Genomic DNA, 54,360 nt, shown 5'->3' on the forward strand with positions numbered 1-54,360 from the left:
GATGGTAGTCACGGGAATGTTCAGCAGTGCATCGCTCATCGGACATGGCTCCGGAAAAGTGGGAGATTGAAGAATAGTGATCAATTAAATTGTGTGCAATTCAATTGATCACTAATCACCCACTGAATGCCCCTTCATCACCCTGCAGGAGCGAGCTTGCTCGCGAACCCGTCCAGTTCGGTTGCCGCCGGAAAGTTCGTTCGCGAGCAAGCTCGCTCCTACAAAAAGCCAAAAGGCCCGCTCGGTGGCGGGCCTTGAGGTCACTCTTTAGGCACCAACTTCAACGACGCCGAATTGATGCAGTAGCGCAGCCCGGTCGGCCGCGGGCCGTCGGGGAAGACGTGGCCCAGGTGCGAATCGCACTTGCCGCAGCGTACTTCGATGCGGTGCATGCCATGGCTGAAGTCTTCCAACTCCTTGACCACCTCGCCATTGACCGGCTGGAAATAGCTCGGCCAGCCGCTGCCGGAGTCGTACTTGGCGTCGGAATCGAACAGCGCGGTGCCGCAGCACACGCAGTGGTAGATACCGGGTGTCTTGGTGTCGTGGTATTCGCCGGTGAAGGCGCGCTCGGTGCCGCCCAGACGGCAGACATGGAACTGCTCGTCGGTGAGTTCGTCACGCCAGGAATCCAGGGGCTTTTCCAGCTTTTCCATCGATCTGCCTCCATTAATGGAAAAAATGCCCGATGCCTCCTTTTCCGGGAATCGGGCCGCACGTATGATGCGCGTGGTTAACGTCAGGTTCAGAATCTGCCGCACAGAGACATTCTCGCGATAGAAAAGCCTTAAAAACTCTACTTTTTCGAGAAATCCACTGTTTTCCTGTCGATTTTCAGGGTCGATACCAGGGAAAAGCACTTCCGAACCCATCATTTGACGCCAGTCTGTCACCCGCGTTACAGCCTGCCAAGTCGCCGGCCGCGGACTATTTCGGAATCCCAGATCATGCAGGTCACCAAATCGAACAAGCTCGCCAACGTCTGCTACGACATTCGCGGGCCCGTGCTCAAGCACGCCAAACGCCTGGAAGAGGAAGGCCATCGCATCCTCAAGCTGAACATCGGCAACCCGGCGCCGTTCGGTTTCGAGGCGCCGGACGAAATCCTCCAGGACGTCATCCGCAACCTGCCCACCGCCCAGGGCTACAGCGACTCCAAGGGCCTGTTCAGCGCGCGCAAGGCAGTAATGCAGTACTACCAGCAGAAGCAGGTGGAAGGCGTCGGCATCGAGGACATCTACCTGGGCAACGGCGTATCCGAGCTGATCGTCATGGCCCTGCAGGCGCTGCTCAACAACGGTGACGAGGTGCTGATTCCGGCGCCCGACTATCCGCTGTGGACCGCCTCGGTCGCCCTCTCCGGCGGCAAGCCGGTGCATTACCTGTGCGACGAGCAGGCCGGCTGGTTCCCCGACGTCGCCGACATGAAGGCGAAGATCACCAGCAATACCAAGGCGCTGGTGCTGATCAACCCGAACAACCCCACCGGCGCGGTCTACTCGAAGGAAGTGCTGCTGGACATCGTCGAGCTGGCGCGCCAGCACAACCTGGTGATCTTCTCCGACGAGATCTACGACAAGATCCTCTACGACGAGGCCCAGCACATCTCCACCGCGTCGCTGGCGCCGGACGTGCTCTGCCTGACCTTCAACGGCCTGTCCAAGTCCTACCGCGTGGCGGGCTTCCGCTCCGGCTGGATCGCCATTTCAGGCCCCAAGCACAAGGCACAGAGCTATATCGAGGGCCTGGATATCCTCGCCAACATGCGCCTGTGCGCCAACGTGCCGAGCCAGCACGCCATCCAGACAGCGCTGGGCGGCTACCAGAGCATCAACGACCTGGTGCTGCCGGGCGGCCGCCTGCTGGAGCAGCGCAACCGCGCGTGGGAGCTGCTCAACGACATTCCCGGCGTCAGTTGCGTGAAGCCCATGGGCGCGCTCTACGCCTTCCCGCGCATCGACCCGAAGGTCTGCCCGATCCACAACGACGAGAAGTTCGTCCTCGACCTGCTGCTTTCCGAGAAGTTGCTCATCGTTCAGGGCACCGCCTTCAACTGGCCCTGGCCGGATCACTTCAGGGTCGTTACCCTGCCTCGACTCGATGACCTGGAACAGGCCATCGGACGTATCGGCAACTTCCTGAAAAGCTATCGCCAATAAATCATCGCCAGTGAACTGATGGATCTGCAGATCGACGACTTCTACAAGGACGCAGCCGGCGGCCTGCTGACGCTCTACCAGGCCTTCCCGCGCAAGATCGCCCTCTACGTCGAGGACCTGATCGGCCGGGAAGAGCCCGACGAATTCGGCCTGCCCAGCACCCGCCACCAGAGCTGTCTGGGCGCGCTGCTGTGGTTGGCCGAAGAAGGCTACCTGCGCTTCGAGGCAACCATTCGTTACGAAGCATTGGACCAGGCGGTGCTCAGCGAAAAAGCCTTCCTGCGCCTGACCCGCCTCGTCCCCCATGCCGTGCGCGACAACCAGGAACTGCCGCCCAGCGTGCGCCGCGACCAGGCCACGCTGGCCAACCAGCTGCGCGATGCACTGGCCAGCCGGCACGGGGAACGCATCGCCCGGCTGACCCGTCTACTCTTCGAGAGCGACCTGGGGCGCTCGTAGTACAGGCAGACGACACAAGTTGAAATAGTCCCCGAGTTGAATCACCTGGGGGCCATCCGTATATACCCCGCATACTATTCAGCGATCCCGAGCGCGTTGCGCCCGGCGATCCGGAAAGCCGCATTCCAAGGCGGCTTTCGCCCCGTCACCGTGAGGAGAAGCTTTACGCCATGATGCGCATCCTGTTGTTCCTGGCCACCAACCTGGCAGTTCTGGTGATCGCCAGCATCACCCTGAAATTGCTCGGCGTGGACCGATTCACCGGCCAGAATTACGGTAGCCTTCTGATTTTCTGTGCCGTCTTCGGCTTCGCCGGCTCCCTGGTTTCGCTGTTCATCTCCAAGTGGATGGCGAAGATGAGCACCGGCACCGAGATCATCAGCCAGCCGCGCACCCGTCATGAACAGTGGCTGCTGCAGACCGTGGAAGAGCTGTCCCGCGAAGCCGGCATCAAGATGCCGGAAGTGGGTATCTTCCCCGCCTACGAGGCCAACGCCTTTGCCACCGGCTGGAACCGCAACGACGCGCTGGTCGCGGTCAGCCAGGGCCTGCTGGAGCGCTTCTCGCCTGAGGAAGTGAAAGCCGTACTCGCCCACGAGATCGGCCACGTGGCCAACGGCGACATGGTCACCCTGGCGCTGATCCAGGGCGTGGTGAACACCTTCGTGATGTTCTTCGCGCGCATCTTCGGCAACTTCGTCGACAAGGCGATCCTGAAGAACGAAGACGGCCCGGGCATCGGCTACTTCGTTGCGACCATCTTCGCCGAGCTGGTCCTGGGCATCCTCGCCAGCATCATCGTCATGTGGTTCTCGCGCAAACGCGAATACCGCGCCGACGAAGCCGGCGCCCGCCTCGCCAGTACCGGCGCGATGATCGCCGCCCTGCAACGTCTGCGCGCCGAACAGGGTGTGCCGGTGCAGATGCCCGACTCGCTGCAGGCCTTCGGTATCAACGGCAACCTCAAGCATGGCCTCGCCGGCCTGTTCATGAGCCACCCGCCGCTGGAAGACCGCATCGAAGCCCTGCGCGCCGCCGGCCGCTAAGCTTCGACGCGACAAAAAAGGGCGACCCTCGGGTCGCCCTTTTTCATACCTGCGATTCAGCCCCGGCGCAGCGTGAACACCACTTCGTCCAGATGACCGACGCCACGCTTGAGAAACTTCGGGCTCTCCGCCAGCACATCGAGGCGCTCCACCTCCGTCACCTCCCAGTCTTCGGCGAAGAGCTCGTGCACTTCCGGCGCCAGCACGGCGAACGGCGGGCCGTCCATCTCGGCCTGAGGGTATTCCAGGGTCACCAGCAGCCCGCGTGAGCGAGACGGCAGGATGCGCTGCAGATGGGCCGCATAGTCAGCACGCAGGTCCGGCGGCAAGGCGATCAGCGCCGCGCGGTCGTACAGTGTGCTGCACCCCGCCACCTGTTCAGCGGTGACATCGAAGAAATCGCCCTGGAGAATCTCCAGGCGCTCGAAACTGTAGCGGCGCAGCGCGCCATCCTCGGTGACCTGCGGAGTGACACCCAGCTCGGTGAAGAAGTCGACGGCAGCGCGCTCGGCCAGTTCGACTCCCAGCACGTGATATCCCCACTGGGCCAGCCAGAGCATGTCCAGGCTCTTGCCGCAGAGCGGCACCAGCACCTGCGACTCCTCGGGCAACCCCAGGCCCGGCCAGTTGCGCTGCAGTCCGGGATTCACCGACTGCTGATGGAAACCGATTTCATTGCGCGCCCAGCGCGACTGCCAGAACTCATGCTGCATAGATCACCTGCTCAAACACTGCGCAAAGCGCGGGGCAACAGCCAGCGCCACCAGGCGCCGCGCCGCTCGCGCTGACTTTCTCCGGCCTCGAGAATCTTCAGCCGCACCTGATCACCGCGGACCCGCTGCACGCAGATTTCGGTGCCGTCCTCCAGACGGAGGCAGTCGCCGATCTCGAGCATCAGGACTTGTTCGCCTTGCTGCATAGCTGAATTCGCCATCTGTTTCGGAAATTTCCGCAAACTCTAACGCATAGTCCGACTGACATCCCCTCAAAGCGTCTTATGGCGGCTGGCTCCGCCACTCTGCAACCCAGTTGGCACTTTTGCAGCGAAGCAGGCTGCGGGAGATATCGCGTTAAACATCGACTATTACGATCATTAAAGTCAAAAACCTATACTGGATTTCGATCTTTGAGCGCGTGAACATAGAGGCATTCAAGTAGCGAGGTTCGCCATGCTCCCTGCCCTCTTCATCTCCCACGGCTCCCCCATGCTGGCTCTGGACCCCGGCGCCAGCGACGCCCCCCTGAAACGTCTGGCCCGCGAATTGCCGCGTCCCAAGGCCATCCTGGTGGTTTCCGCCCACTGGGAAACGCCCGACCTGCGCATCACCGCTTCGCCCATGCCGGACACCTGGCACGACTTCTACGGCTTTCCGCCCGAGCTCTACGCCGTGCAGTACCCGGCCGCCGGCTCGCCGGAGCTGGCACAGCGGGTCGCTGAGCTGCTGGCCGAGGCCGGCCTGCCTGCCACCCTCGACCCCGAACGCCCGCTGGACCACGGCGCCTGGGTGCCGCTGAGCCTGATGTACCCGGAAGCCGATATCCCCGTCGTGCAGTTGTCCCTGCCCAGCCGCCTCGGCGCCCCCATGCAGCACCGGGTCGGCGCTGCCCTGCGCAAACTGCGCGATGAAGGCATCCTGCTGATCGGCTCAGGCAGCATCACCCACAACCTGGGCGAACTGGACTGGCACGCAGGCCCCGAGGTGATCACCCCCTGGGCCAAGGCGTTCCGCGACTGGATGGTGGCGCGGCTGGAAGCCGACGACGAAGCCGCCTTGTTCGACTATCGCCGGCAGGCTCCCTACGCGGTACGCAACCACCCACGCGACGAGCACCTGCTGCCGCTGTACTTCGCCCGCGGCGCCGGCGGTTCGGCGATGACGGTGGAGCACGCCGGCTTCACGCTTGGCGCGCTGGGGATGGATATCTACCGCTTCGACTGACTGCTCTTTTGCAGGAGCGAGCTCGCTCGTGAACTTCTCGCTACAGCGTCGGAGTTGGGCGGTTCGCGAGCAAGCTCGCTCCTAAAGGGCATGCACCGGCCGATGCCGGAAACGAAAAAGCCCCGCCAAGGCGGGGCTTTTTCATACGCGGGAGACTGACGAATCAGTCTTCGCGATAACGACGCAGGCGCAGGGCCTTGCCGGCGACGCGGGTGTCCTTGAGCTTGGTCAGCAGACGCTCGAGGTTCTCTTCCGGCAGCTCGATCAGGCTGAAGGTCTCGCGGATCTGGATGCGGCCGATGGCCTCGCGGGACAGGCCACCCTCGTTGAGGATGGCGCCCAGCAGGTTCTTCGCCTGCACGCCATCACGGGCGCCCAGGGCAGTACGGCAGCGGGCCTTGCCTTCCGACGGCGGAGCCATGGTGCGACGCTCGCCACTGCGCTCCGGACGGTCGCCGCGCTCGGGGCGATCGCCACGTTCGCTGCGCTCGTAACGGTCACCGCTGCGCTCGCGCGGAGCGGCCGGGGTCAGCGGTTGTTCGCGACGGACCGATTCCAGGTCCAGCGCCTTGCCTTCGGTGAGCTTGGCCAGCAGCACGGCGGCCAGGGTGTCCATGTCGGTACCCAGGCGACGGCACAGCTCGTCGCGCACGGCGCCACGGTTGGCCACAGCGTTGGCCAGCAGCGGTTGCAGGCCGGTGGCCAGGCGATTCAGGCGGGCTTCCAGCACGGTCTCGGCGTCCGGCAGGCGAACTTCGCCGACCTTCTGCCCGGTCACACGCTCGATCACCTGCAGCATGCGGCGTTCGCGCGGGGTCACCAGCAGCAGGGCGCGGCCTTCGCGGCCGGCACGGCCGGTACGGCCGATACGGTGCACGTAGGATTCCGGATCGTAGGGCATGTCCACGTTCAGTACGTGGGTGATGCGCGCCACGTCCAGGCCGCGAGCAGCAACGTCGGTGGCGATGACGATGTCCAGCGAGCCATCCTTGAGGGACTCGATCACGCGCTCACGCTGCGCCTGCGGCATATCGCCGTTCAGCGCGGCGGCACGGTAGCCCTGGCGCTCGAGCAGCTCGGCGATATCCAGGGTGGCCTGCTTGGTGCGGACGAAGCCGATCAGGGCGTCGAACTGTTCGACTTCCAGCAGGCGCAGGATCGACGCCGGCTTCTGGTCGGCGTGGACCATCAGGTGCACCTGCTCGATGCGGGCGACGGTCTGGGTCTTGGCGGCGATGCGGACGTGCTTGGGTTCTTTCAGGTGGCGTTCGGCGATGCTGCGGATCGAAGCCGGCAGGGTCGCGGAGAACAGCACGCTCTGACGGCTGGACGGCATGGCTTCGAAGATCACTTCGAGGTCATCCATGAAGCCGAGCTTGAGCATTTCGTCCGCTTCGTCGAGCACCAGGCTCTTGACGGTGGACAGCAGATTTTCGTCGCGGCGCAGGTGGTCGCACAGGCGGCCCGGGGTGGCGACCACGACCTGGGCGCCCTGGCGCAGAGCCTTGAGCTGCGGGCCCATGGGGGCACCACCGTAGACGGCAATGACGCCGACGCCCGGCATCTGCTTGGAGTAGGTCTCGAAAGCGGTGGCAACCTGCAGGGCCAGTTCGCGGGTCGGAACCAGCACCAGCACCTGCGGGACACGGCGGCTGGGTTCGATCTGCGAAAGCAACGGCAGCGCGAACGCGGCAGTCTTGCCGGTACCGGTCTGGGCCTGGCCGATCATGTCGTGGCCTTCGAGGATCACCGGGATCGACTGGGCCTGGATCGGCGACGGCTCTTCATAACCGACAGCGGCAATGGCAGCGAGAACATTGGGGTGAAGACCGAGCGCGGCGAAGCCGGCGGTTTCCTGGGTCATGGGTTTTGCCTCTAAGTACATCCGCAAAGACCCAATAGCCGAGCTGCGCATGCCCTGTACGACGATGAAGTCACCCAGGCAGCTGGAAGCGGGGATTTGCGAAATGAAGATTGGAAGAATGCGTCAAGGAAGTCCGCACAGCGGACGCACAGCCCGAGCGTGAAAGCTGCGGAAAAATGCGGGATCCGAAACGAGGCCAGCGTTTGGCCGGCGCGTATCATACCGGAAAATCCTGACCGATGTGTTTCTTTTCGGAACAGGGCCGGCGAACGGTCGTCCCATAGACAACCCCGCCCCTGCCAGCTATACCGTGCAAGCCACCCGACCGGAGCCCGCCCATGACCGCCAGCAGCGAACCGCGCATCACTGTCGAACGCCATGACCACGTCCTGTTGCTGGGCCTGAACCGGGTCGGGAAGCGCAACGCCTTCGACCTGGAAATGCTCACCCAACTGGTGCTGGCCTTTGGCGAGTACGAGCGCGACGACGAGCTGCGCTGCGCACTGGTTTTCGCCCACGGCGACCATTTCACCGCCGGTCTGGACCTGGCCAGCATCGGCGAGACCTTCCGCACCGGCTGGAGCATGCCCGAAGGCTCCGCCGACCCCTGGGGCACCTTCGGTGGGCGGCGCCTGACCAAGCCTTTGCTGGTCGCAGCGCAGGGCTATTGCTTCACCCTGGGCATCGAATTGATGCTCGCCGCCGACATCAATCTCTGCGCCAGCAACGCGCGCTTCGCCCAACTCGAAGTACAGCGCGGCATTTTTCCCTTCGGCGGGGCCACTTTGCGCATGCACCAGGTGGCCGGCTGGGGCAATGCGATGCGCTGGCTGCTGACCGGCGACCCCTTCGATGCGCACGAGGCCTATCGCATAGGCCTCGTGCAGGAGGTCACCGCGCCGGAAGAGCTGCTGCCCCGCGCCCTCTGGCTGGCCCAGCGCGTTGCCGCCCAGGCACCGCTGGGCATCCGCGCAACCCTGGCATCGGCCCGGAGAAGCCTCGACGAGGGCGAGGAGGCAGCTGCAAGACTGCTGCCGGCCATGGCCAGCGAACTGCTCTCCACCGAGGACGCGAAAGAGGGTTTGAATGCCATGCTGGAGCGCCGCGACGGTCGATTTCTGGGCAAATGAACGCTCGCGGAAAAAGCAAAACGGAACCATCGTGCGAAAAGCGCTATATCCAAGGTATTAAAAACCCCTGACGGGCGGTCATAATCCTTTAGTTTTCACTTTAAAATCAGATAGTTAAAATTCACAAAACGACTATATACAAGTTCCAATTTCGCGCCTGAAAACAAACCTCTAGAACTGACTCCAGAGCAGCTCAGCGACGCGCCGGATACCGACCGGGAAGCCCGCTGACTGACGTTCTCATGGAGGAACTTCTCATGTCAGGCCCGATCCGTGTTTTCGCGCTTTCCCTTCTCGTCGTTGCCCTCTCCCTGCAAGGTTGCAGCAGCAAGGGCGGCAGCAGCCACCACTCTTCCGGCAGCAGTTCCGAACAACCCGCCGACAGCGGTTCCGGCGGCGATGGCTCCGGTGGCTCTGGCGGCACAGGCGGTACCGACGGCACTGGTGGCACTGGTGGCACCGACGGCACCGGAGGAACTGGCGGTACCGGTGGGACCGGAGGAACTGGCGGTGGCGGCACGGATGGCGGCGGGACCGATGGCGGCGGCACCACCACACCGCCGGCCAGCACCACCGGCAATATCCTGACTAACACTGGCCAGGCGGTCTCCAATGTCGGCGACACCGTCAGCACCGTGGGCGGCGTGGTGAAAACGGTTGACCTGCCGGTGCTGGGCAATGGCGTCACGCAGAATGCCGGCAGCCTGGTCCAGCAAGTCGGCGCAGGCGTGGACAGTGTCGGCACCGGCGTGACCAACGGCCTCGGCCAATTGGGCAACAACCCCAACGCAGTAGGCACTACCGTGGCTGGCGTAACCGGCCTGGTGAGCCATACCGGCGGCGCCGTGAGCAGCCTGGGTGACACCGTGGCGGCCATCGGTGATGCACCGGTGCTGGCAAACACCCCGCTCAACGGCCTGACCGGCCAGGTGGGCGGCCTGGTGGATGGTGTCGGCGGCAAGATCACCATGCTCGGCGACTCGCTCAGCGGCGCGGTCACCACCGGCCCGCTGAGCCAGTTGACCACCCAGCTCAGCGGTACCACCGCCGGCCTGGTCGGCAAAGTCGAAGGAACTACCCGCGGCGTCGGCGCCGCCACCGGACTGGGAACGCCGGTGAACAACCTGTTGACCACCGTCGGCGGTGTTGTGACCCAGACAGGCAACCAGGTCGCCAGCCAGAATCCGGCGCTGGCACCGGTCGGCGGAATCGTCAGCAATGCGGGTCAGGCAGTCAGTGCCGCCGGCGGCCTGGTCAACGGTAGCAACCCGGGCGGTGGTCTGCTCGGGGGTGTCACCGGCTCCCTGGGTGGAGCTACCGGTGGCAGCAATCCGGTGGGCGGCCTGGTCAGCGGTGTGACCGGTGCAGTCGGCGGCATCACCGGCTCCCTCGGCGGCGCTACCGGCGGCAGTAATCCGGTGGGTGGCCTGGTCGGCGGTGTGACTGGCGCGGTCGGCGGCATCACCGGCTCCCTCGGTGGCGCCTCTGGCGGCAGCAATCCGGTCGGGGGCCTGGTCAATGGCGTGGCCGGAACCGTCGGTGGCCTGACCAGCGGCCTCACCGGTGGTGGCGGCCTGGTCGCCGGCGCTGGCGTGGGCATCGGCAGCAATGCCCAGGGTTCAGGCGTGGCAGTCGGCGCTGGCGCCGGTACGACTGGCGGCACCAGCGGCCAGGGAGGCTTGCTGGGCAATACGCTGGGCGCCGTGGGTGGCGCGCTGGGTGGTGTGACCGGCGGACTGGGCGGTGGGTTGGCGATCGGTACGCCCAAGCAATAATCCGATTTACGCCCATACTGTAGTAACCAGGAGCCGCCCACGGCTCCTGGTCTTTTAATAAGAAGATCGGTCTCATGGAGGAGCCAGATGCGCAGACTCGCTGTCCTTCCCCTGTTGTTGGCTGCACCCTTCGCCTGGGCCGAGCGCCCGATACAGCTTCCCGGCTCAGATATCGAACAGACCCTTCCCCGCCCCAACCTCCCCGGCGGCGATATTCGCCCCAAGGCCCCCAAGGTCACAGCTCCGGAACCGTCGGCAACCCAGCCCGGACAGGTGCTCCAGCAGCGCATCCGCATCAAGCGCATCGAACTGGCCGGCGGCAAGCACTACCCCGTCGAGACCTGGAAGCCGCTGCTGGAACCACTGACCAAGCGCACCATCCAGGTCAGCGAGCTGGTGGCGGCGGCCAAGGCCATCACCCAGCGCTACCAGGATGACGGCTACTTCATCTCGTTCGCCTACGTGCCCAACCAGGACTTTGCCAGCGGCGTCGCGCGGATCGTACTGGTCGAGGGCCACATCAGCCAGGTTCGCGCTGCGGGCGACCTGGGCGTGCACCAGATGCGCGTGGACCGCTGGATCGAGAAGCTGAAAGCGGAAAAACCCCTGACCCGCGAAAGCTTCGAACGCTTCAGCGTGCTGATGAGCCGGGTGCCCGGCATGCAGATGGCCATGGCGCTCAACCCGCCCACCACCAGCGACGGTGGCGCCGTGTTGGAGCTGGCGGGCAAGCAGAAGCGCTTCGACACCGGCATGAACCTAGACTCGCGCCGTGGCGAGCAGCGCGGCCTGTTCAACGCCGAGGTGATGTCGATGCTCGGCTGGGGCGAGCAACTGCAGTTCAGCTACCTCTACCCGCCGGGCGACGACCACGAGTACTACCGCGCCTGGAACTACAGCCAGCTCCTGGGTGACAACGGCCTGCAACTGCTCGCCGGCTACAGCAAGTACAACTCCCGCCCCGGCGAGAACCTGCGCCTGGCCAGCGGCCTGGAGTTCGAGCGCAAGCGGCAGAACGAGCGGGTCAGCGCCGGACTGGGGATTCCGCTGGTGCTGCGCCGCGACCTGACCTGGGACCTCAACCTGAGCGGCTATACGGTGAACGACACCAGCCGTTACGACCTGGTCTACCCGGCCATCCCCTTCCGTATCGAGCAGAAGAGCAAGCTTCGCGTGGTGGGGATCGAAACCGTGGTCCAGCAATTCGCCGAGAAGCGCGTGCGGGCCGGCAGCGTGGCGGTTTACCAGGGCCTCAACGGCATGGGCGCGGAGACGCCGGATCCGATCAAGAAGAATTTCACCCGCCTGCTCGGCTACGGCGCCCAGCAGGACCAGTTCGGCTCCAACTGGCAGGGCGTGGTGACCGCCGCCTTCCAATGGAGCGACGACGTGCTGCCGGATTCCGAGCAGGTCACCTACGGCGGCGGAAACTTCGGCCGCGGCTACCCCGACGATCAGGCCACCGGCGACAAGGGCTGGGGCGCCGCCTATGAGGTGAACTATTCCTTCCTGCGGCAGAGTGTGGTGCTCAACCAGATCCAGCCCTACTTCGTCGTCGACACTGCGCGCACCCGCTATAACCAGGACGGTCTGAACGAAGGCAAGCTCGGCTCCGCGGCGCTGGGCGTGCGCTTCTCCGACCGCAAGCACTACCTGGTGTCGATGGAAGTGGCCAAGCCCTTCGGCGATCGGGCCCTGGACAACAACGAGCGCAGCCCGCGGCTGAACTTCGCCTTCAGCTATCAGATTCCCTGATGGCTATCCATGCAGAGAGTCACTGCGCCGGGCGCAGTGACTCGATGTAGGGGCGCAGCGAATAGCCCAGCTTCGGTTCAAGCTGGCCGACACGCTTCTTCAGGCCGCGCAGGTTCAGCTCCTGATCCAGTTCGGCGGGGACGAAGACGATCACGTTGCCTTCGGGCACCGGGCATTCCCAGTAATGCCGATTGAAGCGACCGCGCAGCAGCGCGGCACCCAGGGGTCGGCCGTCGTCGGTGCTCCACTGGTTGATCACCAGCCAGCCCCCCGGCCGCAGGCGTTCGCGACAGGCGCCGAGAAAGTCCCAGCCGATGTGCGCCGGCGCAGGTCCGGTATCGGTATAGAGATCGAGGAAGATCAGGTCGGCCGGCTCGCACCCGGCCAGCTCCTGCACGGCATCGCCGATGCGCAGGTTCAGGCGCTCATCGTCCGCCAGGCCGAGGTGCTCGCGGGCCAGGCGCGGAATGGAGGGACGCAGCTCGATGGCTTCCACTTCGTCCAGCGGCAGGTACTTCAGGCAGGCCTGGGTCAGGCTGCCGGCACCAAAACCGAGGAACAGCGCGCGGCGCGGGCGCGGATGGCACAGCGCACCGACCAGCATGGCGCGCGAGTAGTCGTACTCCAGCCAGCTCGGATCACCCGTCAGCACGCAGCTCTGCTCGACCTCGTCGCCGAACTCCAGGTAGCGGAAGGCACCGCTCTCCACAACACGGATCACGCCGAAGTCATCGCGCTCCTCGACGATCAGCAACTCTTCGCTCAACTGTTCCTCGCTCATCACCGGCTCCGGGAGGAAACTGCCATGGCAATGCGGCTCGCCGGATACGGCGAACGGCACGGATTGCCATTGAAATACAGGGGCTCGCGCACGCAATAATCCTTCGAATCAAGACGGCCACCCGCGACCGCCAGGTCGGCAAAGCCGCAAGAATAACAGCCCAAGAGGCACAACCGAGCATGCGCCAGCGTAGCGCCCTTCGCGAATCCGCCAACCGTCACTGTCTTTCGTCGGTATTCCTGCGTCAGCGCACACCTGTGCGCTGCGCGGGCGGCTGATCGCCCACCAGTGTTCCCCAGGACAAGGATGTCCCTTCTTTTCCAGCGCAAACCGCCACGGCGACCTCGCGCGAGCCATATGCCGAGCTGATACCATGGGCGGATACCGTCCATAGCCGCGAAGACCCGCCAATGAGCCTGCCCTGGAGCCCCGATAGCTGGAGAAGCAAACCGATCCAGCAACAGCCCGCCTACCCCGACGCGAACCGCGTGAGCGAGGTCGAGCGCACCCTCGCCAGCTTCCCGCCGCTGGTGTTCGCCGGCGAGGCCCGCGAGCTGCGCCGACAGTTCGCCGAGGTCACTGCTGGTCGCGCCTTCCTGCTGCAGGGCGGCGACTGTGCCGAGAGCTTCGCCGAGTTCTCCGCGGCGAAGATCCGCGACACCTTCAAGGTGCTGCTGCAGATGGCGGTGGTGATGACTTTCGCTGCCGGCTGCCCGGTGGTGAAGGTCGGCCGCATGGCCGGCCAGTTCGCCAAACCGCGCTCCTCCGGCGATGAAACCATCGGCGGCGTGACCTTGCCGGCTTACCGCGGCGATATCGTCAACGGCATCGGCTTCGATGAGAAAAGCCGCGTGCCGGACCCGGACCGGCTGCTGCAGGCCTACCATCAGTCCACGGCCTCGCTGAACCTGCTGCGCGCCTTCGCCAATGGTGGCTTTGCCGACCTGCACCAGGTGCACCAGTGGAACCTCGATTTCATCGCCAACTCGGCGCTGTCCGAGCGCTACCAGCAACTGGCCGACCGCATCGACGAAACCCTTGCCTTCATGCGCGCCTGCGGCCTGGATACCGCGCCGCAACTGCGCGAGACCAGCTTCTTCACCGCCCATGAAGCACTGCTGCTGAACTACGAGGAAGCCTTCATCCGCCGCGACAGCCTCACCGGCGGCTGGTACGACTGCTCCGCGCACATGCTGTGGATCGGCGACCGCACCCGCCAGCTCGACGGCGCCCATGTCGAAATGCTCCGCGGCGTCGGCAACCCCATCGGCGTGAAGGTCGGCCCGAGCATGGATAGCGAGGAGCTGATCCGCCTGATCGACATCCTCAACCCGGACAACGAGCCCGGCCGCCTCAACCTCATCGTGCGCATGGGTGCCGACAAGGTCGGCGACGGCCTGCCGCGCCTGATCCAGACCGTGCAGCGCGAGGGCAAGCAGGTGCTGTGGAGCTCCGACCCCATGCACGGCAACACCATCAAGGCCTCCAGCGGCTACAAGACCCGCGACTTTGCGCGCATCCTCGCCGAGGTCCGGCAATTCTTCGAAGTACACCGGGCCGAGGGCAGCTACGCCGGCGGCATCCATATCGAGATGACCGGGCAGAACGTCACCGAGTGCATCGGTGGTGCGCGGCCGATCACCGAGGCCGGCCTGAGCGATCGCTACCACACCCACTGCGACCCGCGCCTGAACGCGGACCAGTCGCTGGAGCTGGCCTTCCTCATCGCCGAAACCCTGAAGCAGGTCCGTCGCTGAACCGGACATGCGTCTCAGCAAACACCTGAGAGCTCTTCCCGCAATTGACGGGTACCAGGCGTCTACCTAGAGTGGCGCCCCGCGCGGCAGCCGCCGCGCCATGGAAACCGTCAACCAAGGAAGATTCCCGATGCAACTGCACCGCTCCCTCCTCGCCCTGCTGATCGGCGCCAGCGCCGCACTCTCCGGCTGCCAGAACATGAACACCGACAGCCTCGTGCAGTCGGGCATGATGGCCATGAAGGCCGCCACCCTCAGCGATGCTGAGATCAAGCAGGTCGCCGACGAAGCCTGTGCCAAGCAGGATGCCGAAGCCCAGATCGCCCCAGCCTCCAGCCCCTACGCGCAGCGCCTGGACAAGATAGCCGCCGCCCTGGGCAACCCGCTGACCGGTACCTCGATCAACTACAAGGTCTACCTCACCGAAGACGTCAACGCCTTCGCCATGGCCAATGGCTGCGTACGCGTCTACTCCGGCCTGATGGACCTGATGAACGACAACGAAGTGGAAGGCGTGCTCGGCCACGAGATCGGCCACGTCGCCCTCGGCCACGTGAAGAAGGCCACCCAGACTGCCTACGCAACCGCCGCCGCCCGCGGTGCCGTCGCAGCCTCGGGGAATGCCACCGTCGCCGCCCTGTCGCAATCGCAGTTGGGAGAAATCGGTGAAGCGCTGGTCAACGCGCAGTTCTCCCAGTCCCAGGAGTCGGCGGCCGACGATTACTCCTTCGACCTGCTGAAGAAGCGCGGCATCGACCTCAACGGCCTGGCCAGCGCCTTCGACAAGCTGGCCAGGCTCAGCGGCGGCCAGGAAAGCAGCATGTTCGACTCCCACCCCGGCTCGCAGCAGCGTGCGGACCACATCCGCAAACGCATCGCCAGCGGCAAGTGATCACGGACGGGCCTCTGCGGAGGCCCGTTTCGTTTCAGGCCTGCGTCAGCAGCCCCTGCAGGCGCTCGCCTGAGGGCCGCCGGCAGTTCACCGCCACCCGTTCCAGCCCGAGCCAGCGCGCCATCTCGTTCAATTGCTGCGCCAACGCGGCGTGGCCCTCTTCACCCAATCCCTTTTCCTCTTCGTGGACGGCATGCACCACCAGCTTTCCCGCGGCGCGATCGGAGCGCAGATCGACCCGCGCGGCCAGGTGCTCGTTGAACAGGAAAGGCAGGACGTAGTAGCCGTAAACGCGTTTGTGCTGCGGCGTGTAGATCTCCAGGCGATAACGGAAATCGAACAGCCGCTCGGTGCGGGCGCGCTCCCAGACCAGCGAGTCGAAGGGCGAAAGCAAGGCGCTGGCGCGCACCTTGCGCGGAATGACCGGTTCCGCCAGGCAATAGGCCGGCGCCTGCCAGCCCTGAACCTGTACGACCAGCAGATCGCCCGCCTCCACCAACTCCGCCAGCCGCGCCTTGCTGTCGGCGGGGTCCAGGCGGAAGTAGTCGCGCAAGTCCTTCTCGGTGGCCACGCCCAGAGCCTGGGCGGAATGCAGCAGCAATTGGCGCTGCGCCTCGGCCTCGTCCAGCTCGGGCTGCCGGAGCAGATCGGACGGCAGTACGCGCTCCGGCAAGTCGTACAGACGCTCGAAGCCGCGCCGCCCGGCGACCGTCACCTCGCCTGCGGCGAACAGCCATTCCAGCGCATGTTTCTCCTCGCTCCAGTCCCACCAGGGGCCGGCACGTTCCACGCGGGTAGTCAGGCTGCCGGCGCCCAGCGCGCCCTGCTCGCGAACGGCATCGAGCACCCGCTGGATCACCGCCTGTCGCTCACGCCCGAAGCGCGCCAATTGCTGATAGATACCGCGCCCTTCGGCTGCGCGACGCATGCGCCAGCGCATCAGCGGATACAGTTCGAGCGGCAGCAACGAGGCTTCATGCCCCCAGTATTCGAACAACCGACGATGCCGCCCGCCACTCCAGGCCGCCTCTTCCAGCAGCGTCGGCGAGTAGTTGCCCAGGCGCGAGAACAACGGCAGGTAATGCGAGCGCACCAGCGCGTTCACCGAATCGATCTGTAGCACACCCAGGCGCTCCAGCAGGCTGCGCACATGGCGACGCTGCACCTCGCCACCGGGCCTGCGCAGGGCAAAGCCCTGGGCGGCCAGGGCCAGGCGGCGGGCTTGCTTGAGGGACAGGGATTCTACGGTCGGCATCGTGGACTCCAGGATGGGGCAAGCCATAGAGCCTAATGCCTATTGCCGGAGCTGGCTGCATCAGGCCGACTCAGCCAGCGATCCGGGCGCCGGGAATGGCCGCGCGAAAGTGAAGACTTCCGGCGACGGGCCTTCCAGCTGTAGGCGCTCCAGGCGCTCGCGGGCCATCTGCACATCCGGAAGGTTGCCTGCGGGCAGCCACCACAGAGCGAGGCTTGGCGCGCCAAGACGCTCCATCCAGTCGCGCTTGCTGCGCAGTACCTGCAGGTGCTCTCCGCTGTAGACGTACTCCTTCAACGCCTCGACGGACTCCCAGACGGACAGGTTGACGATGATCAGTGGGTCGTCGAAGACGCGGACGGACGTGGCATCGCCCTCCTCCGTCTGCAGGCGCCAGACGAAACCAGGGCTGCGCTCGGCGAGGGCGTTGATGTGATCGAGCTGGTCAACGAAGCCCTTCATCACGGGTTGATCCAGTGGTGCGCGGGCCTTGGCGATGTTGACCTGGGCGAGGTGGTAAGGCGTGGACATAGGCTTCCTTGTCATGACGCTGATCAGACTTGCAAGAGCGGGCGACACGGTGAGGGCCGTGTCGCCCGGCAGGCTCAACGACGAACATAGTCGGCCCAGAACGGGCGCTCGACTTCCTGCTGGATATCGGCGCGACTCAGGCCAATGTCCTTGAGCGCTTCATCGCTCATGGACGCCAGCTCACGGCGCTGGCGGGCCAGTTCGTGCCAATGCAGGACACGTTGCACGGCACGCTTCCACAGCGGTGCGGCCGCGATTTTGTGAACATGGTAGGACGCTGCTACGAAACCGATTTGACCTTTCATCTTGCTTCCTCCCTGTGGGGTTGGATGCAGTTTCCTGCTCGCGCTAAGATCAATCCAACGAATCATTCTTATGCGAACCATCTCGGAGATTGATGAATGAGCAGTTTCCCCAGCATCGACAGCGAACTGCTGCGCACCTTCGTCGCCATCGCCGACCACGGCGGCTTCACCCGCGCCGCCGAGATGGTCAACCGCACCCAGTCGGCGGTGAGCATGCAGATGAAAAGGCTGGAAGAAGACGTGCTGGAACGCAGCCTGTTCGAGCGCGACGGCCGCCAGGTGCGCCTGACGCCGGAAGGCCAGATCCTGCTGGGTTACGCGCGGCGCATCCTGCGGTTGCAGGGCGAGGTGTTCAACACCTTCCGCCAGCCGCACATGGTCGGCTCGGTGAAGATCGGCACGCCGGACGATTATGTGATGCGCTTCCTGCCCAGCATCCTCTCGCGCTTCGCCGAGGCCTACCCACTGGTGCAGGTCGAGGTGCATTGCGACTCCTCGGCGCAACTGCTGATGCGCAACGACCTCGACCTGTCCATCGTCACCCGCGAGCCGGGCACCGAGATCGGCCAGCTGCTGCGCCAGGAAGACTTCGTCTGGATGGCCGCGGAGAGCTTCTGCCCGCAGGACCAGCGCCCGCTGCCGCTGGCGATGTTCAACACCGCCTGCTTCTGCCGCGCCTGGGCCTGCAACGCCCTGGAGGCGATGGAAGTGGACTATCGCATCGCCTACAGCAGCCCGAGCCTGTCGGCCCTGTTCGCCGTGGCCAATGCCGGACTGGCGGTGACCGCGCAGCTGCGCAGCCTGCTGACCGGCAACCTGCGCATCATCGGCGAAGACGAAGGGCTGCCGGTGCTGCCCAACGCCAGCATCGTGCTGCTGCGTGGGCAGAAGATGACGCCGGTGACCGACAAGCTCGCCGAGTACATAGTCGAGGGCTTCAAGTCCTGACGATCAACGCGCAGGGACTCAGCGCACCGCCAGCAGCACCGCACAGACGATCAGGAAGGCACTGAAGGCCATGCGCAGCTGACGTTCTGGCAGCGCGTGGGCCAGCCGCACGCCCCAGGAAATGCTCACCAGGCCGCCCAGCGCCAGCGCGCTGCCCATGCGCCAGTCCACGTGGCCGTGCACCGCGTAGGTTGCCAGCGCCACGCCCGTGCTGGGCGCCGCCAGGGCCAGCGCGAGGCCTTGGGCGATCACTTGGGTCAGGCCGAACACCGAGGTCAGCACCGGCGTCGCCAGAACGCCACCGCCCACACCAAACAGGCCGCCCAGCGAACCAGCCCCCAACCCCAGAACGCCCATCCAAGGCAGGCCGTAGCGCGGCGTGCTGCCACCCTGCGGCACGGGCTGGAACAGGCGCACCAGCAGGTACAGCGCCAACAGCACCAGGAAAACCACGAAGGCCGTGCGCATGCTACGGGCATCCAGGTTGACGGCAATGCTGGAAGCGAAGAACGCACAGACCAGGCCGGTCAGCGCCAGCACCCCGGCCTGGGCGAAATCGATGCGATTGCGCTGGTGATAGCGCCAGATTGCCAGCAGCACGTTCGGCACCACCATCACCAGCGCGGTACCCTGCGCCAGCTGCTGATCCAGCCCGAACAGCACGCCCAGCGCCGGAATCGCCAGCAGCCCGCCGCCGATACCGAACAGCCCACCCAGGCTGCCCAGCACGACGCCGAGCAGAAAGTCCACGACCAGATCCCACATCACGCACCTCCACAACAGTGCGTCCATGCTAGAAAAGCCTGGCTGGATGGGAAACGCAAAGCGCTGCACAATGGCTTTGCCTTTCTCGCATAGCCAATGAATGCCATGACGCCCTCCAACCTCGAGGACCAGCTCGATCTTTACCTGGACGTGCTCGACAACGGCAGCTTTTCCGCTGCCGCCCGCCTGCGCCAGCTCACTCCTTCCGCCGTGGCACGACGCATGGACTCCCTGGAGCAGGGGCTGGGATCGACCCTGCTCGTGCGCAGCACCCACAAGGTGCGCGCCACGCCGGCTGGGCTGGCCTTCGCCGAACGGGCACGGCGGATCGTCAGCGAACTGCGTCAGGCGCGAGCGGAGGCCGTGTCCCTGAGCACCGCGCCGGAAGGCCTGATCCGCATCGACGCCCCGGTGCCTTTCGGTCGTCGCCACCTCGCACCGGCGCTGGTCGACTTTCTCGCCGCCAACCCCGGCCTGGACGTGCAACTGCGGCTGATCGACAGCTTCACCGACACCCGCGGGGAGAACCTCGGCCAGGTCGACCTGGTCCTGCGCATCGGCACCCTGCCTGAAAGCCGCCTGGTCGCCACACGCCTGGCGTCCATGCGGCGGGTCGTCTGCGCCAGCCCCGCCTACCTGAAGCACCACGGCAAGCCTGCCTCCCCCCTGGAATTGCCGGAGCACATCGGCCTGGACTGGGAAGGCCTGGCGCCGGCACTGGCGTGGCGTTTCCTCATCGATGGGAGGCTGCAGCAGCTCCGGCCGCGCCGCTTGCGCATGACCGCCAATAACGCGGAAACACTGGTGGAAGGCGCGCTGCAGGGCATCGGCCTGGCGCACCTGCCGACATGGCTGTGCAGCGAGTACCTGATCAGCGGCCAGTTGCTGCCTCTGTTCTGCGAGAACGGCCTCCCCGAACCAGAGCCCGGCGTCATCCACGCGCTGCGCCTGCAACGCGGTACCCACCCGCGCAGCGAACGCCTGCTGGCCTTCCTGCTGAAGCGCTTTGGTTTCCCTCCCCCCTGGGACACGGCACTGGAGGAAGCGCTGTTCAAGAATTAACCATCGCGCTAAATTAATGCGCAATTACCTCTTCGCCTCGAGCGCCCAGCCCGGAGCACGCCATGACCAAGCCAGACCCGACCTGCGAAGCCCTCAAGCTGGATAACCAGCTGTGCTTCGCCCTCTACTCCACCTCCCTGCAGATGACCAAGGTGTACAAGCCATTGCTGCAGGAACTGGGGCTCACCTACCCGCAGTACATCGCCATGCTGGTGCTCTGGGAAGAAGACGGCATCACCGTGGGCGAGATCAGCTCACGCATGCTCACCGACCCCGGCTCGCTCACGCCGCTGCTCAAGCGGCTCGAAACCGAAGGCCTGATCACCCGCACCCGCAGCCAGGCAGACGAGCGCGTCGTGCAGTTGCGCCTGACCGACAAGGGCCGGGAACTGCGCCGACAGGCGGAGCGCATTCCGGCCTGCATCCTGGCCAGCAGCGGTCTAACGTTGGACAGTCTGAAGCGACTCCAGGAGGAGCTCGTGGACCTGCGCGGACATTTGCAAGCCCCGTAAATCGGGGCTTATGCCCAAGCTGCAGGTTCCTTAGTCAGAAATCTTCCAAAAATTATCTTGCGCACTAAATTAAATAGAACTAACTTTCTCCTCACGAACTGCTTAGCGCACAAGATATTAAGCAGCAAGACATTCTCAACCAGACTTACCTGACAGCGAATCGGAGACCACCATGCAAACCATCAAAGCCCTCTACACCGCCACCGCTACCGCCACCGGAGGCCGCGACGGCCGTGCCGTTTCCTCGGACGGCATCCTCGACGTAAAACTGTCCACCCCGCGTGAACTGGGCGGCGCCGGTGGCGAAGCCACCAACCCGGAGCAACTGTTCGCCGCTGGCTACTCGGCTTGCTTCATCGGCGCCATCAAGTTCGTCGCCAGCCAGAGCAAGAAGCAGATCCCGGCGGACGCCTCGATCACCGGCAAGGTCGGCATCGGCCAGATCCCCGGCGGTTTCGGCCTGGAAGTCGAGCTGAACATCAATCTGCCGGGACTGGACCAGGCCGAGGCGGAAGACCTGGTCGCCAAGGCTCACCAGGTCTGCCCCTACTCCAACGCCACCCGCGGCAATATCGACGTGCGCCTGAACGTCAGCGTCTGACTCCAGCGCCGACAATCCAGAACGCTAGAAACGAAAAAGCCCGGCATCAGCCGGGCTTTTTTGTGTCTCGAATCAGGCTCAGGCCTTGACGCGGGACTTGTACTCGCCAGTGCGGGTATCGATTTCGATCGAGTCGCCGATTTCGCAGAAGGCGGATACCTGGACTTCAGCACCGTTCTTCAGGCGAGCGGTCTTCATCACTTTACCGGAGGTGTCGCCACGGACGGCCGGCTCGGTATAGACGATTTCGCGAACGATGGTGGTCGGCAGTTCAACGGAGATGACTTTCTCGTTATAGAAGACCGCTTCGCAGACGTCGGTCATGCCGTCTTCGATGAAGGTCAGCACGCCTTCCAGATCGTCTTTCTCGATCTCGTACTGGTTGAACTCGGTGTCCATGAAGACATACAGCGGGTCCGCGAAGTAGGAGTAGGTTACTTCCTTGCGATCGAGGATGATCGGCTCCAGCTTGTCGTCGGCCTTGAACACGGTCTCGGTGCCGGCACCGGTCAGCAGGTTCTTCAGCTTCATCTTGACGACCGCGGAGTTACGGCCGGACTTGTTGAACTCGGCCTTCTGGATGACCCAGGGGGCGCCATTGATGTTGGCAACCTGGCCAGCGCGGAACTCTTGTGCGGTTTTCATACGATTATCCGATTGGATTGGAGACAAAAATCAGGGGCCATATCATAGCCAATTTGTATAAAAACGCACCAGCCCCGCAGCAAGATCGGTTTGTTCGCCCAGGCGCCGTTGCCAATTGCCAATCCACGCGGACCACTCCGGCAACCGTCTTTCCAGCTTTCGCCAGGCTTCCCCGGCATCACCCTGGCCATTCCAGGCCATCCAGAACGCCATCAGCTCGGTCCGCAGCGGCTCGTCCATTCCGTCACTGAACAGGGCCATGAAGGCCTGCAGCTTCTCCAGGTGAACATCGTCATCCTGCTGGTAGATGTGCCAGACGAATGGCCGCCCCGCCCACTGCGCCCGCACGAAGGAATCCTCACCACGAACCGCGTTGACATCGCAACTCCACAAGAGCGGGTCGTAGTCCTCCTGGCGCACGAAGGGCAGTACTTGCAGGCGCAGCGCACCGCGCTGGAACTGCCCCCCTGCTTTTAACGTTCTCTGCGCCCAGCGCTCGACATCGGCCAGCACCCTGCCCTCCGGTACCAGCAACAAAATGCTGTCGGAGCTGGCGGCCAATGCGTCGAGCCAACTGCCCAGCGCGGCATTTTCATAGGCGAACAGGGAAATGCGCCGCTCATGGGCACGCGGGTGCACGCCCAGACTTTCCAGGAACCGAAGGCTGGCCGCCGGGTCGGCCTGGAAAGCGTCACGCCGTGCAATCAGGTCGCTCTCGCGCAACAGCCCGCCGGTGGCCGGAGTGAAACCGGGGAAGTAGAAGTACTTCTGCAAACCGTTGGCCTGCATCGATGGCAAGCCATGGCAGGACTCCACCCACGGCTCGGCGCTGAGGTATTCCAGGTTCAGCCACAGAGGCGGCTGCCGGCGTTGCTTCATCGCTTCTATATAGGCAGGCGGCATTTCGCAGGCAAAGGCCTCGATCACCACGTCCGCCGCTTGAGTATCCTGCCAGGGCTTCGGCCACAGGCGTACCTCCACGCCGGATTGGTGTTGCGATTCGGCCGCGCCATCGGCGGCCGGGCAGATACGCACAAAGGCCGCCAGATCGTCGACCCATAGCCGAACCCGCTGGCCATGTTCGCCGGCCAGTTGGCGAGCCAGTCTCCAGGTGACACCGATATCGCCATAGTTGTCGACTACGCTGCAGAAAACGTCCCAGTTGGCCATGCGCTCTCCGGAGGATCAGATGGCGCCAGTGTACCCGCGATCCAGGCCGTGCTCCTTAAGCCGATGAATCCGTTGGGAAAAACTTTCAAAAAACATTTGCCAAGGAGGAAACCTTTGAGTAAAGTGCGCGCCTCGACAGACACAGCGCTGTCGAGAAATCTGGTGAGGTGTCCGAGCGGTTGAAGGAGCACGCCTGGAAAGTGTGTATACGAGAAATCGTATCGAGGGTTCGAATCCCTCCCTCACCGCCAGATTCATGAAAAGCCCGGCTAAGCAATTAGCCGGGCTTTTTCGTTTTCCCCTTCACACTTTCTTCACCTGTTGCGACCTAGTTGCAAGTTGTCCGCTGGACAAATGCACAACGGCGATTAAACAGTTGTTCGACCATAGGCGACAGTCATCTGACGGCTTGGTTCCGCAGGCCGGAAAGCGGCCTCGGAGCTTGCCTGACGCACTTTGGAAACACTCCTTTGCCAGATTGGACAGTTTTTGCCCAAATCGGCCTCGCACAACTGCGAAGAGCGACCTAACATGAAAAAAAAGTGCCGTACTTGCGCTTGGTCAGTTTACTTACTACAAGTAATGGGTACTATGTAGTCCGGCTAATTTCCCAGTCATGGGAGATTGCTTTTAATGGAAATGTCCACCTTAAGGGGAACACGATGAACAACGTTCTGAAATTCTCTGCTCTGGCTCTGGCTGCTGTTCTGGCCACCGGTTGCAGCAGCCACTCGAAAGAAACCGAAGCACGTCTGACCGCTACTGAAGACGCCGCTGCTCGCGCTCAAGCCCGTGCCGATGAAGCCTATCGCAAGGCTGACGAAGCTCTGGCCGCCGCTCAGAAAGCCCAGCAGACCGCTGACGAGGCTAACGAGCGCGCACTGCGTATGCTGGACAAAGCCAGCCGCAAGTAATAGATCTTCGGATCTGTTCGAAAAAACCGACCCTTCGGGGTCGGTTTTTTTATGCCCGCAGGAAAGTAGCTGGCAAGAAAAAGCCCGCTCGCGGCGGGCTCTTTCGCTGGAGTAGAAAGTTACTGCAGCGGCATCGCATCCTGGTCGACAGTGGCGGCAACCGAACCGCCCTGCTGCACTTGCTGCGGCTGGGCAATGGCAACCGGCAGGCCATCTTCGGCGGCAACCACTTCACGCACCACGTTCCAGTCCATCTGCATCTGGCTGGCGATGTCTTCGCGCTTGAGCAGCGCGTTGATCACGGCGGTATGCTTGTCGACGACCGAAGGATCACCGTTGTCATCGATCGGCGCATGGGCTTCGAGGTAGATCTTGCCTTCGCTGCGACCGAACTTGTACGGCTCGTTGATGATGCGCACCTTGGTACCCACCGGGATCATCGAGAACAACTGGGTCACGTCCCAGTTGTACATGCGGAAGCAACCGTGGCTGGTACGAGTACCGATGCCGAACTTCTTGTTCGAACCATGGATCAGGTAGCCGTGGAAGCCCAGGCTCATCTTGTACGGCCCCAGCGGGTTGTCCGGGCCTGGCGGCACCACGGTCGGCAGCGGATCACCATCGGCGGCGTGCTCGGCGCGGATCGACGCCGGCGGATACCAGGCCGGGTCCTTGGTCTTGGCGATCACGCTGGTGCTGCCCACCGGCGAACCCCAGCCTTCACGACCAATGCCCAGGGCGTAGGTGTAGACGACGTTCTTGTCCTTGGGGAAGTAGTACAGGCGGTATTCGGCGAGGTTGATCACCACGCCCTCGCGCGGACCGGCCGGCAGGACGAAGCGGGTCGGAATGATGATCTCGGTGCCCACACCCGGCAGCCAGGCATCGACGCCCGGGTTGGCGGCGATCATCTCGGAGTAACCGAGGCCGTATTTCTCGCCGAGGTCGGCGAAAGTGTCTTCGTACTTGGCCTTGATCACCTGGACCTGGCCGACGATATCGTCACCCGGCGCCGGCAACGGCAATTCAATGGCGGAAACGGGGCCGGCCGAGAGCAGCGCGGCGAGGGACAGCGAGCAGGCGGCAATGACGCGCGACAACATCCGAGGATCCTTGACGTGGGCAATGAGCAAAGGGTGACCAGTTTACCACCGCAAGCCCCGTCAACGGGAGATATCAGACGAGCCAGGAACCGCGCGCGCCGCGCTTTTCCTCTTCCAGTTGTTTCAGGCAGGCCGCGCAGATGCGCCGGTCGCGCAGCAGCGGCCTCTCGGCGCCGCGCCAGAGTGGCTGCGCCGGCAGCAGGCTGCCGCACAGGGTGCGGTCGGCCGGGGTTCCCAGCTCCAGTTGGCGCGCAACCAGGTGCACCCGCACTTCGCGGCAGGCGAACAGGTCCAGCTGCTCATCGGGTTCGATCAACTGGTAGGCGAAGAGGGTCCAGGCGTGGCGCGACATAGGGGGTTCCAGAAGGGTGCGCAAACATAGCCGAAAGGCCGGGCGCGGGGAAGCCTCGATTCAGTGGTTTATTACTGCAACCGCCCATCACAGCAAGGGTTTGAGCGTCGGCCACACGTTGTCGAGCAGTTTAGGCTGTGCCGCCACCGCCGGGTGAATGCCATCCGCCTGCATCATGCCCTGTACACCGCCGACTCCTTCGAGGAAGAACGGTACCAGCGGAATCTTCTGCTCGCTCGCCACGCTGTCGAAGACCTTGGCGAATGCATCGGTATAGCGCTGCCCGTAGTTCGGCGGCAGGCGCATCCCCAGCAGGATGACCTTCGCGCCCGCCTGGCGCGACTGATCCACCATGGAGGCAAGATTCTGTTGCAATTGCGCCGGCGCCATCCCGCGCAGGCCATCGTTGCCGCCCAATTCGATCACCACCAGCTTCGGCTTCTGCTCCGAGAGCAGCGCCGGCAGGCGCGCGAGGCCGCCTGCCGTGGTGTCGCCGGAGATCGACGCATTCACCACCTGGTAGTCGAAACCCTGCTCCTTCAAGCGCTTGTCCAGCAGGCTGACCCAACCCAGGCTGGTATCCAGCCCCAAACCGGCGCTGATACTATCGCCGACGACCAACAGCGTCTGCGCCGCGGCCTGCTGCGTGATCAGAAGCAACGCCAGGCAGCCGCCCATTAGCCATGCACGCATCGGATTCTCCATGAGCGAAAGCATTCTCACCGCGCGGAACCTTAGCAAGGTTGTTTCCAGCGCGGAAGGCAAGCTGACCATCCTCCACGACCTCTCCCTCGACCTCTCCCGCGGCGACAGCCTCGCCATCGTCGGCAGTTCCGGCTCGGGCAAGTCCACCCTCCTCGGCCTGCTGGCCGGGCTCGACCTGCCCAGCGGCGGCGAGATCGTCCTGCTCGGCCACACCCTCGGCAGGCTCGATGAGGACCAGCGCGCCCGCGTGCGTGCCGCTCATGTCGGCTTCGTCTTCCAGTCGTTCCAGTTGCTCGACAGCCTCAATGCGCTGGAGAACGTCATGCTGCCGCTGGAGCTCGATGGCCGCAAGGACGCCGGGCAACGCGCCCGGGAACTGCTGGAGCGAGTCGGCCTCGGCCAGCGCCTCACCCACTACCCGCGCCAGCTCTCCGGCGGCGAGCAGCAGCGGGTCGCCATCGCCCGCGCCTTCGCCGCCGAGCCGGATGTACTGTTCGCCGACGAGCCCACCGGCAACCTCGACACCCATACCGGCGAGCGCATCACCGACCTGCTCTTCGAGCTGAACCGCGAGCGCGGTACCACCCTCGTCCTGGTGACCCACGACGAGCGCCTCGCCCACCGCTGCCAGCGTCACATCCGCCTGGAAAGCGGCCACCTGATCGACCACGTCGAACCCTGACGGACGAGCGCCGATGAAGCCACTGTCGCTGCCCAACCTGTTCCGCCTGTCCCTGCGCCAGCTATGGCGCGAAGGGCGCAGCGGCGAACTGCGCGTGCTGTTCTTCGCCCTGCTGGTGGCGGTGGCGGCCAGTTCCGCCATCGGCTATTTCAGCGCTCGCCTGAACGGCGCAATGCTGGTGCGCGCCGCCGAATTCCTCGGCGCCGACCTGGTGCTCACCGGCACCCAGCCCGCGCGCCAGGAGCAGATCGACAGCGGCCTCAAGCTGGGCCTGCAGCACGCGCAGAGCGTGGAGTTCTCCAGTGTGGTGGCCACCGATAACGGCATTCAGCTGAGCAGCGTGAAGGCCGTCGGCGACAGCTATCCCTTGCGCGGCGAACTGAAAAGCGCACCCGCGCCATTGCAGCCGGAGGTCGAAGGCGGACGCCCGGCAGCGGGTGATATCTGGGTCGAATCGCGCCTGCTCGCAAGCCTCGACCTGAAAATCGGCGACAGCGTCGACATCGGCCGCAAATCCCTGCGTATCGCCCGTGTTCTGACCTATGAACCGGACCGGGCCGGCGACTTCTACAGCCTTACCCCGCGCGTGATGATGAGCCTGCAGGACCTGGACGCCACCGGCGTGGTACAGCCCGGCAGCCGGGTGCGCTACCGCGACCTGTGGGGCGGCGCGCACGACGCACTGCAAACCTACCGGCAGGCTACCCAGGGCAACCTTGCCGCCAATCAGGAACTGCAGGACGCGCACCACGGGAACCGGCAGATCGGCGATGCCCTGGGCCGCGCCGAGCGCTACCTCAACCTTGCCAGCCTCGCCGCCGTACTGCTCGCCGGCGTGGCGGTGGCGCTGTCTGCCAACCGCTTCGCCACCCGACGCTTCGACGCCAGCGCGCTGTTGCGCTGCCTGGGCCTGTCACGCCGCGAAGCGCTGCTGCTGTATGGCAGCCAGCTGTTCGTGCTGGGCGTGGTCGCCAGCCTCTTCGGCGCCTTCCTGGGTTGGCTGGCACAACTCGGCCTGATGCACCTGCTGGGTAACCTGCTGCCACCGGAAATCCCCGACGCCGGCATCGTTCCGGCGCTCGCCGGCATGGCTACCGGGCTGGTCGCGCTGGCCGGCTTCGCCCTTCCGCCGCTGGCTGCCCTTGGCCGCGTACCGCCGCTGCGAGTGCTGCGCAGCGACCTGTTGCCGGTGCCGATGCGTACCTGGATGGCCTACGGCTGCGCGCTGCTCGCCCTCGGCCTGATCATGTGGCGGCTGAGCCTGGACCTGAAACTCACCCTCGCCCTGCTCGGTGGCGGCGCCATCGCCGCAGTGGTCCTCGGCTTTATCCTGCTGCTCGCCCTGCGCGGCCTGCGTCGCGCGCTGCAAGGGGCCAGCCTGCCGTGGCGCCTGGGCCTCGGCCAATTGCTGCGTTACCCGCTGGCGGCCGCCGGGCAGAGCCTCGCCTTCGGCCTGATCCTGCTGGCCATGGCGCTGATCGCCCTGCTGCGCGGCGAGCTGCTGGATACCTGGCATTCGCAGTTGCCGCCCAATGCCCCGAACCATTTCGCGCTGAACATCCTGCCGGCCGAGAAGGACAGCTTCGAGCAGCGGGTGAAGGCGCTGTCGCCCAACGCCGAAGACCTCTACCCCATGGTGCCCGGCCGCCTGGTGGCGGTGAACGGCAAGCCCGTCCACGCGATGAACGAGGACATCCGCAGCGAGCGCGCCCTGCAACGCGACCTGGGGCTGACCTGGTCCGCACGCCTGCCCGCAGGCAACCAGATTGTCGCCGGCGAGTGGTGGACGGCAGGCGAGAAGAGCGAACTGCCGGGCGTCTCGGTGGAAGAAAAGCTCGCCGGTAACCTCGGCCTGAAGGTCGGCGACCACCTGAGCTTCACCGTTGCCGGGCAGACCCGCGAGGCGCAGATCCGCAGCCTGCGCTCGGTGAAGTGGGACAACTTCCAGCCCAACTTCTTCATGGTCTTCGAGCCGGGCACCCTGACCGACCTGCCGGTGACCTACCTGACCAGTTTCTATCTGCCGGCCAGCCAGGAGCGCCAGTTGATCGAGCTGGCCCGTGCCTACCCCACGGTCACCCTGCTGCCGGTGGACGCGCTGCTCGCGCAGCTGCGCAGCATCCTCGACCAGGTGACGCTGGCCGTGGAGTACGTGCTGGTGTTCGTCCTTGCCGCCGGCTTCGTGGTGCTGTTCGCCGGTCTGCAGGCGACGCTCGACGAGCGCCTGCGCCAGGGGGCGCTGCTGCGTGCCCTGGGGGCCGAACGCAGCCTGCTGATGCGCACGCGGCGCAGCGAGTTCGCCCTGCTCGGCGCGGTCAGCGGCCTGCTGGCGGCACTGGGCTGCGAGCTGATCAGCTACCTGCTCTACCGGCTGGTGTTCGACCTGCCGTGGAGCCCGCACCCCTGGTTGCTGGCACTGCCGTTACTGGGGGCGCTGCTGGTGGGTGGCGCCGGGCTGCTGGGGACGCGCCGCGCGCTCAACGTGAGCCCGTTGCGCCTGCTGCGCGAGAGCTGATCGGGTAGACTCGCCCGATCACTTTCGCCGCCCTGGATACCATGAGCCGCTATCGCCCGCCCCGCCCTGCCGGTACCCCACTGATCACTCCCGAAGGCGAAGCGCGCCTGCGCGCGGAACTGCATGAACTGTGGAACGTGCGCCGGCCACAGGTGACCCAGTCGGTCAGCGAGGCCGCCGCGCAAGGTGATCGCTCGGAGAACGCCGAGTACACCTACGGCAAGAAGATGCTGCGGGAGATCGACAGCCGCGTGCGCTTCCTGCGCAAGCGCCTGGAAAACTGCAAGGTGGTCAGCGAGCGCCCGGCGAATCCGAACAAGGTCTACTTCGGCGCCTGGGTCACCCTGGAAGACGAGGACGGCGAGCAGGCCCGCTATCGCATCGTCGGCCCGGACGAACTGGACCTGCGCAACAACCACATCAGCATCGACTCGCCGCTGGCCCGCGCCCTGGTGGGCAAGGAACTGGACGCCGAGGTGATGGTGCGCAGCCCGTCAGGCGAGAAAATGTGGTTCGTGATCGAGATCGAGTATCCCTGATCCATCGTCGGCCCGATGGAGCCTCTGCTGGGGCGAGCTTGTTCGCGAACGGAGTCACCGGCAGCGCCGAAGCCGAAGCAGATTCGCGAGCAAGATCGCTGCAACAAAAAGGGACTCAGGGCAGCTGCTGGCACTGGTGAACGGATGCTTGTCACCGTTTCGCCACTGCCCGCGCCCTGGTTAAGGCATCGCCTCGGAGTAGCGCTGACCAGTCGATTTTTTGTGTCGGCCATAGAGAATGACCGTAGCGGTAAGCCCGCACACGGCGGCGAACATCAGCCAATACGCTGGTGAAGCCTTGTCGCCGGTGGCTTGTACCAACAGCGTCGACACTGCTGGCGTGAAACCGCCGAACAGGGCCGTGGCCAGGCTAAACGCCAGGGAAAATCCGACTACCCGCACGTTCTGCGGCATCACTTCAGTTAGCGCCGCAACCATGGCGCCGTTGTACAGACCGAAGAACATTGAGAAGTACAGAAGCACCGCAAGCAGCCGCTCGAAGCTCGGCGCCGTAGCCAGCCAGTGCATCGCCGGATAAGCGCTGAAGATGCACAGCAAGGTGATCCCCAGCAGTTGCGGACGGCGGCCAATGCGGTCAGACAGGGCGCCGCCGATAGGCAGCCAGATGAAATTGCTGACGCCGACCAGCAGGGTCACGACCAGGCTGTCGGTAGTGCTCAGGCTCAGCACCGACTTGCCGAAAGTCGGGGTGTACACGGTGATCAGGTAGAAGGTGGTGGTGGTCATCGAGGCCAACAAGCCACCGGCCAGCACCGTACGCCAGTTGTCGCGCATTGAGCGGAACACTTCACCGGCACTCGGGTGGTGATTACGCGCCTTGAATGCTTCGGTTTCCTGCAACGAACGGCGAATGATGAAGATGAACGGGATGATCACACAGCCGATGAAGAACGGGATGCGCCAGCCCCAGGCTGCGACGTCGGCAGCCGCCATGGTGGCGTTGAGCGCGTAGCCCAAGGCCGCCGCCACAACGATGGCGACCTGCTGGCTGGCTGATTGCCAGGCGGTGTAGAAGCCGGTGCGGCCCGGCGTGGCGATCTCGGAGAGGTAGACGGACACGCCGCCCATCTCCGCCCCTGCCGAGAAGCCCTGCAGCAGCCTGCCCAGCAGCACCAGCAACGGGGCGAACAGGCCGATGCTGGCGTAGCCCGGTACCAGGGCGATCAGCACAGTACCGGCGGCCATGATCGACAGGGTGACGATGAGGCCCGTGCGGCGCCCCGCCTTGTCGATGTACGCACCCAGCACAATGGCCCCCAGCGGGCGCATCAGGAACCCGGAGCCGAATACCGCGAAAGTCATCATCAGCGAGGCGAACTCGCTGCTGGCCGGGAAGAACGTCTGAGAAATGTAGGTGGCATAGAACCCGAACAGGAAGAAATCGAACTGTTCAAGGAAATTGCCGCTGGTGACACGCAGAATGGCGCCCAGCTTGGAGCCTCTGCCTTGGGGGGTCGTGTTCATCATAGCTACCGTTGTGCTCTTAATTGTTGTTGTAGAACCGGGTGGTCGAGCGGTCAGTCGCTTCCCGCGTTTATCGGATTGGGTTGGCGCTTTTCGATGGCATGCTTGAGCAGCGCGGCACTGCGGAAAATGCCGTGGGCGAACTTGCTGTAGGGCATGGTCAGGAAGAACGCCATGACCAGGCCCAGGTGGATCGCCAGCAGCAGGCCCAGGGCAGCGGTTTCCCGGAAGGCCAGCAGAGCCAGGCCACTGGCACTGACCAGGAACAGCAAGGCGATGAAGCCGCGATCCATGGGTTTCTGCTGGTCGTCGCCCTGGGCGGGGTTGCGGCGCAGGTTCAACCAGAGAAGGCCCGCTGGGCCAACCAGCAACCCCAGGCCGCCGGCTATACCCAACAGCACCGGCAGGCTCAGCACCGGGTAAGGTGCCGCCAGGCCCAGCAAGTAGTGATAGAGCGTCGCGGTGCCAGTGGCGGCGAAGCACAGCAGGAAACCGTAGAAGGTCAGGTGGTGAAAGCGACGACGCCACAGGGTGAAGCGGTCATCGGCGTTATTGCAGCCTTCGCCATGTCCGCCGTCCAGATACTTGAGCGTGGCCACGCTGGTCGTGGCTTCCAGTACCGCAGCGGTCTTCAGTGGTGTGGGCGCCGTAGCCGGCGAGACCGAGCGCCAGAAGCGGCGCACGCCCAGGGTCAATGACAAGGTCGCAAAGCCGAATACCGCGCCGAACATCAGGGCCAGGGTGTTGTGCGGGAAGATGCCGTAGAAGTTACCGCCGGGCATGGCGGTGAAAAGGCTGCCCATCACCAGCAGGGTCAGGCACAGGAACAGGACCAGCCCTGCGCCGGACGCCAATGCCAGGGTCAGCCCGTTGCGCTGGTAGAGCTTGCCCAGCGCTTGCGGCCAGGCGTACTCGGCGTAGGTGTCAAGGCGCACCTTGGCCATGGCCTGGGGTACGTTGACAGCAAATTCATGAGGCGCGGCGTACTGGCAAGCGTGCAGACAAGCACCGCAGTTGTGGCACAGGTTGGCCAGGTAATGGATGTCTGCCTGGGCGAACTCAAGGCGGCGGGTCATGGCCGGGAATACGGCACAGAAGCCTTCGCAGTAACGGCAAGCGTTGCAGATGCTCATCTGCCGTTGTACTTCTTCCTCGTGCACATTCAGTACGGGGATCAGATTGCTTGAGGCAGTGGGATCAAACAGTTGCACGGCGGGCCTCCGAAGTATTCTTTGTGTTGCCAGCCCCTGCGCTGGCAGCCGCCTGCACGCCAGCGATGCGGCCGAACGCCGTACCGATCGCCATGCCGATACCGGCGGTATACCCCTTGCCCAGGACGTTGCCGGCCATCATTTCTCCGGCGACGAACAGGTTGGGGCTGGGCTTGCCGTCGAAGTGCACGGCAGCTGTCTCGTCGGTGGCTAGACCGAGGTAAGTGAAGGTGACGCCCGGCCGCAGTGGGTAGGCGTAGAACGGCGCCTTTACCAGGGGGCGCGCCCAGTGGGTCTTGGCCGGTGTCAGGCCCTGGGTGTGGCAGTCGTCGAGCGCGGTGTGATCGAAGGTGCCGGGCTGGCAGGCGTTGTTGTAGTCGTCGATGGTCTTGAGGAAGGCCATTTCGGGCAGTCCCAGCTTGCGCGCGAGCTCGCCCAGGGTCATTGCGGTAGTACTGGGGAATACCGGCGGCATGAAGCGACCGATGGCCTGCTGGTCGATGATCGAGTAGGCCTGCTGACCTGGCTGCCCAGCCACCAGGCGCCCCCAGATGGCATAGCGCTTGGGCCAGAAATCCTCACCCTCGTCATAGAAGCGTTGGCCGTCGCGATTGACCACCACCCCCAGGGACACGCAGTCGATGCGGGTGCAGATGCCGCCGTCGTAAAGTGGCGCGCGCGCATCGATGGCAACCATGTGCGCCTGGGTCGGATCTCCGATCACGTCAGCGCCCAGCTCGCCCATGCGCCTGAGCAGTATCCCTGTGTTGAAGCGTGTGCCGCGGATCAGGAAATTGTCCGACGGCCATTCACCACGCTCGTTCTGGCCCCAGGCCTCACGCAGCCATTCTCGGTTGGACTCGAAGCCGCCTGCCGCCAACACGCAGGCCCTGGCCTGGATGCGCTCGGCGGGCAGGCGCTGGCCGTCCACCTCGCGTTCGGCCAGGCAGGCCGCGACGAACCGACCGTCCTGCAGCTCGATATCGGTGACCTGCGCGTTGTAGCGGATCTGCACGCCCAACCGCTCGGCACTGCGAAAATAGGCATTGACCAGGGCTTTGCCACCGCCCATGAAGAACGCATTGGTGCGCGCCACATGCAGCGCCCCGGACAGCGGCGGTTGAAAGTGCACACCGTGGCTGCGCATCCAGTCACGACAGCTGGACGAGGCGCGGATGGTGATCCGCGCCAGCTTTTCGTTGGTAAGTCCGCCCGTGACTTTCAGCAGGTCCTGCCAGTACTCCTCTTCGGGGTATGCCTCGACCAGCACGTCCTGCGGGGCATCATGCATACAGCGGAGGTTGCGCGTGTGCTGTGAATTACCGCCACGCCAGACCCTTGGGGCGCCCTCTAAGAGCAGGACGCTGGCCCCGGCTTCCCGGGCCATCAGTGCCGCGCACAGAGCGGCATTGCCACCGCCGATTACTAGAACATCGATCATCTTCGCTCCTCATTTCACAAGGAAGCCGAAGACCTTGTGAGTGGGGAGGAAAATAGGGGAGCAAGCGGATTGCAGAAAGGCCGCTTTTGGCATGAGGTGTTTAGTTTTCGTAAAGGCTTTGCCCGTGCCTTTACCACGCGGAGGACGCTAGCCTTACTCTGCCATGTCTTGAAGCCAGGTTGCTCCCGGCCACTGGTCTGCTTCCACCAGTTGGCGGGCCACGTCCGTGATGACACGCCGAGTTGCCAGGGCGGCGGGAGAGAGCTCATCGTCCGCGAGCGTTGCAAGCAGGTTACGCCGCCCTACATGGGGATTGGTGATTTCAGCTACCAACAATCCCGACTCACCTTTCAACGCAGCTGCAGCGCCCGGTTGAATCGTCGCCGCATGCCCCGCACGCGCTGCGTTCATGAGAACCGCGAGGCCATCGATCTCCATAATGATGTTCGGCGCCAACCCCTCTCTTTCAAAGGCGCTGGTAAGCGCTGAACGCAAGCCATGCTGTGCGCTGGGCATCACTAACGGCAAGTTGCCCAGATCTGCCAACTGCACCCGCTCCCCACGGGGCGCTCCGGCCAACGCCGGGGAGCAAATCACGAACAGTTTCTCGTCAAGCAAGGGTGTCACGCTCCAGCGCTTCCCCCCCTCCAGCTGAAAAAGTATGGCCAGGTCGATCTGGCGTGAATTGAGTTGTCCGGCCAGATGACCGGACAGCATTTCCACAAGGTGCAACTGAATATCTGGATACCGAGTGCGCATCGCACTTATGAGAGGCAGAGCCAGAACGGTCGCCGTGGTTGGTGGCAAACCGACACTCACGTAGCCACTCATTCGTCCACGATGAGCCGCCATGATCGCATTGTCGGCCTGACGCAGGGATAGTTGGGCATGGTGCAGGAACGCCATACCCGCACTGGTAGGGGTGACGCCGGTCGTGGTGCGGTTGAGCAGGCGCGTCGAGAGCTCGCTTTCCAGTTTGCTGATCTGCTGACTCAACGCCGAGACACCTACCTCCAGCTCAAGTGCGGCACGACCTAAACTGCCATGCTCGATGATTTTGACGAAGTAACGTAGCTGTCTTAATTCCAAAATGGTAAGGCTCCGCATGGGATTGGAACTGTCTTAACGACCAGTCTGGGCCAGCTCATTGCTCATGATGGATCAGCGATCAGGTGGAAGAGCATTGATAGTCCGACCGACTTGCCGCAACTGCCAGATCCCAGTTTGTCTGATCTGCCCCGCATCGTCGGCCCATATGAACTGAGCGTGCGCAACAACCCTGTCAGCATCGACTCGCCGCTGACCCTGCACCTTGGTGGACAATGGGCTGGACGCCGAGGTGAGGGTGCGCCAGCGACTGGCTGTGGTTCGTGGCGGGAATCGAGTACCCCTGGGCAACGCCAGGCACAACACTGGCGGGAGCGCCCCCATCCAGCCAGGGCGCCGCCAGGGAATCCGTTCCAGAGCGGCGTCGCTCCTGCAAGGGTCAGATCGGTTGCGGACGCCGGGTGATCAGCCCTTGCCGGGCCACACGGGTGAGTTGGTGAACAGCCGGTTCCAGCTGCTCGGCCACCGGCGACTGGACCACCGCGAAGTCAAAGCTGTCGGAGGGGAAGCGCGCCAGGTCGGCAAAGGTTTCGGCAAACTGGATCAGGAAGGTACGCGAGCCGTTCCAGCGCTTGGGCCAACCATCGAGATAACGGACGAGGGTGGGCTGGTGATTGCCGCCCAGGAGAATCTTCGGATTGCGACGAACCAGGCCGGTGGTGATCGGAGCCAGGCGCACATGGGGATTGGGACAAGTCATGGTGTCATGTCTTCCGCCTCTTTGGTCCAGCTGGACGCGGCGAGAGGCACACCGAACCAGCGCTTTAGCGGTATTTCGATGCCAGCCATCGCTGCATCCGCGCCCCGCAAGTTGCTACTTAAATCGGCGCTGTGCGGCATCCTAGAGAAGCCCCGTCAAAGCTGTCAAGGAGACTTCAGTCGATGACCACACCACCCCTGCGGCTGTTCTTCGCCCTGCCCTGCCCGGCGCCGCTGGCAGCGCAAATCTGCGCCTGGCGCGATGGCCTGCACCTGGACGGCCAGCCCGTTGCCCAGGCCAATCTGCACCTGACCCTGGCTTTTCTCGGCGCCGTCCCGCGCGGCCGCAAGGCGGAATTGCGCGCCCTCGGCGAACGCCTGCCGCACCGGGGCTTCAACCTGGAACTGGACCACATCGCGCGCTGGAGCAATGGCATCCTGCACCTGGCGCCGAGCAGCGCGCCGGCCGCCCTGCACGAACTGGTGCATGCATTGCGCGAAGAGTTGCGGACAGGCGGATTCGAAGTCGAGCACCGCCCCTTCCATCCCCACATCACCCTCGCGCGCCACGCCCACCAGACACCGGCTGCCACGGCGTCGTTTCTGCTACCGGCCCAGGCCGTGACGCTGTTCAGCTCGGAGAACAGCCCCGCCGGCGTGCGCTACCGCGCCATCGGCGAGTGGCCGCTAGATAGCGTCTGATCGAGCCGCCCAGCCCTGGGCGTAATCGAGGAAGCGTCGCAGGCCCGCCGTGGGGTATTTGTCGATGTGCAGCGCACGGAAGAAGGTGCGCCGCAGCGGCCCCAGCGGATTATCCAACTGCACCAGCTCGCCGCGTGCGAGTTCCGCCTGTACGACACGCTGCGACAGGCAAGCGATGCCGAAACCGCTCGCAACCAGCTGCTTGATCGCCTCGGCGTTGCTCACCTCCAGGGGCGCATTGACGCTGCCCAGGCGCGGCAGTACCTGCTGCTCGAAAGTCACCCGTGTGCCCGACCCGGACTCCCGCAGCACCCAGCGCGCCGCCGCCAGATCCTGCAGGGTGACGCACTCGGCCGTCGCCAGGGGATGATCCGGCGCCACGACCAGTAGCAGCTCGTCCACCATCCAGGGCGTCAGCTGGATCTGCGGATGCTGGATCGGCGCTTCGATGAAGGCCACGTCCAGGCGGAACTCGGCCAGCGCCTCGATCACCCCGCCGCTGTTGGCGACCTGCAGCTCCAGGCGGCTCTCGGGCAATTCGCCGAGAAAGCCGGCCATCACCTGCGGCAGCAGATAGCCGCCGATGCTGCGGCTGGCACCGAGGCTCAGTTGTACCGGCGCCGATTCGAACAGGCTCTCCAGCTCGGCGCTCTGCGCCAGCAGCGCACTGGCCTTGGGATAAAAGGCGCGGCCATTGTCGTTCAGCGCCAGACGCTTGCCACTGCGGTCGAACAGGCGCGCGCCGAGTGCACGCTCCAGCTCCTGCAACGCCTGGCTGGCGGCGGACTGCGAAAGCGCGATGCGTGCCGCGGCCTGGGTGACATTGCCCAGTTCGGCAATTGCGGTGAAGGTCGCCAACTGGCGAAGGGTGATGCGCGGGCCCATATCGATAAAACCGGTCATCCCAATAAGAACAATCCGTTTTTACACTAAGCGGTGCCGCGGCACCATGGCTTCACCTTACACAAGGAGCCTGCAATGAACGCCCTCCGCCGCCTGCCCTACTTCGTCCCCGGCGCCCTGCTCTGCCTGGCCATCGCCTTCGGCTCGCGCCAGCTCATGGAAATTCCCGCACTGCAGCACCTGGGGCTCGGCAGCCTGACCCTGGCAATCCTCATCGGCCTGCTGGCCGGCAACCTGGGACTCGCGCGCTTCGGCAGCATTCGCCCCGGCATCGACCTCTCTCGCCAACAACTGCTGCGCCTGGGCGTTGTGCTCTACGGCCTGCGCCTGACCTTCCAGGACATCGCCGCCCTCGGCCCGGCAGCATTGATCATCGACGTGCTGATGGTCGCCAGCACCCTGACCGTCGCCTGGTGGATCGGCGAACGCTGGCTCAAGCTGCCGCGCGAAAGCGCCCTGCTGATCGGCGCCGGCAGCGCCATCTGTGGAGCCGCGGCGGTCATGGCGAGCAGCCCGGTACTCAAGGCGCGTGCCGAGCACACGGCCGTCGCGGTAGCCACCGTGGTGCTCTTCGGCACCCTGGCGATGCTGCTGCATCCGCTGATCTACGCCGCGCTGCCCAATCTGTTCGGCAGCGAGCAGGCCTTCGGCGTGTTCACCGGCTCGACCATCCACGAAGTCGCCCAGGTGGTTGCCGCCGGCCGCGCCATGGACCCGGCCGCCGCGGACGCCGCGCTGATCAGCAAGATGTTGCGGGTCCTGCTGTTGGCCCCGGCCCTGCTGATCCTCGGCCGCGTCGGTTGCGCCGAAGCCGCCGAGCCCGGCGCGCGCCGCAAACTGCACATTCCCGGTTTCGCCGTGTTTTTCCTGCTGGTGACTGGCCTGCGCTCGCTGGGCTGGGTGCCGGAAAGCTGGCTGGCGCCGCTGCAGCAACTGGATGACATGATGCTCGGCATGGCGATGGCCGCCCTGGGCCTGGCCACCCGCCTGGGCGACCTGCGCAAGGAAGGCCCCAAGCCGCTGCTGCTGGGCGCCGGCCTGTTCGCCTTCCTGCTGGTGGGCGGCGGCCTGATCAACGGCGGCGTACAGTACCTGTTCCACTGATTCACGCAGGCAAACAGAAAGGGCGGGCACCTTGGGTGCCCGCCCTCTTTCGTTATCGCGTCGGCGATCAGCTGGACAGCTTGCGGTCCAGCGAGAACGGGCCGGCGCCGCTGATCAGCAACGCGACGCTGATCATGATCAGGGTGAAGGCGTATTCGAAGCCGTTGGCGGTGATGAAGAAGCCGTTGGCCAGGTGCACGCTGAACACTGCGACCAGCATGGCGACGATCAGCGGGATGCTCGCCAGGCGCACCAGCAGGCCGAGGACCAGGGCCAGGCCGCCGAAGAACTCGGCGCTGCCGGCCAGGGCAGCCATCAGGTAGCCAGGAGTCACACCGAGGGATTCCAGCCAGCCCGCCATGCCTTGCAGACCCGGGCCACCAAAGGCGCCGAAGAGCTTCTGCGAGCCGTGAGCCATGAAGGTCAGGCCGGTGGTGATGCGCAGGACAGCGATGCCGGCGCCAGCGTTGGTGGTCAGGATGGATTTGATCAGCGAGTTCATGGTGCGTCCTTATGCGAGCTCTAGTGGGAGCGGAGGGTTGCGTAGGAAGTAGGTGACAACCGGGGTTGCTTGGCGACCAATATAACCAGTTTTTACGATATCAAAAGCGCAAAATAGCGCTGAAAGCTATCGAAAAAACTGATTACTTCTTGATTGCCGCCACGCTCTCACGTGGCTCGAGGCCATCACGCTCCCGCTGATATGCAAGATAGTACTTGTTGACGCTACTGACGTAGTTCACCACGCCCATGCCCAACTGCTCGGCCGCCACGCGCTCGACCTGGAAGAACCACTGGTTGGGGTTCAGGCCCTGGCGCTTGGCCTCCGCACGCAGGCTTTGCACCCGCTCGGGACCGGCATTGTAGGCAGCCAGAACGAAGGCCATGCGGTCCCGTTCATTGATGCGCGGGCTGGAGAAGAAGCGCTTGCGCAGCATGGCCATGTAACGGCTGGCTGCCTGCACGTTGTTCTCCTTCTGGTGCACGGTATCCACGCCCACGGCGCGGGCCGCCGCCGGGGTGATCTGCATCAGCCCGGTGGCGCCGCCGGCGCCGCGCGCGCCGGCATTCAGGTTGGACTCCTTGAAGCCCACGGCGGCCAGGGCCAGCCAGTCGACCTTGCTCTGCTCACCATAGCGTTGCAGGGTCGGGCGCACGGCTTCCAGGCGCTTGCGGTCGGGAACGAGCAGCGGGTTGCGCACCTGGTAGGCGCGGCGGTACAGGCGCTGGAAGGCCGCGTCCTGGTCCGCCGGGGCGCGATAGTCCTTGAGGAAGCGGTTGACGCTGGCGCGCAGCATCGGCGCGTCACGACGAACGTACCAGGCCATCGGCTCGCTGTTGTCCAGCACCAGATGACGATCGACGCGCAGCTTGGTGAAGACCTTGCTCCAGCGTTCGGCGATGGGCTGCTCGACCACGGTGTAATTGAAGATGCCGGCCTGGACCATCTCCAGCACGTCTTCCACCGCCAGGGAGGAATCGGTCCACTCCAGCACCAGCGGCGCCATGCGCTTCTGCGCCAGGCGCTCGTTGACCTTGCGCACGGCCTCGCCGGCGGCGCTGCCGGCTGGCAGGGTGATGGTGCGGCCGGCCAGCTGCTCCAGGCGCACGAACTTGCGGTTGCCCTGCTTGGTCACCAGCACCAGCGGCACGTCGGCCTTCCACGGCAGGCTGGGGCTGACGTTCTGGCCATCGCGGGCCAGCAGGACTTCCCCGGGCGCGACCAGATCGCCTTCACCGCGCTGCAGCGCGCCGAGCAATTGATCCTTGGCCTTGGGAATGAACTGGATGTTGAGCGGCTTGCGCCCCGGGGCACTGTCGTTGAGGTATTGCTCGAAGGCGCGCAGGCGACGGTATTCGACGCCAATGGGTTCGCCCTTGATCTCGCCGGAGCTGTTGCGGCTCTGGTTGACCAGAACCCGCAGGGTGCCGCCGGAGCGGATCGTGGCGAGGTCGCGGGCGTCGGTGTTTTCCTGCTCCCAGTTTTCCGGCTGGGCCGTCAGGCGCGCGGCCGCCGGCAGTGGCGTCAGGGCCACGAGGCACAGCAGTAGCAACAACAGTCGGGTCATCCAGCTCTCCAGGGGCTCGCACTCGGCGGCGGGCCGATTAGAGTGCGGTTTCGGCCGGGGGTTCCCGACCGCCAAGGGCGCGCAAGATTCTCACAGGAGGGACTCATTACCAACCCGAAACTTCCGATATATCTTCGGAATAATCCGCAACCTGTTGTTTTTGAAGAATTTTCGCCTGGAAAGAGCGTTTTGCTATGCTCCGCATCCGGACAAAGGGAACAAAAATGCAACTGATCGACATCGGCGTCAACCTCACCCATCCAAGCTTCGAGCCGGAACGTGAAGCGGTCCTCGCTCGCGCGATCGAGGCCGGCGTCGCCCAGATGGTGCTCACCGGGACCAGCCTGTCCGACAGCGAACAGGCCCTGGAACTGTGCCGGAAACTGGACGAAGAACAGCGTCTTTACTGCACCGCCGGTGTCCATCCCCATGAAGCCAGCCACTGGGACAGCGGCAGCGCCAGGGCGCTGCGCGGCCTGCTGGCGGAGGACCGGGTAAAGGCCGTGGGCGAATGCGGCCTGGACTTCAACCGCGACTTTTCGCCGCGCCCGCAGCAGGAAAAGGCTTTCGAAGAACAACTGGGCCTCGCCGTGGAACTGCAATTGCCGGTGTTCATCCACGAGCGCGATGCCGGAGAGCGCCTGCTGGCGATCCTCAAGGAGTTCCGCGACCGGCTCCCTGCGGCCGTGGTGCATTGCTTCACCGGCGAGCGCCGCACGCTTTATTCCTACCTCGACCTCGACCTGCACATCGGCATCACCGGCTGGATTTGCGACGAGCGCCGCGGCACCCATCTGCAGGAGCTGGTGCGGGAAATTCCCGAAGGCCGGCTGATGCTGGAAAGCGACGCACCTTATCTGTTGCCGCGCACGCTGCGGCCCAAGCCGAAGAACGGCAGGAACCAGCCGGCCTACCTGCCCGAAGTGCTGACCTGCGTGGCCCAGCATCGTGGCGAGAGCGCAGAGCGTGTCGCTGCCCATACCACCGAGTGTGCGCGGCGCTTCTTCGACCTCCCGGAAATTTGAACCGGCTCTCAAGAATGCCCTTCCTCGGCCGATAAGTCGGGAGCGGAAGGTGGCTTGATTCCCATCAATGGCCATCTTCATCCCTTTTCACGACAATAATGGCGCCCTGCCACTATTCGACCGACAAGAAGACATCTATGGCCGCCTGGATCCGCGATATTTCCCTCAAGTACAAATTCTGGGCCGTCAACGCGGTCGCCTTCGTCACCACTCTGCTGCTGGTGCTGTTCGCCATGCACCAGGAGCTCGATGGGCGCAACCAGCAGGCACGCCAGGGTGCCGAAGCCCAGGCCCAGATGCTCAAGGGCTGGCCGGCGGGCTCGGCGCTGCCGACTTCGCCGAACCTCGTCAGCTTCGCCGCCGGCAGCGCCCCGCAGATCACCGGTGTCGACGGCTCGGCCCTCGCCCGCGCCAGCGGCTGGGTGGACCTGCAGGATGCGCAGAACCGCAACGGCGCACTGGCCGGCGCTTACGTGCAGGATATCGGCAACGGCCAGCGCGTTGCCGTGCTCGCCCCCGGCGCCGACTTCTGGAGCGTCTTCGAAGACCGCGCCCTGCCCTTCGCCGGCGCCGTGCTGGTGCTGATGCTGGCCCTGCTGGCCGCCTCGCAATTGCTGATCCGCTTCATCCTCACGCACCTGCTGACCCTGCGCGACGTGATGCTGCACGTGGAAAAGAGCGGCGACCTGTCCGCCCGCGTGCCACTGGAAAGCCGCGACGAAGTCGGCCAGATGGCCACTGCCTTCAACGCCATGCAGGCCGGCTACCAGCGCGTGGTCGGCACCGTTGCCCAGGCCGCCGGGCGCCTCGACGAAGGCGCGCGCAGCCTTGCCAACAGCATGGGCCAGGTGCGCCAGGGCATGCTCGGCCAGCAGAGCGAGACCGACCAGGCCGCCACCGCCATCAACGAGATGTCCACCACCGTCCACCACATCGCCCAGCATGCCGCCGACACCCGTGACCAGTCGCAGGAGGCCGACCGCCTCGCCGGCAATGGCCAGCAGGTCGTCGGTCGCGTTGGCCAGTCCATCGCCGGTTTGTCCCAGGGCGTGCAGCAGACCGCCGAGATGATCCAGCAGTTGGCCCAGGACAGTCACAAGATCAGCAGCGTGGTCAGCGTGATCCATGGCATCGCCGAACAGACCAACCTGCTGGCTCTCAACGCCGCCATCGAGGCCGCCCGCGCCGGCGAGATGGGTCGCGGTTTCGCCGTGGTGGCCGACGAAGTGCGCAACCTCGCCAAGCGCGTGCAGGACTCCACCGACGAGATCACCCAGATGATCAATGCGCTGCAGTCCGGCACCCGTGACGCGGTGGAATTCATGCAGGAAAGCTCGATCAAGGCCGATGGCTGCGTAGAGCAAGCCCGTGAAGCCGGCGAAGCCCTGGCGGCGATCGCTTCGGCAGTGGCGCTGATGCGCGAGAGCAATACCCAGATCGCCGTGGCCGCCGAGCAGCAGAGCCAGGTCGCCGAGGAAATGACCCGCTCGGTCGTCGGTATCCGTGACGTGACCGAACACACGGTGCAGCAGACCGTGGACTCGGCCGGCACCAGCCACCAGTTGGCGGACCTCGCCGGCGAGCTCAGCCGCGCCATCCGCCAGCTGCGCCTGTAATCCCTATCGCCCGCATAGCCTGCGTCCATTGGCGCGGGCTTCGGCGCAGCACCTAGACTGCTGATAGTCCGCCCGCCTGCGCTCAGGCGGGCCTTTCAGTCTCGGGAGCACCCACATGGGCAAACGTCATCCCAACCTCCTCGCCTGGCAGTGGCAGGGCTACGCCGCCAACCACCGCAACCCGACCAACCTGGCGTTGCACATCATCGCCGTGCCGCTGTTCATCCTCGGCGCCCTGACCCTGCTCAACGGGCTGTTCGGCCTGAGCCTGTCGGCGATCCTGCTGGGGGTGATCGGCATGGTCGCCTCGCTGGCCATCCAGGGCCGCGGGCACAAGCTTGAAGAGCAGGCGCCCGAACCCTTTAAGGACCGCAAGGACGCCGTCAGCCGTCTGCTGGTCGAGCAGTTCGTCACCTTCCCGCGCTTTGTTTTGAGCGGCGCCTGGTGGCGTGCCTGGCGCAATCGCGGGCGCTGAGCCGGCCATAAGAGCAGGGCGCGGCATTGCGGCCATTCAAGTACCGGGCAGGTTCGCCGATATAATCGTCGAGATTTCGTCGCGAGCTGTTGAGATGTCGGCCTTTCGTCATTTTATTGGCTTTTTTGCCTGCCTGTTTATTGTCACGACTGCGAACTCAGCCCCGGAATCGACGGCCGAGCGCACCGTGCTGACCATTGCAGTCAAAGGCCAGCCGCAACTCCAGCGCCACTACAGCCTGCGCGAGCTTGAAGCACTGCCGCAGAGCGAGCGGCGCTCGATGCTCCCGGAAGAAACCCCGGTCCATGGCTGGCAAGGCGTGCGCTTGAGCATCCTGCTCGCCGTCTTCGAGCGCGGCGACGCCCAGCGCCTGCGGGTCGAGGCACTCAACGACTATTCCGCGCTGATTCCACTGAGCGACCTGGACGCCTTCGACCCGATCCTCGCCTACCGCCGCGACGGCCAACCCATCGGTATCGCCGAGCGCGGCCCGCTGTTCGTCATCTACCCGATGCTCGATTACCCGGAGTTGCGGACCCAGGTTTATTTCAACCGCACCGTCTGGCAGGTAAGCCGCATTACCCTGGAGTGATCGCCGTGCCCCCGCAACTTCCCAGGCGGCGCTATCGCCGCCTGACCGTCATCATCCTCAGCGGCCTGATCGCGGCGCTGACCGCCGGCGCCGGCGCCGCGCTGCTGATGGTGCACCAGCATGTCCGCCAACTGGCCCATCCCGATGCCCACAGCGAGCTGTGGCAGGCCTACCAGCTGCGGGCCGAGCTGGAGCGCTCGTTGAACAGCGCCCGGCAGGTACTCGCCGGGGAGAGCGACAGCGATGCCCTGGCAACCCGTGTCGAAGTGCTCGCCAGCCTCCTGCCGCCGCTGCGTAATACGCCCGTCTACAACTACCTGGCCGTACCCCGCCCGGAAGTGCAGGCAACCCTGGAAAAGATCCAGCACCTGAGTGACGCCTGGCTCAAGCGTGCGCCATGGGGGCAGCCGCAGGCCGCGAAACTGCTGGCCGGCGAGATGCTGCACGAGCTGCCGCCTCTGCTCGAACCCACCCACGAACTGGTGGTGGTCACCAACATTGCCCTGACCAACTACATGGACGCCGAACGCCAGGACCTGCAGCGCGCCTTCAACCTGCTGGCCTGGGTGCTTTTCGGCCTCGGCCTGTGCAGTGTGCTGCTGGCCTTGCGGGTGATCGCCAATTCGCGGCGCAAGCTCCTGCTCACCCAGCGCCTGCATGACCTCAACCAGTCGCTGGAGCAGCGCGTCGAGCAGCGCACCCAGGAATTGAGCGAACGCAAGGCGCTGCTGCGCTATATCCTCGACACCAGCCCCAGCGACGTGGCGCTGCTCAGCGACGAAGACTCCCGCGCCCACTACGTCAGCCCGCGGCTGCTACAGCGCACCGGCATCCGCCCGCACGAACCCTTCACCCTGAGTCGACTGTTCGACGATCCCGACGAGGAAGCACGCTTCCGCCAGTCCCTGGCCGATCACGGCCAACTGGACAGTTGGGAGACCCGCCTGGCGGGCAATCCGCCTTTCTGGGCGATCGTCTGGGCACGGCGCATGGAGGTGGACGGACGCCCCGCCTCGCTGGTGTGGAGCTTCGACATCAACCAGCGCAAGACCATGGAACAGGAGTTGCGCCTGCTGGCCACCACCGATCCGCTGACCGGCCTGCAGAACCGCCATGCCTTCGTCAAACGCGGCGTCGCCCTACTCAAGAGCGCACAGCGCTACGACCGCCAGTGCTCGGCGCTGATGCTGGACATCGACTTCTTCAAGCCGATCAACGATACCCACGGCCACGCCTTCGGCGATGCCGTGCTTCAAGCCGTGGCGAAGGAGTTGACGCAGGGACTGCGCGAAGTGGACCTGCTTGGCCGCCTGGGTGGCGAGGAGTTCGCCGCAATCCTTCCCGAAACCGACCTGCAGCAGGCGCTGCAGGTCGCCGAGCGGGTACGCAACAGCGTCCAGGCACTGTCCTTCACCAGCGAAGACGGCAGCCGCGTGCGTCTCACCCTGAGCATCGGCGTGGCGGCCCGGCGCGAAGGCGAGCTGCGCCTGGAGGACCTGCTCGCCCGCGCCGACCGGGCCCTCTACCGGGCCAAGGCCGGCGGCCGCAACCGCACGGAGACCGCACCCGGCATTTAGCGGGGGCAGCCCTAGCCGAAGATGGTCACCGTCTGCCGGCCGATCGCCAGGAGCTGGCCATCGGCCGACCAGGTCTGGGCGGCGATGTGCCCGTAACCGTCGCGGGCATGCTCGATGGTCGCCAGGTACTGGCACCAGCCATTGGCGGGCATCGAGGGCAGCGGCTGGACGAACTCCACGGTCCAGGTCAGCGAGCTGGAAGGCGCTGGCGATTTCAGATGCGGCAGGTTGGCCGGCGGCCAGGCGTCGATCAGCGCCAGCAGGTGGCTGATCTCCATCGGCTCCTCGCCCACGTCGCCGCCGCGGAAGCGCATCCAGCCACCCATCTCGCGCTCGCGACTGGCCGAGAACGGCATGTGCCCGACCGCCCAGCGCATGGCGATATTCTGGGTGAAGGCCGGCATCAGCTTGCGAATGTACGGCAGTTCCTGGCAGTCCTCGACGGCCTTGAACATCGGTGGCGGCAGGCCGTCCATCTGCACGGTGGATTCGCGTCCCACACCGAAGCTGCCTTGCGCCAGCAGCACCACCTGCCCGTTCTGCACCGCGCGGCAGAATACCTGGCTGACCGACTTGCCCTCCCGCAGCACTTCGGCCTCGAAGCTCACCGGCACTTCCACCTCGATGGGGCCGACGAAAGTGATCGCCAGCGAACGCACCGGTCGTCCGGCCTCGGCCACCGCCGCCATGGCCTCGTAGGCCAGCGCCGCCACCAGGCCGCCGAAACTCGCACGGCCCTGCGCCCAGGCGGCGGGGATGACAATGGACAGCGGTGCGGCACGCACCGCCCGGAGCAGTTCGCTGAAGGACATGATCGGACTTCCCTGAGGCTTCTGGAAAATGGCAGCTGGTTGCGATCTTAGGGGCACCGGCAGCCCCGGCAAACCATCCAAAGCCTTGTCCCTTGCAGGAAATGCCCTGTCATCAACGAGCCCTATGCAGCGCTTTCCGCAGGGCTTCGAGGCTCTCGTCGGCGAGGCGCTCGGCGAGGTCGTGGCGGGCGTTCCAGTGCGGCTGCAAGGGCATCAGGTCGAGTTCGCGCTCGCTGCGGATCAGCCACTGCTCGTAGTCATGCCAGTCGCCCAAGGCCGATTGCGAATCCTTCAGCGGCGCGAGCAGTCGCTGCGGCACCGCCGACTCCTTCGGATAGGCCTCCAGCGAATAGCGCACGCGCTTGATCAGCAGGCGCAAGCGATGGCGATCGTGGGCCGGATCTTCCAGCGCGTCGCGCAGCTTCCGCCATTCCCGGGCAAGGCGCTTCTCCACCTTGCCGTGCAACCCCTTGAGCACGCCATGGCGCTCCGCTGTTCGCCACAGCTGCGGCCAGCCATCCAGGCGCAGCAGCAGACGCTCCCACTGCGGGCTGGCGAGCAGCGTGGCATAGCCGGAAATCAGCGCCGGCCGGCGCAGCGCGGCGGCACGCTCGTAGCCCTCGGCCTCCAGCGCCGGCAGCAGCACTTCCAGATCACGCAGAGGACCGCTGAGACGGCCCATATCACCCAGCGCCTGCTCCAGTTCGTCGATCCCCGGCATGCCCCGCACCGGGTGCAGCAGACTGCGCAGCCGGCGCACAGCGATGCGCAGGTCGTGCAGCGCCTCGGGATCGGACTCCGCCTTCAGGCGGGAGGACGCGGAGAACAACGCGACCTCCTGCTCGATCAGATGGCTTACCAGGTAATCGCAGAAGGAGGTCACGGCAGGCTCCACGCCAGAGGGTGAGCTATCAGGTTAGCCCCCGCCAGCACACCGGCAAGGGCCGCGATGTCACGTCCCGTTTCTGCGCGCAGACCACAAGCGCCAGGGCAGTTCGCGACGCAGGCGCGCCAGGTGCGCACGCAATTGGGCCGGAGCGGTGGCGGCTCCGCCATAGCGCTGTGCTTCGAAGGCTTCCAGGTAGCTGCGGATCGCCTGGGCGTGGGCCGGGAGGACCCTGCTCGCGCGCCGGCAGAAGTCCCGCGCGCCCTCCCCCGGCTCGCGATGCACCCCCAGGGGCGCGAGCATCCTTTCGAAACGCTGGAAGCTCTGCAACTGGAGATCGGTGGAGCGCCGCCAGGGCTTGAACAGCACCAGCGCCAGCACAGCCAGCAACAGCGCGCCACCGCCCACCAGCAGGGCGCCGATCCACTGCCGGTCCAGTCCGCCGAACCAGTTCTTCAGCATGTCGCCCTGCTGCTCGGCCTGGTAACCCAGCACCCAGCGCTGCCAGCCGTAGTTGACGTCGTCCCAGGCCATGCGCAGTTGGTTGAGCAGCGCGAAGTTCCGGTAGCGCAGGGGTGAAAACGGATCGGCCTCGAGGAAGCTGCCTTCCTGGCTCATGGCCGCCTCCAGCCCTTGCTCGATCCGCTCGGGCGATACGGCGCCCGTGGGGTCAACGCGCGTCCACCCGCTGCCCGGCTGCCAGTACTCCACCCAGGCGTGGGCATCGAACTGGCGGATCGCCAGGTAGTTGCCCGACGCGCTGGCCTCGCCCCCCTGGTAGCCGGTCACCACGCGAGCCGGAATCCCCGCCGCGCGCAGGACGAAGGTCATGGCGCCGGCATAGTGCTCGCAGAAGCCGGCCCGGGTGTCGAACAGGAAACCGTCGATGCGCTCCGGGCCAACATCCGGCGGGCGGAGTGTGTAGCGGAACGGCTGCTCGCGGAAGTGCCGGAGCATCGCCTGCACCAGCTCGGCCGGCTGTGGGTAGCGTTCGCGCAGTTGTCGCGCCCAGGCGCGGGCCTGGGGATTGCCGCCCTGCGGCAAGGCGAGGTTGATCCGTTGTGCGCGGGTGGCGTCGTCCGGCTCCAGCAGAGCGTGCGGCCAGGAGGTGGCGCGGTAGAGCAGCCCCTGGCGCACCGGCAGGCGCCGCTCCAGGTGGAAGTCGCTCATCATCCGCGCATCGCCCAGGCTGGCCTGCGCCACATCCAGCCCGAACAGCCAGGGCCGACCGTTGGGCTCCATGATCACCTGGTACTGCAAGGGCTGCCCCTGCCGCTCCCATTGCGGCTCACGATCGCCACGCTGAAACGCGGTACTCCAGCGCACGCCGTCGAAGCGCTCCAGGGTCAGGGCGCGCCAGTACAGTTGCGAGCGCGGCGGCGGGCTGCCGTCGAAGCTCACTCGAAAAGCCAGCGCAGCAGACTGGCTCAGTTCCACCATGTCGCCGGGTGCCATGCTGTCACTCAGCCCGGTCATGGATTTGTCGCCGGGCATTGGCAGCGACCACAGTGGCCCCATGCGCGGGAACAACAGGAAAAGCAGCAGCATCAGTGGCAAGGCTTGCAGCAGCAGACCGCCGGCCAGGCGCAAGGTCGGCATCGGGCGCGCGGCGAAACCGCTCTGCTGCAGGCCGATGGCCGCCGCGAGCAGCGCTAGCACCGGCAGCAAGCTGAAGGCGGCGGCGAGGATGTCATCCTGGAACAGGTAACTGGTGGTAACCGCGAAGAACCCCAGCAGGATCAGTACCCAGGCATCGCGGCGAGTCTTGAGCTCCACCAGCTTGACCACGAAGGCCGAGATCAGCAGCACCACGCCGGCATCCAGGCCGAGCAGCGAGCCGCGGGAAAACCACACGCCCAACCCGGCCAACGCCACCAGCGCCAGCTTGGCGATACCACTGGGGTAGTTGGCGCGCATGCGAAACACCTGGATGCGCCAGGCGGCGCAACCCAGCCAGAGGGCGACGACCCACAGCGGCAGATGTTCCAGGTGCGGGATGATCACCACCGCCTGGGCCACCAGCAGCCAGGTCAGGGCCACCCGTGGAATGGGCTGGGAGGAAGTGGCGGTCGCACTGCTCATCGCTTCGTCCCGTGCAACGCCAGAGCGCGCAGGCAGGCGTCGCGATGGGCATCGTCCAGGCCGACCGCCAGTTGCGCATCCGGCAGGCGCAGGCCGAACGGCTGCTGGCGCCGCGTGAGCTGCAGGACCCAGAAGCACAGCCGGGACAGGCGCCCCTCGGTGTCGCCGCCCAGGCTGTCGAACTCCAGCCAGATGTTGCGCCCGGCCAGCGCGGAGAAATCCTTCACCAGCAGGCCCTGGCCACGGGAGTAGGCCTTCCAGTGCAAGCGCCGGCGCGAATCGCCCGGCTGGTAGGGCCGCAGGCCCTGGTAATCATCGACGCCGCGCCCGCTGGGCCGCACGCCTTCCTCGTCGTTCTCCGCCGCCCCGCTTTCCAGCGGCAGGTCGCCGGGCTGCGGATGCGGGTAGACCAGCACCGACTGGTCCAGGTCGACCCAGCTCCAGGCGACCAGCAAGCCCAGCGGGAAGCGACTCTCCACCCGCAGGCGACCAGGGCGCAACCAGCCACGGCGCTCGGCTGGCACGCTCAGCAGCAACTCTTCGGCGTGGTCCGCCGTGACATCGGCGAACTGCATGCGCTCGGCTTCCCACCCCAGGCCGATGGCCTGCCGGTTGCGCCCTTCGCCCTCCAGGCGCACCCGGAAGGCTGCCTGCTCGCCGACGAACACTGGCTGCGCGCCGAGCGCCGACAGACGCAGGCCGCCCAGGTTGCGGTAGGTGTGGAGGATGGCGACGATGAACAGCGACAGCAGAAGGAAGGTCAGGCCATAGGCCAGGCTGTTCTGGTAGTTGATCGCGGTCAGCAGCATCAGCAACAGCGCGACGCCGAACGCCAGGCCCTGCCGAGTGGGGATGATGAAGATGCGGCGCTGGTTGAGCTGCAGCGAGGGAGACGGCGGTATGCGCCGGGCTATCCAGCTCTGCCACAGTGGCCTGACCTTGACGAGCATGGCGTGCCCCTCAGAGAGCCGGAACTTCGCGCAACAACCACTGCACCAACGCACCGCCGCCATGCCCGGCCGGGTCGGCCTGGTCGCGCAGGCGGTGGCCGGCCACCGAGGGCAGTACGGCCTGTACGTCCTCCGGGATGACGTAGTCGCGCCCGGCCAGCAACGCCCAGGCGCGGGCCGCTGCCAGCAGCGCCAGGCTGCCCCGCGGTGACAGGCCCAGGGCAAAGGCCGGCTGGGTGCGCGTGGCTTCCACCAGGCGCAGCACGTAGTCCACCAGCGCATCGCTGGCGCGCACCGCCAGCACCTCGCCCTGCAGCGCCTGCAGTTCCTGCGGGTCGAGCATCGGTTCCAGGCGCGGCAGCAGGTCGCGGCGAGCTTCACCCAGCAACAACGCCTTCTCGGCGGCGCGGCCGGGGTAACCCAGGGACAGGCGCATGAGGAAGCGGTCGAGCTGGGATTCAGGCAGCGCAAAGGTGCCGCCCTGGGTCACCGGGTTCTGCGTGGCGATGACGAAGAAGGGTTCGGGCAGCGGCCGGGTCGCGCCCTCGATGGTCACCTGCCCTTCCTCCATCGCCTCGAGCAGCGCGCTCTGGCTCTTGGGGGTGGCGCGGTTGATCTCGTCGGCCAGCACCAGCTCGGAGAAGATCGGCCCGGGATGGAAGACGAACTGCCCGCTGTCCTTGTCGAACACCGAAGTGCCCAGCACGTCGCCGGGCAGCAGGTCGGAGGTGAACTGGATACGCTGGAACCCCAGGCCCAGCACACGCGCCAGGGCATGGCTGAGGGTGGTCTTGCCCATGCCGGGCAAGTCTTCGATGAGGAGGTGACCGCGCGCCAGCAGGCAGGTCAGCGCCAGCCTTACCTGAACCTCCTTGCCGAGCAGGACTTCGTCAACTGCCTTCAGACAATTCTCCAGCTTGACGCGCATCCTGACCTCACAATCTAGGAAAACTCCGATCCTACTGGTGTCGCGCCGGGCATCAAAGGCCCCGACACATTTAGTCCGGAAACTGTGATGCAGAGCGCCTCAACGGCCCAGCAGCCGCTCCGCCAGCCAACTCGCGGCCGGCCCCAGGCGTCGTTGCCGCGACCAGATCACATCCACCGCCACTCGGCGCGGCCAGCCGGCAACCTTCAGCTCCTGCATACGCCCGCCGGCGAAGCGTCCTACCATCCAACTGGGCAATTCGATCCAGCCGAAGCCAAGCACCGCCATGTCCAGCAACAACAGGTAGTTCGGCGCGCTCCAGCAGCGCCCGCCCAGCAGCGGTGCGGCATCGTCCAGATAGGTATTCAGGCGCAAGGCGCGGTAGGCCAGCAGGTCTTCGCGCTCCACGTGCTCGCGGCCAGCCAGCGGGTGATCGCGGCTGACGAACAGGCCGAACTCCGCCTGTTCGCTCAAGGTCGCCGAGCTGATATCCGGCGCGTAATCCTTTTGAGCGGCAAGCAGCCCCAGGCTGGCGCGCCCCTGAACAACCAGATCGAGCACATCGCTGTCCTCGGCGATCAGCCACTCGAACTCCAGGTCCGGGTAGCGCGCATCGATCTCCGCCAGCCGCGCCTCGAATTCAGCGGACTGGTAGGTGTCCGACATCGCCAGGGTCACCCGCGACTCCAGCCCGCCTACCAGCTGATGGGCGAGCTGGCCGAGGCGGTCGTTGGCCATCAGCACTTCCTCCACCCGCCCGAGCAGCGCGTGGCCGGCTTCGGTCAGTTGCGGCTGGCGACTGCTGCGGTCGAACAGGGTCAGCCCCAGATCGATCTCCAGCCGTGCGATGGCCTCGCTGACGGTGGACTGGCTCTTGCCCAGCTTGCGCGCGGCGGCGCTGAACGAGCCCAGGCATGCGGCCTCGGCGAAGGCCTGCAGGGATTCGGGGGAATATTGCATGGAGCGACACCTCTACCATCGGTTACACCGATGGTATCCAACTTAGATCCAGCCGGTCGACCGATGATAATGGCGCCAGACCGACGGAGTCGGCCTGCCACTGCCTTATCTGGAGAACCCCCATGAGCCCGACTAAAACCCTGAAGGAACGGATGTTCCACGCCGGCCTTTTCGAACTGCTGGCGGTCGTCATCTGCGCGCCGACCCTGGCCTGGCTGATGGACAAACCCCTGGGCCACATGGGCGCCATGACCCTGATGTTCTCGGCCATCGCCACCCTGTGGAACATGCTCTTCAACGCCGCCTTCGACCGCGCGCAGAACCGCATGGGCTTCAGCCGCACCCTGCCGGTGCGCGTGCTGCACGCCTCGCTGTTCGAGCTCGGCCTGATCGTCCTGCTGGTGCCGCTGGCCGCCTGGTGGCTGTCGGTGAGCCTGCTGGAAGCCTTCATCCTCGACATCGGCCTGGTGCTGTTCTTCCTGCCGTACGCGCTGGTATTCAACTGGGTGTACGACGTGCTGCGCGAGCGCTGGTTTGGCCGGACGGCGATGGCCCAAGCGAACGGCTGATTTCCCCTATGGACATCTCCGCAGTCGCTCCCCCCTCTCCCCCCGCCCTCTCCCTGAAGGGAGAGGGAGCTATCCGTGCGGGCTGACGCAGCGGTTTCAGCCTGCACCGCACGGTCCCCTCTCCCTTCGGAGCGGGGCGCGTAGCCAGGGTTAGGGAGAGGGAAACACCCGAGGCACGAACCAGCAGAAATCGCCCACGTCATTCGACACAAAAAAGCCCGCAGCGATGCGGGCTTTATCGTTTCCGGCGGCTTCTCAGTGCAGGGAAAGCACTCAGGCCAGGCTGGCAGCGATCTCGGCGAGTGCCTTGGCCGGGTCGGCGGCTTGGCTGATCGGGCGGCCGATCACCAGGTAGTCGGAGCCGTTGTCCAGCGCCTGGCGCGGGGTGAGGATGCGACGCTGGTCGTCCTGGGCGCTGCCAGCCGGGCGGATGCCGGGGGTGACCAGTTGCAGTGCCGGATGTGCAGCTTTCAGCGCCGGCGCTTCCTGGGCGGAGCAGACCAGGCCGTCCATGCCGGCCTTCTGCGCCAGCGCAGCCAGACGCAGTACCTGCTCCTGGGGCTCGACGTCCAGGCCGATGCCGGCCAGGTCCTCGCGCTCCATGCTGGTCAGCACGGTCACGCCGATCAGCAGCGGCGACGGACCATTGAAGGCATCCAGAGTCTCGCGGCAGGCACTCATCATGCGCAGACCGCCGGAGCAGTGCACGTTGACCATCCACACGCCCATCTCGGCGGCGGCGCGCACGGCCATCGCGGTGGTATTGGGGATGTCGTGGAATTTCAGGTCGAGGAAGACTTCGAAGCCGCGGCTGTTCAGAGTCTCGACGATACCGGCAGCACAACTGGTGAACAGTTCCTTGCCCACCTTCACCCGGCACAGCTTCGGATCGAGCTGGTCAGCCAGCGCCAGCGCGGCTTCGCGGGTGGGGAAATCCAGGGCGACGATGATCGGGGTCTGGCAGGCGGACATGGGCTCTCTCGCGGGTATCGAAAAAATCGGCGC

General features: G+C 65.2%; 55 protein-coding genes and 1 tRNA gene (1 of these 56 cut by a window edge). 26 read left to right on the top strand and 30 right to left on the bottom strand.

Annotated elements, in window-relative coordinates; translation table 11 throughout:
• A protein-coding gene (locus PNI01S_RS02070; protein WP_084357340.1) for a glutathione peroxidase crosses the window boundary here: on the bottom strand, positions 1-39 show its beginning. The gene continues 444 nt to the left of window position 1, outside the view; the window shows 39 of its 483 coding nt (coding positions 1-39); the start codon lies at positions 37-39; its stop codon lies off the left edge, out of view.
• A 221-nt stretch (positions 40-260) separates the two neighbouring features.
• Positions 261-656 (bottom strand): peptide-methionine (R)-S-oxide reductase MsrB, encoded by a 396-nt coding sequence (gene msrB / locus PNI01S_RS02075; RefSeq protein WP_037014221.1) that lies wholly within the window; start codon positions 654-656, stop codon positions 261-263.
• A 291-nt stretch (positions 657-947) separates the two neighbouring features.
• Between msrB and PNI01S_RS02080 the strand changes: the two genes are divergently transcribed.
• The 3 genes from PNI01S_RS02080 (at position 948) to htpX (ending at position 3,664) form a co-directional block, all read left to right on the top strand.
• Positions 948-2,159: a pyridoxal phosphate-dependent aminotransferase gene (locus PNI01S_RS02080; protein ID WP_024766955.1), complete on the top strand. Its 1,212-nt coding sequence runs from the start codon at positions 948-950 to the stop codon at positions 2,157-2,159.
• A gap of 18 nt (positions 2,160-2,177) precedes the next feature.
• The gene (locus tag PNI01S_RS02085) at positions 2,178-2,618 is read left to right on the top strand and encodes a hypothetical protein (RefSeq protein ID WP_037014223.1); all 441 of its coding nucleotides are present in this window, start codon (positions 2,178-2,180) and stop codon (positions 2,616-2,618) included.
• A gap of 170 nt (positions 2,619-2,788) precedes the next feature.
• Positions 2,789-3,664 (top strand): protease HtpX, encoded by an 876-nt coding sequence (gene htpX, locus PNI01S_RS02090; protein WP_024766954.1) that lies wholly within the window; start codon positions 2,789-2,791, stop codon positions 3,662-3,664.
• Between the two features lie 56 nt (positions 3,665-3,720).
• Here the strand turns inward: htpX and PNI01S_RS02095 are convergent, their stop codons facing one another.
• Both PNI01S_RS02095 and PNI01S_RS28430 read right to left on the bottom strand, forming a co-directional pair.
• Positions 3,721-4,377, bottom strand: coding sequence for a thiopurine S-methyltransferase (locus PNI01S_RS02095; RefSeq protein WP_084357341.1), 657 nt, complete (start codon positions 4,375-4,377; stop codon positions 3,721-3,723).
• Positions 4,378-4,388: 11 nt separating this feature from the next.
• The gene (locus PNI01S_RS28430; RefSeq protein WP_157837676.1) at positions 4,389-4,559 is read right to left on the bottom strand and encodes a hypothetical protein; all 171 of its coding nucleotides are present in this window, start codon (positions 4,557-4,559) and stop codon (positions 4,389-4,391) included.
• A gap of 274 nt (positions 4,560-4,833) precedes the next feature.
• Here PNI01S_RS28430 and PNI01S_RS02105 point away from each other — a divergent pair, with 274 nt between their 5' ends.
• Positions 4,834-5,604 carry a DODA-type extradiol aromatic ring-opening family dioxygenase gene (locus tag PNI01S_RS02105; RefSeq protein ID WP_054909675.1) on the top strand — a complete coding sequence of 257 codons (771 nt, stop codon included), beginning with the start codon at positions 4,834-4,836 and terminating at the stop codon, positions 5,602-5,604.
• A 163-nt stretch (positions 5,605-5,767) separates the two neighbouring features.
• Here PNI01S_RS02105 and PNI01S_RS02110 read toward each other — a convergent pair whose 3' ends face one another.
• Positions 5,768-7,468 carry a DEAD/DEAH box helicase gene (locus PNI01S_RS02110; protein WP_024766950.1) on the bottom strand — a complete coding sequence of 567 codons (1,701 nt, stop codon included), beginning with the start codon at positions 7,466-7,468 and terminating at the stop codon, positions 5,768-5,770.
• A gap of 338 nt (positions 7,469-7,806) precedes the next feature.
• Here PNI01S_RS02110 and PNI01S_RS02115 point away from each other — a divergent pair, with 338 nt between their 5' ends.
• From PNI01S_RS02115 to PNI01S_RS02125, 3 genes are all read left to right on the top strand, one after another.
• Complete coding sequence (locus PNI01S_RS02115; protein ID WP_084357342.1) at positions 7,807-8,598, top strand: crotonase/enoyl-CoA hydratase family protein; 792 nt, start codon at positions 7,807-7,809, stop codon at positions 8,596-8,598.
• A 257-nt stretch (positions 8,599-8,855) separates the two neighbouring features.
• On the top strand, positions 8,856-10,373 hold the full coding sequence (locus PNI01S_RS02120; protein WP_084357343.1) for a collagen-like triple helix repeat-containing protein: 1,518 nt from the start codon (positions 8,856-8,858) through the stop codon (positions 10,371-10,373).
• 87 nt (positions 10,374-10,460) lie between these two features.
• Positions 10,461-12,128 carry a ShlB/FhaC/HecB family hemolysin secretion/activation protein gene (locus PNI01S_RS02125; RefSeq protein WP_024764546.1) on the top strand — a complete coding sequence of 556 codons (1,668 nt, stop codon included), beginning with the start codon at positions 10,461-10,463 and terminating at the stop codon, positions 12,126-12,128.
• Positions 12,129-12,147: 19 nt separating this feature from the next.
• Here PNI01S_RS02125 and PNI01S_RS02130 read toward each other — a convergent pair whose 3' ends face one another.
• Complete coding sequence (locus PNI01S_RS02130) at positions 12,148-12,909, bottom strand: spermidine synthase (RefSeq protein WP_037007103.1); 762 nt, start codon at positions 12,907-12,909, stop codon at positions 12,148-12,150.
• Between the two features lie 410 nt (positions 12,910-13,319).
• Here PNI01S_RS02130 and PNI01S_RS02135 point away from each other — a divergent pair, with 410 nt between their 5' ends.
• Positions 13,320-14,666, top strand: coding sequence for a class II 3-deoxy-7-phosphoheptulonate synthase (locus PNI01S_RS02135; RefSeq protein ID WP_024764544.1), 1,347 nt, complete (start codon positions 13,320-13,322; stop codon positions 14,664-14,666).
• A 130-nt stretch (positions 14,667-14,796) separates the two neighbouring features.
• The gene (loiP, locus tag PNI01S_RS02140) at positions 14,797-15,558 is read left to right on the top strand and encodes a metalloprotease LoiP (RefSeq protein ID WP_024764543.1); all 762 of its coding nucleotides are present in this window, start codon (positions 14,797-14,799) and stop codon (positions 15,556-15,558) included.
• Positions 15,559-15,592: 34 nt separating this feature from the next.
• Here the strand turns inward: loiP and PNI01S_RS02145 are convergent, their stop codons facing one another.
• From PNI01S_RS02145 to PNI01S_RS02155, 3 genes are all read right to left on the bottom strand, one after another.
• Positions 15,593-16,813: a winged helix-turn-helix domain-containing protein gene (locus tag PNI01S_RS02145; protein WP_024764542.1), complete on the bottom strand. Its 1,221-nt coding sequence runs from the start codon at positions 16,811-16,813 to the stop codon at positions 15,593-15,595.
• A gap of 60 nt (positions 16,814-16,873) precedes the next feature.
• Positions 16,874-17,344, bottom strand: a complete 471-nt coding sequence (locus PNI01S_RS02150) for a DUF3291 domain-containing protein (RefSeq protein WP_024764541.1) — start codon at positions 17,342-17,344, stop codon at positions 16,874-16,876.
• Positions 17,345-17,418: 74 nt separating this feature from the next.
• A complete protein-coding gene (locus tag PNI01S_RS02155; protein ID WP_024764540.1) occupies positions 17,419-17,649 on the bottom strand; it encodes a DUF1127 domain-containing protein in 231 nt (76 codons plus the stop codon).
• 96 nt (positions 17,650-17,745) lie between these two features.
• Here PNI01S_RS02155 and PNI01S_RS02160 point away from each other — a divergent pair, with 96 nt between their 5' ends.
• Complete coding sequence (locus PNI01S_RS02160; RefSeq protein WP_024764539.1) at positions 17,746-18,597, top strand: LysR family transcriptional regulator; 852 nt, start codon at positions 17,746-17,748, stop codon at positions 18,595-18,597.
• An 18-nt stretch (positions 18,598-18,615) separates the two neighbouring features.
• Here PNI01S_RS02160 and PNI01S_RS02165 read toward each other — a convergent pair whose 3' ends face one another.
• Positions 18,616-19,362 (bottom strand): sulfite exporter TauE/SafE family protein, encoded by a 747-nt coding sequence (locus PNI01S_RS02165; RefSeq protein WP_024764538.1) that lies wholly within the window; start codon positions 19,360-19,362, stop codon positions 18,616-18,618.
• 105 nt (positions 19,363-19,467) lie between these two features.
• On the opposite strand from PNI01S_RS02165, the gene PNI01S_RS02170 reads away from it, so the two are divergent.
• From PNI01S_RS02170 to PNI01S_RS02180, 3 genes are all read left to right on the top strand, one after another.
• Entirely contained in the window at positions 19,468-20,424 is a 957-nt protein-coding gene (locus tag PNI01S_RS02170) for a LysR family transcriptional regulator (protein ID WP_037007100.1), read from the top strand.
• 62 nt (positions 20,425-20,486) lie between these two features.
• Positions 20,487-20,936: a MarR family winged helix-turn-helix transcriptional regulator gene (locus tag PNI01S_RS02175; RefSeq protein ID WP_024764537.1), complete on the top strand. Its 450-nt coding sequence runs from the start codon at positions 20,487-20,489 to the stop codon at positions 20,934-20,936.
• Positions 20,937-21,108: 172 nt separating this feature from the next.
• A complete protein-coding gene (locus PNI01S_RS02180) occupies positions 21,109-21,537 on the top strand; it encodes an organic hydroperoxide resistance protein (RefSeq protein WP_024764536.1) in 429 nt (142 codons plus the stop codon).
• Positions 21,538-21,615: 78 nt separating this feature from the next.
• On the opposite strand, the gene efp is transcribed toward PNI01S_RS02180, so the two are convergent.
• The gene (gene efp / locus PNI01S_RS02185; protein ID WP_017517001.1) at positions 21,616-22,182 is read right to left on the bottom strand and encodes an elongation factor P; all 567 of its coding nucleotides are present in this window, start codon (positions 22,180-22,182) and stop codon (positions 21,616-21,618) included.
• A gap of 42 nt (positions 22,183-22,224) precedes the next feature.
• Positions 22,225-23,352 carry an elongation factor P maturation arginine rhamnosyltransferase EarP gene (gene earP / locus PNI01S_RS02190; protein WP_024764535.1) on the bottom strand — a complete coding sequence of 376 codons (1,128 nt, stop codon included), beginning with the start codon at positions 23,350-23,352 and terminating at the stop codon, positions 22,225-22,227.
• Between the two features lie 161 nt (positions 23,353-23,513).
• Between earP and PNI01S_RS02195 the strand changes: the two genes are divergently transcribed.
• Both PNI01S_RS02195 and oprI read left to right on the top strand, forming a co-directional pair.
• A tRNA-Ser gene (locus PNI01S_RS02195) sits at positions 23,514-23,603 on the top strand.
• 411 nt (positions 23,604-24,014) lie between these two features.
• Entirely contained in the window at positions 24,015-24,266 is a 252-nt protein-coding gene (oprI, locus tag PNI01S_RS02200; protein ID WP_017517003.1) for an outer membrane lipoprotei OprI, read from the top strand.
• Between the two features lie 119 nt (positions 24,267-24,385).
• Here the strand turns inward: oprI and PNI01S_RS02205 are convergent, their stop codons facing one another.
• The 3 genes from PNI01S_RS02205 to PNI01S_RS02215 all read right to left on the bottom strand — a co-directional run bounded on the left by PNI01S_RS02205 (position 24,386) and on the right by PNI01S_RS02215 (position 26,414).
• The gene (locus PNI01S_RS02205; protein ID WP_024764534.1) at positions 24,386-25,369 is read right to left on the bottom strand and encodes a L,D-transpeptidase family protein; all 984 of its coding nucleotides are present in this window, start codon (positions 25,367-25,369) and stop codon (positions 24,386-24,388) included.
• A 73-nt stretch (positions 25,370-25,442) separates the two neighbouring features.
• Entirely contained in the window at positions 25,443-25,721 is a 279-nt protein-coding gene (locus tag PNI01S_RS02210; protein ID WP_024764533.1) for a hypothetical protein, read from the bottom strand.
• A gap of 87 nt (positions 25,722-25,808) precedes the next feature.
• Positions 25,809-26,414, bottom strand: coding sequence for an arylesterase (locus tag PNI01S_RS02215; RefSeq protein ID WP_024764532.1), 606 nt, complete (start codon positions 26,412-26,414; stop codon positions 25,809-25,811).
• Positions 26,415-26,424: 10 nt separating this feature from the next.
• Between PNI01S_RS02215 and PNI01S_RS02220 the strand changes: the two genes are divergently transcribed.
• The 3 genes from PNI01S_RS02220 to greB are packed head-to-tail and all read left to right on the top strand — an operon-like array spanning position 26,425 to position 30,162.
• Positions 26,425-27,108: an ABC transporter ATP-binding protein gene (locus PNI01S_RS02220; RefSeq protein ID WP_084357344.1), complete on the top strand. Its 684-nt coding sequence runs from the start codon at positions 26,425-26,427 to the stop codon at positions 27,106-27,108.
• A gap of 13 nt (positions 27,109-27,121) precedes the next feature.
• Positions 27,122-29,623 carry an ABC transporter permease gene (locus PNI01S_RS02225; RefSeq protein WP_084357345.1) on the top strand — a complete coding sequence of 834 codons (2,502 nt, stop codon included), beginning with the start codon at positions 27,122-27,124 and terminating at the stop codon, positions 29,621-29,623.
• A 41-nt stretch (positions 29,624-29,664) separates the two neighbouring features.
• Positions 29,665-30,162: a transcription elongation factor GreB gene (greB, locus tag PNI01S_RS02230; protein WP_024764530.1), complete on the top strand. Its 498-nt coding sequence runs from the start codon at positions 29,665-29,667 to the stop codon at positions 30,160-30,162.
• Between the two features lie 180 nt (positions 30,163-30,342).
• Here the strand turns inward: greB and PNI01S_RS02235 are convergent, their stop codons facing one another.
• From PNI01S_RS02235 to PNI01S_RS02255, 5 genes are all read right to left on the bottom strand, one after another.
• The gene (locus tag PNI01S_RS02235; RefSeq protein WP_084357346.1) at positions 30,343-31,650 is read right to left on the bottom strand and encodes an MFS transporter; all 1,308 of its coding nucleotides are present in this window, start codon (positions 31,648-31,650) and stop codon (positions 30,343-30,345) included.
• 50 nt (positions 31,651-31,700) lie between these two features.
• Positions 31,701-32,858: a tricarballylate utilization 4Fe-4S protein TcuB gene (tcuB, locus tag PNI01S_RS02240; protein WP_084357347.1), complete on the bottom strand. Its 1,158-nt coding sequence runs from the start codon at positions 32,856-32,858 to the stop codon at positions 31,701-31,703.
• On the bottom strand, positions 32,845-34,299 hold the full coding sequence (gene tcuA, locus PNI01S_RS02245) for an FAD-dependent tricarballylate dehydrogenase TcuA (RefSeq protein WP_038803746.1): 1,455 nt from the start codon (positions 34,297-34,299) through the stop codon (positions 32,845-32,847). The genes tcuB and tcuA overlap by 14 nt, the downstream gene beginning before the upstream one ends.
• 153 nt (positions 34,300-34,452) lie before the next feature.
• Complete coding sequence (locus tag PNI01S_RS02250) at positions 34,453-35,388, bottom strand: LysR family transcriptional regulator (protein ID WP_024764527.1); 936 nt, start codon at positions 35,386-35,388, stop codon at positions 34,453-34,455.
• 397 nt (positions 35,389-35,785) lie between these two features.
• Positions 35,786-36,106 (bottom strand): hypothetical protein, encoded by a 321-nt coding sequence (locus PNI01S_RS02255; protein ID WP_084357348.1) that lies wholly within the window; start codon positions 36,104-36,106, stop codon positions 35,786-35,788.
• Between the two features lie 182 nt (positions 36,107-36,288).
• Between PNI01S_RS02255 and thpR the strand changes: the two genes are divergently transcribed.
• Entirely contained in the window at positions 36,289-36,807 is a 519-nt protein-coding gene (thpR, locus tag PNI01S_RS02260) for an RNA 2',3'-cyclic phosphodiesterase (protein ID WP_084357349.1), read from the top strand.
• Here the strand turns inward: thpR and PNI01S_RS02265 are convergent.
• A complete protein-coding gene (locus tag PNI01S_RS02265; protein ID WP_243779439.1) occupies positions 36,793-37,710 on the bottom strand; it encodes a LysR family transcriptional regulator in 918 nt (305 codons plus the stop codon). The genes thpR and PNI01S_RS02265 overlap by 15 nt on opposite strands.
• A gap of 75 nt (positions 37,711-37,785) precedes the next feature.
• Here PNI01S_RS02265 and PNI01S_RS02270 point away from each other — a divergent pair, with 75 nt between their 5' ends.
• Positions 37,786-38,814 carry a YeiH family protein gene (locus PNI01S_RS02270; RefSeq protein WP_065084264.1) on the top strand — a complete coding sequence of 343 codons (1,029 nt, stop codon included), beginning with the start codon at positions 37,786-37,788 and terminating at the stop codon, positions 38,812-38,814.
• 67 nt (positions 38,815-38,881) lie between these two features.
• Here the strand turns inward: PNI01S_RS02270 and PNI01S_RS02275 are convergent, their stop codons facing one another.
• Together PNI01S_RS02275 and PNI01S_RS02280 are read right to left on the bottom strand one after the other, a co-directional pair.
• On the bottom strand, positions 38,882-39,316 hold the full coding sequence (locus PNI01S_RS02275; protein WP_017517576.1) for a DoxX family protein: 435 nt from the start codon (positions 39,314-39,316) through the stop codon (positions 38,882-38,884).
• A 142-nt stretch (positions 39,317-39,458) separates the two neighbouring features.
• Positions 39,459-40,883: an MltF family protein gene (locus tag PNI01S_RS02280; protein WP_084357350.1), complete on the bottom strand. Its 1,425-nt coding sequence runs from the start codon at positions 40,881-40,883 to the stop codon at positions 39,459-39,461.
• Positions 40,884-41,107: 224 nt separating this feature from the next.
• Here PNI01S_RS02280 and PNI01S_RS02285 point away from each other — a divergent pair, with 224 nt between their 5' ends.
• The 5 genes from PNI01S_RS02285 (at position 41,108) to PNI01S_RS02305 (ending at position 46,168) form a co-directional block, all read left to right on the top strand.
• On the top strand, positions 41,108-41,908 hold the full coding sequence (locus PNI01S_RS02285; RefSeq protein WP_084357351.1) for a TatD family hydrolase: 801 nt from the start codon (positions 41,108-41,110) through the stop codon (positions 41,906-41,908).
• Positions 41,909-42,045: 137 nt separating this feature from the next.
• Positions 42,046-43,524, top strand: a complete 1,479-nt coding sequence (locus tag PNI01S_RS02290) for a methyl-accepting chemotaxis protein (RefSeq protein WP_024764520.1) — start codon at positions 42,046-42,048, stop codon at positions 43,522-43,524.
• A 115-nt stretch (positions 43,525-43,639) separates the two neighbouring features.
• Positions 43,640-43,999 (top strand): Mpo1-like protein, encoded by a 360-nt coding sequence (locus PNI01S_RS02295; RefSeq protein WP_084357352.1) that lies wholly within the window; start codon positions 43,640-43,642, stop codon positions 43,997-43,999.
• A gap of 187 nt (positions 44,000-44,186) precedes the next feature.
• Positions 44,187-44,591: a putative pterin-binding protein gene (locus PNI01S_RS02300; RefSeq protein WP_084357353.1), complete on the top strand. Its 405-nt coding sequence runs from the start codon at positions 44,187-44,189 to the stop codon at positions 44,589-44,591.
• Positions 44,591-46,168 (top strand): GGDEF domain-containing protein, encoded by a 1,578-nt coding sequence (locus tag PNI01S_RS02305; RefSeq protein ID WP_024764517.1) that lies wholly within the window; start codon positions 44,591-44,593, stop codon positions 46,166-46,168. The genes PNI01S_RS02300 and PNI01S_RS02305 overlap by 1 nt, the downstream gene beginning before the upstream one ends.
• Before the next feature lie 11 nt (positions 46,169-46,179).
• On the opposite strand, the gene PNI01S_RS02310 is transcribed toward PNI01S_RS02305, so the two are convergent.
• The 6 genes from PNI01S_RS02310 to PNI01S_RS02335 form a co-directional block, all read right to left on the bottom strand.
• Positions 46,180-46,980: an acyl-CoA thioesterase gene (locus tag PNI01S_RS02310; protein WP_065084267.1), complete on the bottom strand. Its 801-nt coding sequence runs from the start codon at positions 46,978-46,980 to the stop codon at positions 46,180-46,182.
• Between the two features lie 112 nt (positions 46,981-47,092).
• Positions 47,093-47,863 carry a CHAD domain-containing protein gene (locus PNI01S_RS02315; protein WP_084357354.1) on the bottom strand — a complete coding sequence of 257 codons (771 nt, stop codon included), beginning with the start codon at positions 47,861-47,863 and terminating at the stop codon, positions 47,093-47,095.
• Between the two features lie 69 nt (positions 47,864-47,932).
• Entirely contained in the window at positions 47,933-49,948 is a 2,016-nt protein-coding gene (locus PNI01S_RS02320; protein WP_084357355.1) for a transglutaminase TgpA family protein, read from the bottom strand.
• Positions 49,945-50,898 carry a DUF58 domain-containing protein gene (locus PNI01S_RS02325; RefSeq protein ID WP_024764514.1) on the bottom strand — a complete coding sequence of 318 codons (954 nt, stop codon included), beginning with the start codon at positions 50,896-50,898 and terminating at the stop codon, positions 49,945-49,947. The genes PNI01S_RS02320 and PNI01S_RS02325 overlap by 4 nt, the downstream gene beginning before the upstream one ends.
• Before the next feature lie 10 nt (positions 50,899-50,908).
• Complete coding sequence (locus PNI01S_RS02330) at positions 50,909-51,826, bottom strand: AAA family ATPase (protein ID WP_037014527.1); 918 nt, start codon at positions 51,824-51,826, stop codon at positions 50,909-50,911.
• 99 nt (positions 51,827-51,925) lie between these two features.
• On the bottom strand, positions 51,926-52,786 hold the full coding sequence (locus PNI01S_RS02335) for a LysR family transcriptional regulator (protein WP_024764513.1): 861 nt from the start codon (positions 52,784-52,786) through the stop codon (positions 51,926-51,928).
• Between the two features lie 122 nt (positions 52,787-52,908).
• Between PNI01S_RS02335 and PNI01S_RS02340 the strand changes: the two genes are divergently transcribed.
• Positions 52,909-53,355, top strand: coding sequence for a multidrug/biocide efflux PACE transporter (locus tag PNI01S_RS02340; protein WP_084357356.1), 447 nt, complete (start codon positions 52,909-52,911; stop codon positions 53,353-53,355).
• A 273-nt stretch (positions 53,356-53,628) separates the two neighbouring features.
• Here the strand turns inward: PNI01S_RS02340 and pyrF are convergent, their stop codons facing one another.
• Positions 53,629-54,327: an orotidine-5'-phosphate decarboxylase gene (pyrF, locus tag PNI01S_RS02345; RefSeq protein ID WP_024764511.1), complete on the bottom strand. Its 699-nt coding sequence runs from the start codon at positions 54,325-54,327 to the stop codon at positions 53,629-53,631.
• Positions 54,328-54,360: the final 33 nt, after the last annotated feature.

Source organism: Pseudomonas nitroreducens NBRC 12694 (assembly GCF_002091755.1).
In the GTDB taxonomy this organism is placed as follows: domain Bacteria; phylum Pseudomonadota; class Gammaproteobacteria; order Pseudomonadales; family Pseudomonadaceae; genus Pseudomonas; species Pseudomonas nitroreducens.

Excerpts from the sequence above, each read along its gene's own strand:
- tcuA (WP_038803746.1), bottom strand. The coding sequence starts at position 34,299 with ATGATCGATGTTCTAGTAATCGGCGGTGGCAATGCCGCTCTGTGCGCG.
- PNI01S_RS02285 (WP_084357351.1), top strand. The coding sequence starts at position 41,108 with ATGCAACTGATCGACATCGGCGTCAACCTCACCCATCCAAGCTTCGAG.
- PNI01S_RS02080 (WP_024766955.1), top strand. The coding sequence starts at position 948 with ATGCAGGTCACCAAATCGAACAAGCTCGCCAACGTCTGCTACGACATT.
- PNI01S_RS02120 (WP_084357343.1), top strand. The coding sequence starts at position 8,856 with ATGTCAGGCCCGATCCGTGTTTTCGCGCTTTCCCTTCTCGTCGTTGCC.
- PNI01S_RS02085 (WP_037014223.1), top strand. The coding sequence starts at position 2,178 with ATGGATCTGCAGATCGACGACTTCTACAAGGACGCAGCCGGCGGCCTG.
- PNI01S_RS02105 (WP_054909675.1), top strand. The coding sequence starts at position 4,834 with ATGCTCCCTGCCCTCTTCATCTCCCACGGCTCCCCCATGCTGGCTCTG.
- PNI01S_RS02235 (WP_084357346.1), bottom strand. The coding sequence starts at position 31,650 with ATGATGAACACGACCCCCCAAGGCAGAGGCTCCAAGCTGGGCGCCATT.
- PNI01S_RS02340 (WP_084357356.1), top strand. The coding sequence starts at position 52,909 with ATGAGCCCGACTAAAACCCTGAAGGAACGGATGTTCCACGCCGGCCTT.
- PNI01S_RS02170 (WP_037007100.1), top strand. The coding sequence starts at position 19,468 with ATGACGCCCTCCAACCTCGAGGACCAGCTCGATCTTTACCTGGACGTG.
- earP (WP_024764535.1), bottom strand. The coding sequence starts at position 23,352 with ATGGCCAACTGGGACGTTTTCTGCAGCGTAGTCGACAACTATGGCGAT.
- PNI01S_RS02155 (WP_024764540.1), bottom strand. The coding sequence starts at position 17,649 with ATGAAAGGTCAAATCGGTTTCGTAGCAGCGTCCTACCATGTTCACAAA.
- PNI01S_RS02275 (WP_017517576.1), bottom strand. The coding sequence starts at position 39,316 with ATGAACTCGCTGATCAAATCCATCCTGACCACCAACGCTGGCGCCGGC.
- PNI01S_RS02295 (WP_084357352.1), top strand. The coding sequence starts at position 43,640 with ATGGGCAAACGTCATCCCAACCTCCTCGCCTGGCAGTGGCAGGGCTAC.
- pyrF (WP_024764511.1), bottom strand. The coding sequence starts at position 54,327 with ATGTCCGCCTGCCAGACCCCGATCATCGTCGCCCTGGATTTCCCCACC.
- PNI01S_RS02270 (WP_065084264.1), top strand. The coding sequence starts at position 37,786 with ATGAACGCCCTCCGCCGCCTGCCCTACTTCGTCCCCGGCGCCCTGCTC.
- PNI01S_RS02175 (WP_024764537.1), top strand. The coding sequence starts at position 20,487 with ATGACCAAGCCAGACCCGACCTGCGAAGCCCTCAAGCTGGATAACCAG.
- PNI01S_RS02320 (WP_084357355.1), bottom strand. The coding sequence starts at position 49,948 with ATGAGCAGTGCGACCGCCACTTCCTCCCAGCCCATTCCACGGGTGGCC.
- PNI01S_RS02210 (WP_024764533.1), bottom strand. The coding sequence starts at position 25,721 with ATGTCGCGCCACGCCTGGACCCTCTTCGCCTACCAGTTGATCGAACCC.
- PNI01S_RS02265 (WP_243779439.1), bottom strand. The coding sequence starts at position 37,710 with ATGACCGGTTTTATCGATATGGGCCCGCGCATCACCCTTCGCCAGTTG.
- PNI01S_RS02115 (WP_084357342.1), top strand. The coding sequence starts at position 7,807 with ATGACCGCCAGCAGCGAACCGCGCATCACTGTCGAACGCCATGACCAC.
- loiP (WP_024764543.1), top strand. The coding sequence starts at position 14,797 with ATGCAACTGCACCGCTCCCTCCTCGCCCTGCTGATCGGCGCCAGCGCC.
- PNI01S_RS02110 (WP_024766950.1), bottom strand. The coding sequence starts at position 7,468 with ATGACCCAGGAAACCGCCGGCTTCGCCGCGCTCGGTCTTCACCCCAAT.
- oprI (WP_017517003.1), top strand. The coding sequence starts at position 24,015 with ATGAACAACGTTCTGAAATTCTCTGCTCTGGCTCTGGCTGCTGTTCTG.
- PNI01S_RS02205 (WP_024764534.1), bottom strand. The coding sequence starts at position 25,369 with ATGTTGTCGCGCGTCATTGCCGCCTGCTCGCTGTCCCTCGCCGCGCTG.
- PNI01S_RS02215 (WP_024764532.1), bottom strand. The coding sequence starts at position 26,414 with ATGCGTGCATGGCTAATGGGCGGCTGCCTGGCGTTGCTTCTGATCACG.
- htpX (WP_024766954.1), top strand. The coding sequence starts at position 2,789 with ATGATGCGCATCCTGTTGTTCCTGGCCACCAACCTGGCAGTTCTGGTG.
- PNI01S_RS02335 (WP_024764513.1), bottom strand. The coding sequence starts at position 52,786 with ATGCAATATTCCCCCGAATCCCTGCAGGCCTTCGCCGAGGCCGCATGC.
- PNI01S_RS02310 (WP_065084267.1), bottom strand. The coding sequence starts at position 46,980 with ATGTCCTTCAGCGAACTGCTCCGGGCGGTGCGTGCCGCACCGCTGTCC.
- greB (WP_024764530.1), top strand. The coding sequence starts at position 29,665 with ATGAGCCGCTATCGCCCGCCCCGCCCTGCCGGTACCCCACTGATCACT.
- PNI01S_RS02165 (WP_024764538.1), bottom strand. The coding sequence starts at position 19,362 with ATGTGGGATCTGGTCGTGGACTTTCTGCTCGGCGTCGTGCTGGGCAGC.
- PNI01S_RS02255 (WP_084357348.1), bottom strand. The coding sequence starts at position 36,106 with ATGACTTGTCCCAATCCCCATGTGCGCCTGGCTCCGATCACCACCGGC.
- thpR (WP_084357349.1), top strand. The coding sequence starts at position 36,289 with ATGACCACACCACCCCTGCGGCTGTTCTTCGCCCTGCCCTGCCCGGCG.
- PNI01S_RS02135 (WP_024764544.1), top strand. The coding sequence starts at position 13,320 with ATGAGCCTGCCCTGGAGCCCCGATAGCTGGAGAAGCAAACCGATCCAG.
- PNI01S_RS02150 (WP_024764541.1), bottom strand. The coding sequence starts at position 17,344 with ATGTCCACGCCTTACCACCTCGCCCAGGTCAACATCGCCAAGGCCCGC.
- efp (WP_017517001.1), bottom strand. The coding sequence starts at position 22,182 with ATGAAAACCGCACAAGAGTTCCGCGCTGGCCAGGTTGCCAACATCAAT.
- PNI01S_RS02180 (WP_024764536.1), top strand. The coding sequence starts at position 21,109 with ATGCAAACCATCAAAGCCCTCTACACCGCCACCGCTACCGCCACCGGA.
- PNI01S_RS02130 (WP_037007103.1), bottom strand. The coding sequence starts at position 12,909 with ATGAGCGAGGAACAGTTGAGCGAAGAGTTGCTGATCGTCGAGGAGCGC.
- PNI01S_RS02125 (WP_024764546.1), top strand. The coding sequence starts at position 10,461 with ATGCGCAGACTCGCTGTCCTTCCCCTGTTGTTGGCTGCACCCTTCGCC.
- PNI01S_RS02095 (WP_084357341.1), bottom strand. The coding sequence starts at position 4,377 with ATGCAGCATGAGTTCTGGCAGTCGCGCTGGGCGCGCAATGAAATCGGT.
- PNI01S_RS02160 (WP_024764539.1), top strand. The coding sequence starts at position 17,746 with ATGAGCAGTTTCCCCAGCATCGACAGCGAACTGCTGCGCACCTTCGTC.
- msrB (WP_037014221.1), bottom strand. The coding sequence starts at position 656 with ATGGAAAAGCTGGAAAAGCCCCTGGATTCCTGGCGTGACGAACTCACC.
- PNI01S_RS02290 (WP_024764520.1), top strand. The coding sequence starts at position 42,046 with ATGGCCGCCTGGATCCGCGATATTTCCCTCAAGTACAAATTCTGGGCC.
- PNI01S_RS02330 (WP_037014527.1), bottom strand. The coding sequence starts at position 51,826 with ATGCGCGTCAAGCTGGAGAATTGTCTGAAGGCAGTTGACGAAGTCCTG.
- PNI01S_RS02145 (WP_024764542.1), bottom strand. The coding sequence starts at position 16,813 with ATGCCGACCGTAGAATCCCTGTCCCTCAAGCAAGCCCGCCGCCTGGCC.
- PNI01S_RS02280 (WP_084357350.1), bottom strand. The coding sequence starts at position 40,883 with ATGACCCGACTGTTGTTGCTACTGCTGTGCCTCGTGGCCCTGACGCCA.
- PNI01S_RS02220 (WP_084357344.1), top strand. The coding sequence starts at position 26,425 with ATGAGCGAAAGCATTCTCACCGCGCGGAACCTTAGCAAGGTTGTTTCC.
- PNI01S_RS28430 (WP_157837676.1), bottom strand. The coding sequence starts at position 4,559 with ATGCTCGAGATCGGCGACTGCCTCCGTCTGGAGGACGGCACCGAAATC.
- PNI01S_RS02225 (WP_084357345.1), top strand. The coding sequence starts at position 27,122 with ATGAAGCCACTGTCGCTGCCCAACCTGTTCCGCCTGTCCCTGCGCCAG.
- PNI01S_RS02325 (WP_024764514.1), bottom strand. The coding sequence starts at position 50,898 with ATGCTCGTCAAGGTCAGGCCACTGTGGCAGAGCTGGATAGCCCGGCGC.